Raw genomic sequence first — 57,671 nt, 5'->3', positions numbered from 1 at the left:
ACTCTGAACAAGGCATTGACCGCCAAGAAATACGAATCTGATGTCTCTTTGTTTGAGTTCAAATACCAACTCAAAAACAATGTAGAACAAGGTTTGATTTTTGTGAATGCCATGTATCCAAAAGCAGTTGTTGCAGCTTCGCTGCCTTTCTATTACAAGCAGTTGTTTCAAGGTAAACAACTACCCGTGCAGCAAAATTACCTCGGCAGAGAAAGGGAATTGACGCAATACAAAAATGCAAATATGGAGGGTAGAAATAGTGTCGTGCTGATTGTGGGTAAAAGTTTGGTGGGAAAATCTCACTTTTCGGAATATTTGGCGAGCGAAAGACTCTCTAAAAACGTCTTTAGAATCCCCGCCCACGGCAAACAGGGGACTGTGAAAGAACTTCAAGAATCTATCTGTGCAGCTACCAATCAGACGGGTAGTCTGGAACAATGTTTGGCGAAATTACCTGCCAAATCTACCTTGGTTTTTAGTGATATTGAAGTGTGGTGGAATAGGTTTTTAGAAGAAGATGCTTTGACAATTTTGATAGGATTGATCGATCAGTTTAGCAAAAAACACCACTTTATTTTGATTAGACTTTGGACAAAAGAATCCCATTCAACCTTCGGTTGAGCTAAAAACATAATAATATTTTCTTATATTATCACTTGATTTGTTCAATATTTTGCTTGTAATTTTGTTCATTTTTGAGTTTTTTCTTTGGTTTCTGCTTCGGTTTCTGCTTTAAGACGGTTCCTTTCTTACGCCCCTTTCCATTTTTAGACTCTTGAGGTTTGAAGGGTCGAATATCAAAAGTAGAAAAAAGTCTTTTTGCTCCTTTTCGGGTCATTGCAACTGACTTTCTCTGTTTGTTCTGTTGAGCTCTTTTTACTTCAGGCAGATATTCTTCCCATGGATTGACACAAACTTCGGTTTCTGTGGATGCAAAGTACAAAAGCCAATAAGTCAGCTGTACTGTCCATAACCAAGCATCCAAAGCCTCTACATTAGATGTTTGGTATTTGTCGGCTAAGAATTGCTGTTTACTGAAACGATTATGAACCTCAATATCATAGCGATGTTTGTAGTCCGTTTGAATTTCGAGTGTGGTGTGCGTTCTGCGATTTTTGCCCCATACACCCACAAACATATCTCGCTTGAATAAACAAGCTCCCGTTTCTTTGTCTATGAATCGAATACACGCCAAATCAAATGGCTTATCCTCCATTTTATAGCTATTTTTACCACGCAAAAGCACATCATTCCAACGATAAATTTGAACGAGGATTTTGCGTCCTTTTGCTAAAGTGGTTTCATATTCTACTTCATCATCAGTAGCTAAATCAAAAATGGGGCGTTGGGCTTTACTAAAATATTGCTTGGTTTTGCGATGCTTAAACTTACGCACACGCTCGGTTTGTAAATAATAAGGCTCATCTTCATAAGTTTTCTTGCGTCCGCCCTTTTTTTGTTCACCACAGTAAGGTTTATACACTTTCATTCCATAGCGCACTCTACTGATTAAAAGCAGATTATCGAACTTCTCAATCAATGGACTAATAAATTCTGGAACCGTATAACTCGAATCAGAAGTGTTCGTAACTTTTGTACTTTCGGCAAAAGGTAGATTCTCATCTTCTAAGACATTACACAGTTGCTGAACGACAACACTTATTTTATCGGATTGTAAATCTACTCGTAGATTATCCAAAGGAACGCTCCAAGCAGCAGGATGTTTTTCATCATAAAGATGTAGATTAAGACATGAAATATAATATCCAATGTCTATAGGTTTATTACCATAAATGCGTACATTTGGGATATTGACAAATCCTCGTTCTGCCAATGTCCGTGATTCGGGTTTGCGTATTGTTGTAAAATCAGTAGAGAGTTTGTACTCCGATTGATAGGGCATTTTTTTGAAAAATAATTGCCGCAAATCTGATTTTAACGCTAACTTGTCTGCACCGTTAAGTTCTTCGCCAAAATCTTTCATTACTTTTCCAAGTATCGAGTAATGATATTGAAAAAATGGACTCAAACTTAGGGATGTGGGATTAGGGGCATTTACTTCACTGCCCAATGCCATAAGTACATTCACTAAAGCCTTGGCGTGCTTTATGTCTGAATTTAAAATATCATGGCAAAACTCTTTTGTAATAGCTATGTTTTTCACATAATATACTATAGCAATAGTTTTGCCTATTTTTTTTCAAACAATTTCCGTCCAAAGTCTAAATTTTGAACATCAATCTATATGCTATGGAGGCGGTGAGAAATCAAAGATCGCTTCAAAGGGTGGTTACGAACACCATTGTTTTGTCGCCTATCAACAAGGAAGCCATGAAAAATATTATTTTGGAAAGGCATCGGTTGGCTGGTACGCACATCGTGTATAAAAATGAGGAGAACAACATTGAAGGAAACCACTTCAACCGATTGATGAATAGAATGTATGCCGAAAGTGAAGGAAATATTGGTCTAAGTCTGCAAATATGGCTGCGAAATATTCGTGAATATTCTGATAACAAGGTATATGTGGAAGATGTGTCCGCTTTGCAAAGTCTCAAAATCAAAGATGAACACTGGAAATGGTTATTGTATCAATTCATCCTTAACCATCATCTCACCAAAGAGCGTATTGCTGCAATGTTTGGTGAGGAGACTACACGGATTCATGAAGTGATGCAGGAGATGCTGAAAGCCAAAATATTGGAAAAAATTGGCTTGAATACTTATGTCATTTATCGAGCGGTGAAGCCAAATGTGGAGAATTGGCTGATAGAGGAAGGGGTTTTGATTTAGGGCAGTGAATGGTTGAATGGTTGAATGGTTGAATGGTTGAATGGTTGAATGGTTAAATGGTTAAATGGTTGAATGGTTAAATGGTTGAATGGTTGAATGGTTGAATGGTTAAATGGTTAAATGGTTGAATGGTTGAATGGTTGAATGGTTGAATGGTTGAATGGTTGAATGGTTGAATGGTTGAATGGTTGAATGGTTAAATGGTTGAATGGTTGAATGGTTGAATGGTTGAATGGTTGAATGGTTGAATGGTTGAATGGTTGAATGGTTGAATGGTTGAATGGTTGAATGGTTAAATGGTTAAATGGTTGAATGGTTAAATGGTTGAATGGTTAAATGGCTGAATGGTTGAATGGTTGAATGGTTAAATGGTTGAATGGTTAAATGGTTGAATGGTTGAATGGTTAAATGGTTGAATGGTTGAATGGTTGAATGGTTAAATGAGGTAGTTAGATTAAAAGTAATCTGCCATTTATTTGATTTATAGTGCACATGTTTTTCAAAAAAAATAACAAAGAATAAAAAGTAAAACCTATATGGACTTTATCAAAGAAATTCCCTTGTCGATGCTGATGCTGATTGTAGTGATAGGAATACTGATTTTTTTAGCTTTCAACCTTTATAAAAAGTTGATGCTTCCTACTTTATTGAAACGGGATGACGCAGCCCAAAAGAAACTGGATAGGGTGGAGCTATTGGTATGGGGAGGATTTTTTGAAGTGGTGATTTACTACTGTTTGAAAACAAGTTTATTGGTGACAAGTGTATGGCTGTTTTTGATTTTGGTAGTGTTTTTTGATTTTTGGAGAAACTTTTTTGCAGGAATTGTGCTGAGGTTTGGTGGGCATTTTCAGTTGGGAGATTCGATAACATTCAATGGTTACAGTGGCCGGGTCACGCATTTTGGCAATAGCACTTTGAAGATGGTGACTGCGGAGGGAGAGGAGATTCTAAGTCCTTACCGCCTGGTGAATAAAGAGGTGAAAATTGCTCAGAAAAACAAGCCTAAGACAGTGTTTAAAACTTTAAAGATAGAAGATTTATCAGAAAATGCAAGTGATTTACAGCAAGTTATCTCTAATGTAGTATATGCCAATCCCTGGATTGTGGTGAGTCAACCTGTGGAGATAACGATTCAAAATGGAGGTGCAACACTGGGTTTTTGGGTGTTGAACAATGATTTTTTTGAGAAGGCAAAAAGGCGGTTGTTGGAGGATTTGGGAGCGAACTGAAATGGTGTTTGGAATTCTACTTAGAATCTTAATCTACTACAAATCAATTGTTTTGAAAAACACCTATTTTATGGATAAAACCCGAAGTGCCTGTCTTCTCTGCATAAAATCCATGATTCTCGCCAAATAAACTCCGCTTGGCACTTGACTCAAATCCACTTTGTTGTATTCTCTTGAAATCTCTATCGCAAAGAAAGAATGGTTCTCTACCACAACAAAAAGCAAATAGATGGGAACTATTCGTACCGAAAGGTCAAAAGGATTTTCGCCCGTTCAAGTGTGGACACTTGAACAGGCTTCTTAACATTTAAAAACACAGCTCGAATGAATTCAACGATAGGGATGCAACCTTGATGAAGTTGCCACTTTCTTGCTTTTAGCTGTAATAGGTTCTGTGAGAAGACATCGGAAGTCTCAAGGACTTCCGATGTCTATTCTTTAATGTAGGAAATACGGTAAAAACTACAAAATGTATTACTCAATCATTATCTTCTCTACAAATACTGCTTCTCCATTCGTCATTTCCAAAAAATAGATGCCCTTCAAATCATTTGTCTCCAAAGTGAAATAATCTGAATTGCCTCTTGTTTCCAATACTTTTTTGCCACTCAAATCAAACAAACGAAGCGTTGTGTCTGTATTAGAGGGCAATTCGATGTGGATAGAACCGTGTGAGGGATTCGGATATACATTGATTTTTTGTTGTTGGAAATCTTTGGTGTTGGTAGTAAGGTTGTCGCAGGAGATAGTATAGTTGAACGTATCGGTGATTTGGACTGTATCTCGCACCGTTTCACCGTTGCAGATATACGAAATTTCGTACAAACCTTTGAAAATCCTTGAATTTGCCAAACCTTCACTGGAAGAAATCACTTGTTCGTCTGTCCACCATTCATTGAAGAGCAAATCAACAAAAGTATCTCTTGAAGGAGTTGGAGACCAATCCATTCGGTACAAATTTGTACCTCCATTTAGCCAAGTCGCTCCGTCCCAAAAGTTCCAAAATAGGAAGCCATCTACACTTGGATGTCCAAAGATGGCGGTCATAAAATCTCGCAAATAAGTTGCCCCCAATTCTTCTGAAACGAAAGAAGGCATGTCAAATTCGGTGATTTTGGCTTTGAGTCCAAAAGTATTGTAAAAATCATCTAATGTGGCTAATACGTCAGAAATTCCTGTTGGCGCACCTCCAATGTGTGCTTGAAAACCAATGCCTTCAATATCAACACCTGCATCCACAAGTTCCTGTACATATTGTTTGAGTTGATCGTATTGAGGAGAACCTGCACTTTGATTTTGTGAAATTGTGATGTAATCATTCAGCCACAAGCCTGTATTGGTATCCATTTCTCTGGCTTTGTTGAAAATATCTACATACAATTCCCGTCCAGTTGGATAACCTTCCGAGCCTCTGAATCTCTCCGCCAAAGTCGTATTCGTGACAATCTCATTCAATACATCCCATTCGTCAATTTCACCTGCAATACCTGGATAGGTCAGGACGGTTTCGATGTGGTTATTGATGCGGTTTTGAATATAAGGTAGGTCGTTGAGGTGACTGTTAAGATCTGAAGGATAGTTGTCGTTCCCAGGCCAGACAAGGTTGTGACCTCTGATATTTATACTTTTATTTCTCAGCCATTGAACAGCATTGACCAATTCCGTTTTGTTCACAAACCATTCGTCTTCCCATGCAGGCCATTTCAAATCGTTTTCAAATACAACGGTATTGAAGCCATGCCCTTTGCCATCGAGGTTAATTAATTTGTTTTCATAAATAACGTTTTGGGCATTGTTTCCTGCAATTTTATTGGCAGTAATGGCTGAACCAAAATTAAATTCGTGCTGCAACATTTTCACCTGAACAGGCACATTTTCAACTGCCTGTCCATTGGTATTGGTAATGGTTAGGTTAATGTTTGCTTTTCGCAATTGTTCGATGCGCTGTGCAGCGACTGTTCTCCACGGAGCATCTTCTTCATACCCTTCGTAAAATTGGTTGTTCGTTTCATTTGGCAAATCTTCCACTGTCAGTGTTCTTTTGAAGTTAATGGCCGTAAAGCCTGCTATTTCAATTGTTTGAGATTGCATAGCCAAATGAAAACCCCATGTCAAACCACTGGTAGCATAACTTTGTACGGCTGCAAATGGAATCAAATACCTCCTCCAGTCAGTTCCAACAGGTAAGCTCAAGTACATTTCTTTGGTATAGTTGGTCGCATTTTCCACAAAAAAGTTGGCCTCTCCACTGCCATTTTCAGAACGCAAATAGAACACTGCCAATACCACATCTCCAGATTGGACAGCTATATTGCTCCTCAAATTCCAACCTGCATCCCACGGATTTGCTCCTGCTTGTCCAATCTGAAAGCGCACTTTTTTGGAGAAGGGTTGATCCAGCACATTTAGCGTTGAACTTGCAGCACCATAGCTATCTGCATCGTTTATTATTGCTGTTTCGTTGTCAAAAAATACCCATTCACCACTCGATGACACATTGTAGTCGTTTTGCAAATAAGTGAGTAAGTAATTGTGGTATGTGTCTTGTGCATTTGCTTGAAAGAAGCAAAACGTGCAACTAAAGAGAAAGAAAATGTATTTCATGTTGGAGTTAATTTTTGTTTTTTATTCGTAATGTTAAAGCCAGAACTTCAAATAAAATACTTCCATCGAGGAAGCTGAGTTTATCGAATAATACTTCCCTGTTTTTCATCAATAACCATCAATAAGGAGTGATTTATCGAAAACCAATAAATCACTCCTTATTGATGGGATGTAATATTACTATTGCTTAATAAATTTCAAATTCCCTGAATTGACTCCATCCATTTTCACAACAAGATAATACATACCCTGAGAAAGGTCAGATAAATCAATTGTTTCTAAATCCTTACCTATCTGATGTGAACCCAAATCTTTAGTAGAAGCGATTTGACCAATTGCATTGTAGATTATCAAATCAACATGACCAGATAGAAGTGTTTCATATTCCAAATGTAGTTCATTCGCAGCAGGATTTGGATAAGCGATGATGCTGTTCAAACGGGTGTAATCTTGAATGCCAACGATGGGCTGACCAAAAGAAATCCAGTCAATCGATGCTGTACCATTGAAGCCACCGTCTGCTGCATTGAAGAACAATTGCAAGGTTGCAATTCTCTCACCGTCCACAGGACAAGGAGCAGTATCTGAAGTACAGTCCGAACCACCATATCCGCCATCTAAATAAGAATTGCTGTAATCAAATTCATACACAGAATATTCAGTAGTCAAGTTTTTGGCAACAGCATTGAAGTTCCCTACGAACATTTTGTTGTCTTGCACATCAATTCTCAATTGTGTACCCTCGACACTTGATTTTGCTCTGATATATAGTTTGTCATCACTACCTACAACATCTGCAATCACATCTTCACCAGCTTCATTGTGCAAAGAATACACCACAGGAGAATAAGCACCCGCAGTGCCATCGCCTGTAATTGTCCATTCATCTGCTGCAAAAGAAGACACTAAACCAGACATATCAGAAACCGAATTTAGGGTATTGTCGTCCATTTCATCGTTGTAATTCAGAATCCCCGTGGGTTCGACTACTACATCCAAAGAACGACCAAAAGAAATCCATTCAATATCCACTGTACCATTGAAGCCGCCATCTGCTGCGTTAAGGAAGAATTGAAGAGTGTTAATTCTTTCGCCATCTACATCACAAGGAGCAGTATCTGAAGTGCAGGGAGAACCCCCATAACCACCGTCTAAATACGAATTGCTGTAATCATATTCATAGACCACATATTCGGTCGTTAAGTTTTTGGCAACAGCATTCAAGTTTCCTACAAAAGTCATATTGTCCTGTACGTCCACTCTTAATTCTGTACCCTCTACACTTGATTTGGCTTTGATGAAGAGTTTATTGTCATTGGCAACAGCATTGACCATCACCAATTCGCCCAATTCATTGTGGGTATTATAGACCATAGGAGAATAAGCACCCGCAGTTCCATCGCCTGAAATAGTCCATATATCTCCTGCAAAAGAGGAAGTCAATCCTCCTGTTTCGTTGACAAATAAAGACGTATTTTCGTCCATTTGATCTGCATATTCTGCCAAACCCAAAGGACCATTGTCATCACCCAAAGGTTGCCCAATCGAAACAAAGTCAATATATACTTTACCTGCAAAACCACCTTGAACAGGGTCTATATACAACAACAATTGACGAATAATGGTAGGATCTACGGCACAAGGTCCTACTTCGCAAGGACTTCCACCATAACCCCCATCAAAAAAGCCGCCTGTAAAATCATATTCGTAGGTCGCATAATTGCCATTGATGATTTTGGTCAAAGACGTTTGAGAGGTGATATAACCCAAAGTATCCAATATATCCAATCTTAAAGGAACGGATGCCCCGTCCGTTTTTGCCCTCACAAAAATCTTGTTTTTGGCAGGTGACAAGTCTAAATGAATATCGCTATTTATTTCTTTGTCATGCAAAATATAGGTAACTGAGGTGTATTCAGGAGCAGTGCCATCACCAGTTATAATCCACTCACTACCCGTTTCCTCCAAAGTAAAACCACCTACATCGCCACTCCATTCAACCATTTCATTGTTGAAGTGATCGCTATATAACAATTCAGGCCCAGAACCAGCAGGCTCAAGTGAAATCCCAAAAGAGATGTAATCAATCGTCAATTCGCCTAAAAATTCTCCTGCACCTGGATTAATGAACATGACCATGTCTGCAATTCTTTCTCCATTTACTGGACAAGGAGCCGTATTTTCGGTACAGGGAGAGCCTCCGTAGCCTAAGTCTGCGTAAGAACCTGTATAGTCAAATTCCAACACTTCATATTCTGTACCTACAATTTTAGTAATCGAACCTTGTGTGGTCAAGTAAGTATCAATGTCTTGCAAATCAATCCGAAGAGAGGTGTTAGGAACAGTAGATTTTACTTTCACAAATATCTTATTATTACCAGCTGTTGCGTCAATGTCTATGGTGTCACCCGTAGTTTGATTCAAGAAAAGATAAGTAAATGGATCGTATTCTGGAGTACTTCCATCTCCACGAATGACTACCTCAGAATTTCCCGTCAAAAAAGCATCGTAACCTTGTCCCAAGAAAGAAAATCCATCCAATGAGTTTTCTTTGTCAAAATGATCTTGAAACACATCCGACATCACAGGAGCAGCAGGCTCCTGCCCAAAGGAAATATAGTCAATTACCACCGTACCATTGTAGCCACCAGCACCAGGTTGTGTATAAAACAACAGTTGAGCAATTTGGCTGCCATCTACTACACAAGGGCCAGAAGAACACGGCGTTCCTCCGAATCCGCCATCTTGGTAATTACTCGTGAAATCAAACTGCAAAACTTGGTAGGTACTAGTAAGAGTTTTGGTAATTCCTGCCAAAGAGGTCACATAGCCCTCTTTATCCTGTACATCCATTCTTAATTGTACACCAACATTGCTGGCTTTGGCTCTAACAAAAACCTTATTGTTGCCTGTCATGTCCACAGTTCTGGCAGATCCTTCTTCATTGGTTTGATACACAAAGGTATCAAATGGTCCTGTGTTACTTGCTTGAACAGTCATTTCACCATTGGCTGCTGAGAAAGAATAGGAGCCTGCACCATTCCAGAAGGTAACATCATTGTTGTCAAGCCCATCCAAGTAGACTTGTCCAAAGCCTAATTGTGTGCATAAAAAGAAAGTAAAAATCAGTGTAAAAAATCTTTTCATTAGAGTAAAGTTTTAAGAAAAAAAATGAATTTTATATTGGTCAGTTTATAGTTCAAAAGCTTTCTACAATCACTGTCAATGACTCTATAATATTTCGACAAATCGAATATTATCTACATTTACCTCCAATGTGGTATTGGAGTCATCTTCGTCAATGAGGTGTATCTTCAAGGCTCGGACTTTTGCAGGATTTACAATAACGCCATTCAAATCATTGAAGCGATTGAGTGGCACGGAAACCTTTTTCCATCCGTCCCAATTTACATGGATATCTTCAGTAAAGTCATTCGGAGAGCCGTCTTTTTCTATCAATATGAGAATGATGTGTGTGTTTTTCTTACCATTGCTGTTGATGTCCAACTCCAAAAGGGTATTGTTCCGAGAAGTGGTAATACCGAATGTTTCAAAATTATCTCCAGGGAAACCATAATAGGTCTGTGCTCCGCCAATCCAACTGATACCCAAATTATCCCGTCCACTCAGCTTGAGAAAGTTGCCATTGATAGGGGGAGGGTTGGAGTTTTGCACAGCATTGGTCGCATTTTGATTGACACTACCTTGAAAAATCCATTTATTGGTTTCTGCTCTCATGCCATTTCCATCGAAGTCATTGACCCATATATTGTTGATGGAAAAGAAATTGACGGGAGAATATACATAGCCGCCATTTGCTGACACACCAATAAAGCCTTTTTTTATCCCTTCTGGAACAATCACCTTCAATGAATCGGGAGTTAAAGCAACGATTTCTGCTTTAATGCTATCAAAAAAATACACTTCAACGGGGTCAAAGAAATTTTCGCCATATATGGTTACTTCTTCTCCAGGGGCTGCAGACTCCGGCTGAATGTTGAATATTTCGGGTGGTTCTAGAGTCACTCGAAACTGAGTAGTCGCTGTTCCTCCTGGAGTTGTAAATGCAACTTCATGGATACCGATAGGCACATTGGCAGGAATCCTAAACAAAAGCGCATTGTCCGAATTGTAAGCCAAATTGAAGTTCACCTCTTGACCACTAAAGGTAAGGGTTTGGAGATTGGATAAGTTTGTTCCTTCAAAGGTCACAAGTGTTTCTGCTGGACCAAATTCAGGATCAACTCCTATTATGTTTGGAGGGGCTTGTTCTTTTTTACAGGAACCGAGCAGCGTGATCATGAGTACACAGCAATAAGTTATAAAACGTTTCATGGTCATTTTTTTAATGGGATGATTATGAAATAGTACGATTGTGAAAATTCGCATACAAAGTAGAATTGAAAGTCGGCGAAATTTTTTGCAATTTACAGTATGAACCCCCTTCAATTCTGTCATCTTGCAAAGCCACAAGTACTTCAATATCCAGGATTTTGTACCAACTTGTTATTCACCTCCAATTCGCCCGCAGGAATTGGGAATAACAAATTGTGTAAATTGGGGTTTTTGCCATGAAGGGTCATGATTTCGATGGCTTTACCTGAGCGCAATAAGTCAAACCAACGCTGGCCTTCAAAAGCAAATTCTACCCTTCTTTCATGCAATACTATTGATCTGTCTATTTGATTCACAGGCTCTAAACCCGCACGGATTCGTACTTTATTGAAGGATGATAAAGCCACGGGATTGGAACTGAGTCCTCCTTCAATTTCCATGATACTTTCAGCATAAGTAATCAATACATCTGAGTAGCGAATTAAATGTGCATTTTGAGGCGTACTCATGAAGCAAACATTTGCTCCACTGCCAATCACATATTTTTTGATGTTGACCGAACTTGCCGAAGCACCACTTGTAGGGTAAGTATAACCCCCATCTTGAGGATTCACAGTTGGATAATAGGCATTTGGAGTCATGACAGAAGGCAGTTTCCTTAAATCACCTGTTTCAAATGCATCTGCAATCGTTGTATTCGGATTGTTGGAACTGGGACTGGTCGGGATTTGTGAACCCCATCCATCACGGTCTTTGGTGATTCCTTCTCCCCACGGAGCAAAAAAGGCTTGCAGCGCATTGCCTGTCCCAAAAGGCCCACAACCTGTAAACTGGATTTGAAAAATAGATTCTTTGTTATTGTCACTTGTTGCCAATTCAAAATTATCGGCATAACTTTCCATCAAATCATATACACCCGAATCAATCACTTTTTTGGCTGCATCACGGGCTTTGATGTACTCTCGATTGGTCAAATAAGCCTTTGCCAAATAAGCATTTGCAGCACCTTTTGTAGCTCTACCTAAATTTATTCCTCCCCAAGTTATTGGCAAATATTCGGCTGCAAATTCTAAGTCGGCACTGATGAGCGCATATACTTCTGCAACTTTGGCTCTGGGATACAACAAATCTGCTCCAAATACTGGGGGGGCGGTGATGAGGGGTACGCCACCGTATATCCGCACCAAGTCGAAGTAAGCTACTGCCCGCAAAAACATGGCCTCAGCCAATAATGGATTTTTTGAGGCTTGTGTCAAGTCCATTTCATTTACTTTGGTAATAACTGTATTCGCTAGTGTGATTTGCCTATATCGTATAGACCAGTAGTTCGCAACGGGTAGATTGTCAGCTACTACGGTGAAGTTATCAATGGGGGTAAAATCGGGGTCTGTTCCTCCTGCTTGTGTATTGTCTGAAGGAATTTCGGTAATCATCCATCCTTTGCTGTTCCATTCTTGGTCTTGCATGGGAGAATAGGTCGCCAACAATGCTTTGTCAGCATCAGCAGCGGTTTTGTAGAAATTGTCGGTTGTTAGTTGGTCTAAAGGTTCTCTGTCTAAGAAATCCTCACAAGAAATCATGGTCAGCGTGACCGATAGAGCGATTATTTGAAGAAGGTATCTTTTCATTTTTTATATATTTTGTTTGTCTTAAAGTTTTGGTGTTTTAGGGTATTAATGTTTTACTTTTGATTTTTTGGTTTTTGTGTTGAAGTATTAATATTTTGGGGTATTAGGCAAACTAAAATATTAAATTAGTCATTCTTGTATTTTAACTTGCTCACCGATAGTTGATTAGTTCAATCAAAATGCAGAACAAGTTTTGCATTTGAGTTTACCTACAGTCCAGCTCTCAAACCAAATGTAAAGGATTTTGAAGTCGGATATCGCCCATTTTCCACGCCATTGATGAGTGGGTTTTGATTGTAAGAACCGATTTCGGGATCGTAGCCAGTATAATCCGTCCAAGTTTTGAGGTTTTGAGCACTTGCATAAAATCGGAGGTTCTCCAATTTGAGAATTTGTGCAACCGCCCTTGGTACATTGTAGGCAATTGTGATGTTTTTCAAACGCACAAAAGAACCATCCTCAATAAAACGGTCAGAAACCCTTCTGTTGGAGTTGGGATCAGAGCCAGTTGCACGAGGTACTGTACTGCTTGGATTGGCATTGGTAAAGCGATCTATCACCACGACTGACTGGTTAGATAAACCTGCCATGCCTTCTACATCTCGACGAATCAAGTTGAGTATTTCGTTTCCAAAAACGCCTTGGAAGAAAACATTGAGATCGAAACCTTTGTAACTGAAATTATTGGTGAGATTGAGAGTGAAATCTGGATGTGGACTGCCCAAAAATGTCTGATCTTCGTCATTGATTACACCATCATTGTTCAAATCCTTGAATTTGATGTCACCTGCTCTTGTGCCTTCTTGTTGGAAAGGATTGTCGATGACTTCTTGTTGGGTTTGAAAAATTCCGTCTGTCACATAGCCATAAAATTGACTGATAGGCATACCTTCAACAGTGCGGGTCACAGGGATGCGTTGAATCAAGCCCACCAAATTTCCTGAAGAACCGAGACTGATTACCTCGTTTTTGTTTTTGGTGAAATTGATACTGCTTCGCCAAGAAAGTTTGCCTGTCAGATTAGTTGTATTTAGAGATAATTCAATTCCTCTGTTTTCGATTTCTCCAATGTTGACAAAAGGAGGATTCAAAGAACCTGCCGTAGTTGGTAGCAAAGCAGGTAACAGCATTCCATCAGCTTTTTTGATATAATAATCTGCAATAAATTCGATGCGGTTTTTGAACAAACCGAGGTCAATTCCGATATTGGATTGGACAGAAGACTCCCATTTTACATCAGGATTGGCGATATTGTCAGGTGCAAATCCTGTGATCAATTGATCACCAATGGCAACATTGACTGAACGCAAATTGGAACTATAGGAGTAAAATCCGATTTCTTGGTTTCCAACTTCACCAACACCAAAACGAATCTTCAAGTTGTCCAATGCTTCAATATCTTTCAAAAATGGCTCATTCGATGCTCGCCAAGCAATTGCAGCTGAAGGGAATGTTCCATATCGATTGTTTGGGCCAAAGCGAGAAGACCCATCTACTCTCACTGTTGCAGTCAATAAATATCGGTCTGCAAAGCCATAGTTCAACCTTCCAAAATAAGACATCAATGCCCAATGACCTGCTCCTCCGTCGTTTTGTTGCTGCCCTGCATCTCCCAATGTCAATTGTTGCAAATCGTTGGTAGGTAAGTTGTCTCGTGACGCAAACAGCCATTCATATTTCCCCGATTGTGCTTCAAAACCGAGTAAAGTTGTGAGGTTGTGTTTTTCGGCAAAGGTTTTATCGAAGGTCAATAAATGCTTGTTGATCCAAAAAAGATTGTTGTTCAAACTTCGCCGTACACCTGATTTTCCAAAGAAATTGCCTCTTTCAAAAGAAGGGAAAAAGGTGTTGTGGTTGGAATACACGATGTCCGTTCCAAATTCTGCTCGGTACTTCAAAAAAGGCAATAAATCGGCTTCAAAATAGAAATTTGCCAAAGCCCTTGTTTTGGTATTTATATCGCTGGTTTCCAAAGCTCGTGCCACTGGATTGTCAAATGAAAGTGTAATTTCCTCTTGGGGGCCTGCAAAAGAGCCATCTGAATTGCGGACAGGTGCATTAGGAACCATTAACAAAGCCGTATAAACTACTCCACTACTGTTGTCATTGAAGGTGATATTTTCAGTAGTTCGACTCAACAAAAAACTATTGCCAATCCTAATTTTATCTGAAAATTTATGGTCAAGATTGATTTTTCCAGAAATACGAGAAAAATCTGACCCGACAACAATTCCTTCTTTGGAGTGGTAGCTGCCCGAAAGTGCGTATTGAGTTTTGTCTGTTCCACCAGAAGCTGTTAATTGAAAGTTTTCCATTGCCGCTTCTCTAAATACAGCATCCTGCCAATCTGTTCCCTCACCCAATAATTCTGGGCGTTCAAATTCTTCAATGGGTTCGGAATTGATGTCGGTATAATAAGCGGCATATTGTTGGAGGTTCATTACGGGAATTTTCTTTGCCAATTGTTGGACTCCGTAGTAGGTTTCTAAAGTAAGGTTGGAAGTTCCTACTTCTCCTCTTTTGGTGGTGATAAGAACTACACCATTTGCAGCCCTCGCTCCATAAATTGCTGTTGCAGAAGCATCTTTGAGTACTTCAATGGATTCTATGTCGTTGGGATTGATTGTATTGAGGGCATTGGAATTTTGTCCACCACCATCTAATTCATTGAAGTTGGAGGAGGTGCCTTTGTTGTCATTTACCACAGGAATTCCGTCAATAACATACAAAGGTTCTGCCGAAAGTGTTGAGCCAATTCCTCGTATACGAATAGAAACTGCTCCTCCTGGTGCTCCCGAATTTTGGGTCACAAATACACCTGCGGCTCTTCCTTGCAATGCTTGGTCTAAGCCAGTTGAAGGTATTTCTTTGATTTCTTGTGATCCAATAGAAGAAACCGAACCTGTTAGATCACTTCTTTTTTGAGTACCATAGCCCACTACAATCACTTCTTTCAACTGACTGATGTTTTCTTCCAACAAAATAGTTCCCAAATCGGCTTGTAATACGGTCAATTCTTTTGGGAGATAGCCGATATAGGTAAATACAAGTGTTTGTCCTTCTTCTATTTCAATCGAAAAACTGCCGTCAACTTCTGTGATAGTTCCTCTTGCTTCACCCTTCACCAAAATATTTACACCTATCACAGATTCTTTTGTTTTGGCATTCAAAACAATGCCCCGTGCTTTTATCTTGGGTGATTGAAGTTGTGTATTTGGAATCGGGATATTTGACTTTTCAATTGTAGCTTTTTTTGTTGATTTCTTTTTTTTGATGATGTAGGTTTGTCCATCCAGTTTTTTATACTCTAAATCAAAATCTTTGAGCAGTTTTTTTAAATCATCTTCCAAAGAAACTTTGGAGGCACTCCAATTTTTCACATTGATTTTTTCCATTTGTTCAATATCATAAATGATACTAACTTGATAGGTTTCTGCAATTTTGTCGAGTACTTGGTGTAAAGCAGTATTTTCACTATTCAACTGCTCGGCTTTTGTAGCTAAACTAAATGGGCACAAGAAAAAAATAATTGATATACATTGAAGTAAAAAATAAATATTTCTTTTGTTTGTAGTTCTTTGCATCATATTCTTCTGTTTTGGCTAATTAAAAAAATAGGGAACTGTTCTCTTATTTATCTTATCTCATAAACTCCTTCTGAAACCTTGCGAATATCTAATTCATAAATTTCGGTCAAAGCTTCCAATAAGAGTTCTGGTTTGTTTTTCAATATTGTAGCGTTTACCTTTCTTTCGAGTAGCACATCGTTTTTTACACTAATCGTCCAGCCATATTCATTTTGAAGACGGTGGATAATGCTTTGTATGGTTGCATTTTTGAAAATCAATTTGCCCGATTGCCATGCTGTAATCAAATCCACATCAGCTTCTATCTGTTGCACTTCATCTTTGACAACAATGATTTGTTCACCAGCTTGTAGATTGATAGGATTTGGTTGGTTTGGGAGAGATAAGACTACTTTTCCTTTTACCAAAGTTACATTGAAATTTTCCGATCTCTGCGATACATTGAAGGAGGTTCCTAAAACATGAATGACTCCCTTGTTGGTATGTACTGCAAATGGACTTTGCTGATTGTGAACTACTTCAAAATAAGCTTCTCCCTCCAACCAAACATCTCTTTTTCGGGATTTGCTCCAATCCTTGTTGTAAGTCAATTTGGAGTTGGCATTCAACATCACTTCACTACTATCAGGTAATAGGAGTTTTTGGGTCTGCCCATAAGCGGTAGCGATGGTGATGGGTTGTAAAGTATGGAGAGGTTCAAGACTTTTCCATAAGCCAAAAGCCATTAAGAAGACTAAAACAGTAGCTGCAATTCCCCAAAGCATCCGATTTTCGAAAAAACGCTGTTTTGGTGTAACCTCCTGTTTTGTTGACATTTGTTTTTTCAATTGCTCCCATTCTTCTCCTATTTCTGCTTCAGTTGGCTGCAATGAAAGCTGTAAAACCAGTTCTTTAGCAGTTTTAAAAGTAGCCGTATGGTCTTTGTTTGCTTCCAACCATTGGTGCCAATATTGCATATTTGCTGCTGTTGGATTCAAACAGTATTGTTGGAAGTACTCAGAGGCACTCAAGGACTCAATCGTGATTTCGTTCGTATTCATTTTGATAGAAGACGGTTTTTTAGAGCCTTCTATAAGGTAGAGGAGAAATTCTGGAGCATTTACTATTGGAGGAGGGAATTTTTTCTGATTATTTTTTGCATCAGTACTTTAATGTCTTTCTCAACTTACTAATCGCACTAAAAATTTGATTGTAAACAGTTTGCTTACTTTTACCTGTATTTTCGGCAATTTCCTCATAACTCAATCCTTCAAAAAAACGGAGATTCAATACCTTGCGTTCTTCTAAAGGAAGTTGTTTAAGCGCAGATTTCAGCTTGTCTTTTTGGGATTGAGTGGTTTGAGAATGGATCAGAAGTTCTTCGTAGGATGGTGTAAAAAAGGAGTAATTATGGTCAGAAATATCCTGTGTTAGAGATTTTTTTTTCTTCAATTCTACCAGTATTTTTCGGTAAAGCGATTTACGAAGGTAGGCGTTCCAATGTGTGACTTCATTGGTTTGGTGCCTTTTTTCCCACAATTCTAAAAACAAGGTTTGGATGGCATCTTTTGTCAAAGCTCGGTCTGCACTCATTTTGAAGCCCATAGCAAACAATGAACCATAGTTCGATTGAAAAATTTCCTCGAATTTCGTTTTGTCCAAACTTATTTTTCTATTAAAGGTGATTGTATAATTTTTCAGATCTTGTGCACATATATGTACGAGAATTGATTTTTCTTTGAAAAGTTATTTTTTATTATATTCAAGTATGCGAATTTTATTGAAAAATACTGAATCTTTCTCGTTTTATCATCTTTTCATACTTCAGAATTTGATGAACTCTTATCTTCTTTTTGTGAACAATATTATAAGTTCTATCGCACTCATCGACAGTATGGTAAAAGATGTAAAAGCTGATTTGACGATTATAAAAAAGACAGAAATGCACTTTCAACAGTGGAAGATAAATTATTTTTCTCTTAGTTTTTTTAAAAAAAGTCTGAAATTTAAGTGGGTGAGTTATACAAGATGAAGTGGAGGAAACTCAAATGAGAAGGACTCCTGATGATGCTAAAAAAGCCGAATATAATGGGAACAAAAAAGACCACACAGTTGATAATTTAATGTTATATTCTGATAATCAACGTATTTTTTTCTAAGTCGTACTTTACTAGAAAATGTAAATGATAAAAAATGGATGATGAGTCATTTTTACAACTTCCCAAACAAACAAATATTAGGCAAAATACAGGGATTCAAGAATATGAAGTACCTATAATAATCATTTTATGGTTCATTGAAGATTTTAGTGGAATGAGACTTTTTAAGTTTATTGTCAAAGATGAGACTTCAAAGTTTTTAATTGCTCTACTAAAAATATCCATGATCCCATTTTTTTATGACTGCCTTTAGTTGAGTAGAGATTCTCCGCACTTGTTTTTTCTTTTCATAGTCTTAGTATCTTCTATATATCTTGTGACAACTTTCTAAATCAAATGTACTTCATAAGTTCCATTTTTCTTTTGAGGTTTGCTAAGGGCTTGAATGTCAATCAAAATTAATTTAAATTATTAGTTATTATTGATTTTGACTTTAAAATTTTTTCCAAATCACAATAGGAAACAAAAATCATAAGGGCTGCGTGCCTATACAAGCTTTGTTCATATCTTTGATAAACAAATGAAATCCCTTTTTTTTCGATGCAAATATTTTGGGTAGAATTTAACCTTTCTTTTACATTAGCCCTGTACAATTCATGATCTCCTCCAAAATGGTCTTTTACAAAAGCTTGCTCAATGATAGAGTCAAGAATTTCCGTTTTCGTAGAATCAATGATTTCGTTAAATTCAATCTTCTTACCTGTTTTTGTATCGTAGTTGAAACAAAATTGTTCGCCAAACCATCTCGCACCGCCTCCTCTTCCTTCAAAATCGTTGTGAATAAACGAGACAATATCAGTAGAATTAAATATAAGTGTGATACTTTCTTCATCTCCCCAACTGTATCTTTCTTCTCCTGTAACCCCAAAAAATTCTTTATCATATTGCATTAAATGGTATTGAACATATTTATCTCTGCTACCATACCCGTCAAATATCAAATGCCTAATTTCTTCATTGATTAGACTTGTGCCTTTTTTTTCTGTAAAAAAAATATGATCAAAGTAAGTTCGGTAATGTTCTTTTTCAGATGCATCGTACTCGAAATGTTGATAAGCCAAAGTATCTTTTTGAACTAAATGCACTGTGAATTTAGGGAGAGAATCTTTTAGTATTTTTTGATCGTCAATCAATTCTTTCAACCTATTTTTCCACGTTTGTAATTGTACTTTATGTCTATACGATTTATCAGTATTCCTTCAAAAAGCATCCAACACCATTAAACTGACAATTACATTAAAAATAATCAGTATAATTTTTAATGTTTTATACATAGAAAGTCTCTTTTAACTCAACAACTGATATACCCCCAAACTCCCAAAATAAGCCATTGCAGTCATATACACAAATTGAATTGCTGCCCATTTCCAACTTTTTGTTTCACGTTTCACCACCGCAAGTGTACTCATACATTGCATCGCAAAAACGTAAAAAATAAGGAGAGAAAGAGATGTTGCCATTGTATAAACAGGCAAACCCGTATCGGGGTTCGTAGCTTTAGCCAAACGGTCACGGATAGTGTATTCATCATCTTGACTACCAATGCTGTAAATCGTTGCCATCGTACCCACAAAGACTTCACGGGCTGCAAAAGAGGTAATCAAAGCAATGCCAATTTTCCAATCAAAACCGAGTGGCTCAATAGCAGGTTCAATAAATTTGCCGATATGCCCTGCAAAAGAAGCTTCAATTTTTTTACCTGCCACCAAATCAGCCGTTGCCGTTTCGTCCAAGTTTTTTGCTGCTGCCATTTCCAAAGCCGTTTGTTCTGCCAAGTTCATAGCAGTAGTAGGGCCATAACTTGCCAAGACCCACAAAACAATCGAAATGACCATAATGACTTTTCCCGCTTCAATGGTGAAAGTCATCACCCGTTCTTTGACAATCAGCAGTACATTCTTGATCATAGGAACACGGTATTTGGGCAGTTCAATCATCAGAAAACTGCTTTCTTCGGTCTGCAAAATGAGTTTAAAGACCCAAGCCGATAACAAAGCTGCAACGATACCCAATAGATATAAACCTGTGAAAATCAACCCTTGAGCATTGAAGATACCCCAAACGGTAATGGATGGAACGACAAAACCCACCAAAACAGTATAAACAGGAATCCTTGCTGAACAACTGATTAGTGGCGTAACCATAATGGTAATCAAGCGTTCTTTCCAATTGCTGATGGTTCGGGTACTCATAATGGCTGGAATCGCACATGCACCGCCCGACACCAAAGCAACGATGCTTCGACCATTCAAGCCAAATTTTTGCATCAATTTGTCAAAAATAAACACAGCCCTCGCCATATATCCCACTTCCTCCAATATCGAAATCAAGAAAAAGAGGATAGCAATTTGGGGAATGAATATCAAAATGCCACCCAATCCCGCCAGAATACCTTCTGTTAATAGGTCGGTTATCCAACCTTCGGGCAGTACATTTTGAAGGGTTTCTCCTACAAAGCCAAAAGTGGTTTCAATCAATGCCATCGGAAATTCTGACCACGCAAATATGGCTTGAAATACCAGAAACATGAGCAAAAAGAAAATAATTGGCCCAAAAACTTTGTGGGTGAATACCACATCGAGTTTGTCGCTAATAGTATCGTTGTCCGTTTCTTCGTTTATCTTTTGCAGCACTTGTCGCACAATCGGAGTGAACTTGTCATATCGCTGCATGGTTTCCCGAATTTGAAGGCTAAACGACTCAAATTCGTGTTGTTTGCCGAGGTTTTCTATTTGCTTTTTTTCGAGGTCACTCAAGAAGGGCATTTTGTCGTAGTGATGTGCATAGATCAATGCCCGATAAGGATTTGTGATGTTGAAGTCGGTTTGCAAATCCGCTACGAGTTGCTGTTCTTTTTTGGAGAATTTGTAAAAGGTTTTTTCGACATCCGAATTTTTCAAGCACAAATCGGCTGCAATGTTTTTGAGTTTTTCGATATTTTCACCACTTCTTCCGCTAATCGCAACTACTGGAACATGAAGCAGTTTGGAGAGTTTGTCGAGGTCGTAGGTTATGCGTTCTTTTGCAGCTAAATCTATCATGTTCACTGCCAGTACGATGGGGATACCCAAATCACGGATTTGGGTAAAGAGCAGCAATTGCGGCTCTAATTTGGTGATGTCGGCAATGTAAATGACCGCATCAGGGAAATTTTCATCTTTGGGGTTGGCAAAAGTATTGATGACAATGGTTTCATCTTTTGAAGTAGGGTAGAGGCTGTAAGTACCGGGAAAATCTATGATACTTGCTTCAATATGTTCTGTTAAATGGGTAGTGCCGAGTTTTTTGTCAACCGTTACACCGGGGAAATTGCCTACTTTTTGTCGAAGCCCTGTTAGGAGGTTAAAAATAGAAGATTTACCACTATTGGGATTTCCCAATAGTGCTATTTTAAAGCGTTTGGTATCGTTCAAGGTTGGGTTGGTCTTTTCTTGGAGCAGTTCAGTTGAAAAATTTTATTCTACAATAACAGATGCTGCCTCATTGACCCGAAGTGCCATGCAGTGTCCGTTTACCTTCAAATAAAAACCACCTCCAAGAGGAGCTTTTCGCATTACTTTGATGGTGCTGCCTGGCAACATGCCCATTGCCATGAGTTTACAAGCGATTTTGGCATCGTTGAATTGAAGAACCCTTCCCACTTCTCGTTCTCTTAATGCTGCAATATTTGTCATAGTATAAGCTTTTTGTAGTTTGTAATTTGAAGCATTGTTGTTTTAGCTATTTAGACTGAATCTAAATAGAAGCCAAAGATAGGGAAGTTCTATTGAAGAAACAATACCTAAAGTGAAGCATTTTATGTACCTAACTTTAGGTATTCAAATAGAAAGACAAAAGATTTTCAATAAGTTGGATTTGAAATATAAACTTCTATGACAATTCAATTTACTTACTAAAAATCTTTATTGTTATGTCTTTTTTTTTTCGTCTAAACTTTAAAAAGCATATCCAAAAGAAATGCCTCCAAAATATGGAAAGAAAACGCCCTCTACTAAGACGGGAGTAACGCTTACTCTAAAAAGAAATCCCCCATCTTCGGGCTGTAGACGATAGCCAAAAGTCATCGTACCTACCACTGTATTATCATCGCCATCACCCAAAAAACCCGTGGCAGTGGCATAAGTAGCACCAATTCCTAATTCAAAATATTTATTGTCCTTTCCCATTAAGTGATTGATTTGTACAGGGATGGTCATAATGCCTCCCTCTTCTATATCACCAATATAGCTGATTCCTGCTCGGATTCCCAAACCATCTCGTGTTTGATTGAATCGAGTATCGTAATTGAAGGAGTAGGTTAATCCTGCTCCGAGGACTTCAAAGAAAATGGCTTGTGCTTTGCGAGTTGGAATGCCTTGTTGTTCAATATCTAAACCGAATGACATTTGAGATTTTTTTTGAAGGTAGTCGGCAGACAAACTGCTTTGCGGGCTTTGAGTTAAGGTGAAATCGTTGCCAAAATTTTGAGCGAAACTATTGGTCATACCTAAGAAAAAAACAGTAGCTAAAGTGAAGGCTAAAAAATGAAAGGTTCTTTGAGACATAATTAAATGGTTTTAATAGGAGGTTAAAAAATGATTTATCGTTATTTATTATTATGATGCAAATGTAGCGCAATTGTTTGGCATTGACAATTACATTTTTAGAGGCTTATGCTTAATTCTTGCTAAGAATAGGAAATTAGGATGGATTTTAAATGTTTCATAAACAATAAATTACATAATATTATTTTTATATTGTATTTATGTATTTGTTCAAAAACAAAATTGGTGTAAACATACTTCAAATGAAGAGATGTGAATACAGAAATTTTCACTACATTTCTTAACGGCTGCTTAATAGTAAAAACCCTACATTTGCAACACTACTATTGGTTTCATAAATTAACTGCTTCAGATGAGAAATTTTATTTTACTATTCAGCCTATTTTGGATTACATTTTTCACTGCAAATGCTCAGAACACCCTAATTTCTGGCCCAATGCTGGGTTACTCCGAACACCGAGAAGTTTTGATTTGGTTAGAAGTCAGTTCTGAAGTCGAAGAAGTAAGTTTGACATATTGGAAAAGTGACGAACCGATCAAACAACAGTTGGTTAACTACAAAGGAGAATTGGGTAAAACCTTCAATCCTATCAAAATAGAAATTGTAGGACTGGACATGGATACCCAGTATGAATACGCTATTTTTCTGAACAAAGAGTTGCAAAATTTTAGTTATCCACTTCAATTTCACACCAAAAAACTGTGGGAATGGCGAGAAGACCCACCTAAATTTTCTTTTTTGATGGGTTCATGTGTCTATATCAATGATGAGCCTTACGACCGACCGGGTGAGCCGTATGGTAAGGGAACGGAAATCTTCAAACCGATGTCACAAGAAAATGCCGATTTCATGCTTTGGTTGGGTGATAATACCTATTTGAGAGAAGCAGATTGGAGTTCAGAATATGGCATACAATACCGTTTTCACCACACCCGTAAGCATCCCGACCTACAAGCTTTTTGGGCAAAAATGCCGCATTATGCAATATGGGATGACCACGATTTTGGTCCCAATGATTCCAACAAATCCTTTGAATTGAAGGAAATAACCTTGCAATCCTTCAAAGATTATTGGGGAAACCGCACCTATGGAGAAGCAGACAATGCTGGAATTTACAGCAAATTTACCTTTGCCGATTCTGAATTTTTCTTGCTTGATAATCGCTATCACCGTTCGCCCGAAGATTTGGCAAACGATAATCCTGAAAAAGATTATTTGGGGAACAAACAGATGGAATGGTTGAAAAACAGTCTTTTATCCTCATTGGCGACCTTCAAGTTTGTTGCAAGTGGTAATCAAATATTGAACCTCGCTAGCAAATCGGAATGTATGTTGCAGTATGAAAAAGAGCAAAAAGAATTGCTGGCTTTCATTACAGAACACAAAATTGAAGGAGTGATTTTTCTGACAGGCGATAGACATTTCACCGAAGTAATTGAAATCAAACCACAAGAAGGTTTTTATCCTTTGAGAGACATCACCTGTTCGCCCTTGACCGCAGGCACCTATAGTAGCGTGTTGCAATCGGATGAGGTCAAACATCCGACTGTTATCAAAGAAACGATTTTACCAGAGCACAATTACATCAAAATCAGCATTGAAGGAAAGCGAAAAAAACGTGAATTGACGATTCAAGCATTTGACAAAACGGGAAAAGAACGTTGGAAAAAAATGTTGAAAATGGAAGATTTGCAGTTGGAAAGCAAGTGATTAAATTAAGTAACGCATAAAAAATAAGCCTCCGATTTAGACTTTTGTAGTTTAATTTAAAGATTTACCAGAACGAAAAAAATCAACTTTCTATCAAACAGAAAACTACAAAAGTCTTTGTATCAATTGAAGAAGTTATTTTTTCGTTGTTGTTAAAGCAACAAATAGTTGAAGTTTTACCTAAAATGAACCCTGCTTTATGCAAAAAAATATCCCTATAAAATTTGTAATTCCTTTGTTGGTGTTGATTCCTCTTTTGAGCGTCATGTTCTTTGGAATAGGCAAAGAAATGGGTTACAAAAAAGGACATGAGGTGGGCATAGAAGAAGGTGAAGCCAATGGTTTTACTTTGGGGTATGACAATGCCATGTTGGATGCTCGTGAGTTGATTTACTTAGCACACAAAGGAGCCTTACATTTGTTGGTCGATGAAAATCAGCAGACCTATTTGCCCTATCAATATGTGGTCAATAAATTGCATCAAAAAAAATACAAAGCCCCCGTAGATAGTTTGGTGGACACGATGAACAGAACCATTTTGAAGAGCATCGTCAATTTTGAAAGTTTTTCGAAGCAAGAAAGCGATAGCATTGTAGCAGCTTATCAAACGATTCATAAAGAACTCGCCAAAAAGATAGAAAAAGACTTTACACCTCTGACCAACCTCCTCGAAAAAAACGTATCTACTCGCAAACTTGCCAGCCAATTTGTGCAAAGTATCAGTGGCTATACCTGCGATTTGGTAGCTTTGCTGAATCCACTTCAAAAGCGAAAATTGGCAAGCAGCTTGATTCAGGCGGGCAAAATTGTGGTGCGAAAAAACGAAATGCGTTTGGATACAGATACCGAAATTACGCCTAAATTGTTGGACGACATAGCCGATGATATTTGCAATATCATTGCCAAAAATTCCTTTGCCCTCGTTGCAGAACTCTTTGACGAATACGCAACAGTTGTGGACTTCAATGAAAGTTTGGTGGTGAGCAAACACCATCGAGAACTGGTCAAAAAACTATTGACCGTTGAAGATGAAGTGACTATCAATATCAAGGAAACCTTCAAGCGGGACGTTTTGGGTTTTGATGCCTTGGCTTTTGATGCCAATATTGATTTCAAAGTGAATGCAAAAGTGGGGGCAGGCATTGATTTGGATCAATACTTCAAAGCAAGTGTGATTCAAGAACAAGAAGATTCTGTTGTTCAAAATTACATTGTCATTACTGTTGCACCTCCCAAAGTATTGACCACCGATATTGACTTCAATGTGAAGAGTGTCAATGAGTTTTTTAGCAAAAGTTTGGAAGGAGATGAAATTACTGCATTGATCAAAGAAGGTAAAAAAATGGCGGTAGAAAAGGCTATTGGGGAAGGGATTTTGAAGCAAGCAGAAACAAGTACGCAATTGGTATTTGAGCAGTTGTATTTTCCTTTGTTGATGAATAACGACAAATATAAGTTGGTGGTGCGCTACAAAGAACCAAAAATTGGAGAAGAGGGAAATACCCCTGAAATTGGGAAATAATTTGCCTCTTAATTTTCATTGATTTCGTACCTTTGTGTTTTCTGTTAAGAAAACGATAAAGTAAATTTTATCTATTATATAAATAAAAATTATTCTCTTATGAAGGTTTCTGTGATTGGTGCAGGTAATGTTGGGGCTACAGTTGCCAACGTTGTCGCACATGGCAATTATGCAAAAGAAGTGGTTTTATTGGATATTAAAGAAGGGGTAGCTGAGGGTAAAGCTTTGGATATTTGGCAAACATCAGCCATCAATTCCTATAGTACTGCTACCGTTGGTGTGACAAATGACTATGCTGCAACAGCGGGTTCTGATGTAACTGTAATTACTTCAGGTGTACCTCGCAAGCCAGGGATGAGCCGTGACGATTTAATTGGAATCAACGCCAAAATCGTGAAAACAGTGACCGAAAATGTGGTGAAACATTCTCCGAATACCATCATCATTATTGTTGCAAATCCTTTGGATGTAATGAGTTACTGTTCTTACCTGACTTCAAAATTGCCTTCTAACAAGGTCTTTGGAATGGCAGGAATTTTGGACACCGCTCGTTATCGTGCATTTTTGGCTACCGAAATTGGTGTTTCTCCAAGAGATATTCAAGCAGTTTTGATGGGCGGACATGGTGATACCATGGTTCCATTACCTCGTTATACAACCGTTTCTGGTATTCCTGTTACCGAATTGGTAGGGGAAGAAAAATTGAATGCCATTATCGACAGAACAAAAAAAGGGGGTGGAGAATTGGTTCAATTGATGGGAACTTCTGCATGGTATGCGCCAGGTGCTGCTGCTGCTCAAATGGTAGAGACCATTGCTAAAGATGAAAAACGCATTTTCCCTTGTTGTGCTTGGTTGGATGGTGAATATGGAATGAAGGAAATTTACCTAGGTGTGCCTGTATTGTTGGGTAAAAACGGTATCGAAAAGATTCTCGAATTGGATCTAAACGAGGAAGAAATGGAAATGATGAATACTTCAGCAGGTCATGTTCGTGACGTGATGAAAGTATTGGACGATATGAAATTGTTCTAGATTAGATCTAAGACAAAAAATATTAGACGTAAGATAGACAAATTGATGTCTTTTTGCGTGGAATATTGAAAGTGAGTGCATTGTGTTTTTGAAGTAAAAATACAATGCACTTTTTTTGTTTAACTTCAACCGTTGACAAAGTTTTCGCTATTGACTCCAAACAACCTCAGCGTTCAAATTCCGTTCAACGTCAGTCGTGTATTCAATCTAAGTGGTGAGCCATCTTTTTCTTAGCAATTAAAATTCTTCAAATAACTTTGTAGCAGTGTGTTTGAGAAATTTTAATTTACTGCTAATGCAGTATAAACCAAATAAGTAGTAACTTGTTTTTTGCACAAAGAACTGGAAATTAATAGTTTTGAAAACCAATCACCAGGCATTAATTTAACAATCACTATTTACTCCCTAACTCCACCGATCGTTTAAAAGCCGCAAAAACACCCTCTTGAATCGCATCTCCCAATTTTCGTTCTTCAAAAACATTCACCGCAGCCTCTGTCGTTCCTCCTTTTGAAGAAACCCGTTTGATCCATTCTTGTGGCGAAATACTATTTTTGTTGTGAAGGTGAACTGCCCCCATAAAAGTCTGCCAAACCAACAATTCGGCGTGTGTTTCCGAAAAACCCAATTTCTCTGCCGCAGCAATCATGGACTTCATAAAGTAAAAAACATAGGCAGGTCCACTGCCTGAAATAGCTGTAGCCGCATCCAACATGGATTCTTCTTCAAAATAAATCGCTCTTCCAGTAGTACTTAAAAGATTCTGGACTTCAATCAGTTCCTTTCGGTTGACCTCCTCCCGAGCCGTAAAAGCCGTCATTCCCATGCCGACCTGAGCAGGTAAATTAGGCATTGCACGAATCACTTTCTTTACGCCCAAAGCTTCTTCAATGCTCGACATTTGAACTCCCGCCATAATGGAAAGTACCAGCTGTTCGGGATTTAAGTAAGGTCGAATGACAGGAAACAAATCAGCCGTATTTTGAGGTTTCACAGCCAAAACCAACAAATCTACATCGTGTATATAGTCACCCGCTTCGTCGTAGATAGTACCAATCTCGGCGGTGCGTAAAAATTGCAGTCGCTCCTCATTCTTTTCAAGTATCATCAAATCCTTTGGGCGGATAATGTGGGCAGCCAAAAAACTTTGAGCAAAGGTTGTACCCATGTTGCCACCGCCAATGATTAGAATTTTCATATTCTTCTACTGGTTTCATTAAAAATTCGGCAAAAATAAGGGTAAATATCAAAAGAATGGTCAAACACTTCAATAAGCACACAATTTTATTTAATTTACCTATCCAAATCCTTATGATTCACATAGGCACTTGAACACCTAAAACAAGCACATAGACCCCAAACACAACAACAACAAATGTCCGACTCTAAATTTTTGCAAATACTCAAACAAAAACTGACTGTTGGTAATCGGCGTTCGATACACCTGAATGTATTGCCAAGTCGTCAACTGAACCGTTTGGATTTGAAGGACATAGAAGTGCTGCAAGCCAATTTACCCCAAAAATTCATCGAAACCCTGCTCACCAAATCCAAATTCACTTTTCATTTGGAATACCGCAATGCCGAAAAACGCATCGAACAACTCGAAGAAGATGAAAGCAAAACATTGCTTCTACTCAACAAACGCTTGAACGCAATTACCTACGAAAACAACGATAATTTTTTAGAACATGGTGTGAAACCCTTTGCATTTGGTTATCCCATCCTATTGAAGCGAGATCGAAGCGACCCAAAGCGCATCATCAAAGCCCCAGTTTTGATTTGGTATTTAGACATCGAAAAATCGGCAACGCAGGCTTATAAGTGGACTATTCGCAGAGAAGAAGATTACCCCATTTTGGTCAATCAAATGCTCATTGCCCACATCGAAAAAGACGAAAATATTACGCTTCAAAACATTGCAGAAGAATTTTTGGACGACTCCAAAATTGATGAAAGCGAACTAGTTGACATTGCCAACCAAATATTGAAGCAGTTCAACGCCGAAGAAGAACATTTCAGTGCTATCGTCACACCTTGCCCAGGAAGTGATACGATAAAGCACATTGACTTAAAGAAACCCACCATTCGCTGGGCAGGAGTATTTGGGATTTTTAAAACACAAAAGCAGCCGATTATCAAAGATATAGATCAATTGATGCGACTGCAATCACCAGAACTGGTTGAACGAGAAAATCCTGATTTGCATACCGAAATTCGCAATCTTGAGAACTCTTTAGAGCAAAGCGATATACTATACGACAAATACAAAACAGCAGAAATCTCCTTTCAAAAATCGACATTTGTAGGAATAGCCACCGATCCTTCGCAGCAAGCAATCATCAATACACTTGCCAAGTCTCCCTTAAAAATTATCCAAGGACCACCCGGTACAGGCAAGAGTCAATCTCTAACGGCTCTTATCCTCAATGCTTTAGAAAACGGGGCGAAATGTTTGGTGGTTTGTGAAAAACGAACGGCTCTGGAGGTTATCCAAAATAATCTGCACCGCTTAGGGCTGCAAGATTTGACCATTATCATTGAAGACATCTCCAAAGACCGTACAAAAGTAGTGGACTCAGTGCGGGACCGCATTGACCGAAAAGCCGAGATGCCAACCTTTGAAGAGTTTCAGTACCAGCATGTTTTGGCGCAAGCACGAAAAGCCAAAGAAATCGTCAATGGCCATCACCATTTTTTGGGGCGTGAACGTTTGGGCGCATATAATTGGACAGATTTGGTAGGGCTGTTTTTGAAGCGAGTTGAGCAGGAAAACAAAATTGCAGCCTTAGATGAATTGTTGAATACGGCGAGTTTTGAGTTTGCCTACAACGAATATTTGAGTCTCTTAGAAGCGATTCAACAATCTCAACCACTCTTTGCCAATATTCCTCTTGAAAATCAGAAAAACAATCTTTTTTCCATCAATATTTGGACTGCTCTTCAATCTCATCCATTGCAGCGAATCAGCAAGCGACTGTATCAAAGTGAAAAACCAGCAGAAGCCCGTTTTTATGTCGAAAAACAGTTAAAGCGTTTTGTTCCCGAAATAGAAAGATTGCTTGCTGAACTTCAAAAAATAAGAAGAGAGTATATTCAAAAGCTTCAAAATCAATATGAAACAATCTTCCATTCTTTGAAGGGAAAGACGGATGCACTGCAAAACAGATTGCAGCAAAACCTTCAATTGTATAAGGACAACTTTGACCAAACAAGTGGAATGACACATTTTGGGGTGAAAGTATTGGCTGTTTTCAGTGGTAAGCACCAACAAATTCTGCAAGAACAAAAACAATGTATTGGAGATTACTTTGAAATTAAAAGTAAATGGAATGAGACCAAATATTTTGACCATACATTTACAGAAGTAGGAGAGGAAGAAGTATTTACCTTCAGTCAATTGAAGGAAAATGTCGCCATTTTTGTGGCTTCTTTAGAAACTTGGAAATCGGAGTTTCCGAAATGGATTGAAAACTATGCCGATGATTTGAGCGGCCAAAATATTCAGCCTCCTATCGAAATGGACGAATCACTAGCAATGGTACAAAGTCACTACCAAGAACATATTGAAGCTATCAATGAAGCCGATTTTTTGCAGGCACAAATCGTGGAAGGAGATGAGAGGTTGAAGTCGCAAATGATTAACCTTCAATGGCTGGTAAATCATTTATCAGAAATACAGCAAAACTTCAATGCTTATGTTTCTTTCGCTAAATGGCAATATTTTTACCTCAACTGTCATGCCTTGCAGCAATCGGTTTTGAAGGCGTTGATACAGATTCAGCCCAGTGATTGGCAAATCGCTTTTGAAGGCTGGTATTTTCATTGGACTTTGGCGAGAAATGAAAGCACCGAAACGCCGAAAGATGATCAGACTTTGAAAAGTCTGCGGGCATATATGAAAAGCATAGAAGAACTGCAAATTCCCAAGATACTACGGGCATGGCACCGTTACCAACATAAATCGGTGCGTAAATTCAATGATAGAGCTACGCATACAAGTGTGAAACGATTGTATAACAAACGTGGCTCGAAAGGAGAACGCCGAAATTCGCTTCGAAAAATCATCAATGCCGATTTTGACTTATTTACTGATTTTTTTCCAGTCACTTTGGTCAATCCAGTGGTTTGTAGTTCGATTATTCCATTGAAGCAGAACTTGTTTGACTTGGTGATTTTTGATGAAGCGAGTCAGTTGCGATTGGAAGATACTTTTGCTGCTTTGATGCGTGGACGGCACAAGGTGGTGTCGGGTGATACGCATCAGATGCCGCCAACGAGCTATTTTGCCAGTAGCAAAACGATGTTGATTGATTGGACAGAAGCAGATGAAGAAACGACTGATTTTGAGATGATTGATAGCGATGATACCGACCTCGCCGAAAAAGAATCACTTTTGGAGTATGCAGAAGATATGGGATATCAACGCTCTTTTTTGGATTTTCACTACCGCAGCCGACACCCCGATTTGATTGCATTTTCGAATGCTGCTTTTTATGGTTCTCGCTTGGTGCCGATGCCTGCTATGAAAGATTATCAAGCTATTGAACTAATTGAAGTAGATGGACTTTACGACAGAAATATTAACAAAGACGAGGCGGAGCGTGTACTGCAATTGTTGTTGGAAATAGTGGATGGTGGACGACAGACGGTGGACGACAAACGAGAAACAGAAACGGAGGAAATCATCAAAGTGCCTTCTGTGGGGGTGGCTACCTTCAATTTGCACCAACGGAACTATTTGTTGGAGTGTTTGCAGGAATTGAAGTTGGCAGATGAAGTAGCAGCTCGAAAAATTAATGCTTTAGAAGCAGCAGGTTTATTTGTGAAAAACTTGGAGAATGTGCAAGGTGATGAAAGGGATGTGATTATTATTTCGACCACTTTTGGTAGGAGAGAGGATGGACGTTTTCTGCAATTGTTTGGGCCAATTAATCAGGCGAAAGGATATAAGTTGCTGAATGTGATTGTGACTCGTGCCAAGCAAAAGGTGTATGTGGTGACATCTATTCCGTCTGAATTTTACAATCAATATGCTGTTCAGATAGCAGAAATAGGCAATACGGGACGTACTTCATTGTATGCCTATATCAGTTATGCAAAGGCTTTGACGATTGGAAACCAGGAATTGAAGCAGTCGATTTTGGAAACTTTGGCAGCGCATTGTCCTGAGCCAATATATAACCATTATTCGCATCAAGCAGCTTCTCCTTTTATTGAAGAGGTAGCAAGAAGATTGGCGAATTTTATTGCTACTGAACGTATTCAAACACACTATTGCTGTGGAGGTTTTGTAATAGATATTGCGGTTTTACCTGCTGAAAATGAACTCAATCAGACGATTTGGGCGATTGAATGTGACGGTAGTAAGGCTCACAAAAGTTCGGAGGCGTATATGCACGATTTGTACCGAGAAATTCAGTTGGAGCGTTTGGGTTTTCAGGTTTTGAGGATTTATTCGGCGAATTGGTGGATGGATGCGGAAGGGAGTTTGAGGAAGGTTGTTGATAGTTGTGTTTAAAATTAGCCCATTTTGATGGCCACAAAACCTATGCACCTCCAAGTCACAGCATTGCCATGAAAATCCATTGGTTCTTTTATGATGATTTCCTCTTGCCAATCCAAGATACTAAAACCGATTTGAGTCAATATTAGGGAAAGTTTTATTGGAGGGTAGTAGGTTTGCCAGTGGCTGGCTTTGTGAAAATTAAGTGGTGTAACGAGGACAAGTTTCCCGTTAGGCTTCAATACACGGTGCATTTCTTGCAGCCCTTTGCTTGGGTCATCCAATCTATCGAGCAAAAAACTATTCAAGACCAAATCCTGAGTGTTGCTTGCAAAAGGAAGGTTTTCGGCTTTTGCCAATCCCAATTGCAGGTTTTTCAGCTGATGTCCTTGTACGGTCAAAGGTTGAGTAAATCCCCTCCTTGTCAAATCCATCAAAATCTCCCTTCCTTCCATCCAAAATTCACTTGCACGCCTCAACATTTGGTAACTATAATCTATTCCCCAGCAGTTTGCATTTGGATAGCCTTGCGCCAAAGTTCCAATCCATCGCCCAACTCCACAGCCGAGTTCCAAAATATTGTTTTTGGATTTGGAATCAGTAGGATAATGATTTTCAGCGAAGTCAAAAATAGCCTGCATCGGGTAGCCCTTCCATACAGTATCTGCCAAATGAATCACTGACTGCTTCACCACCATCTCATCATACCTTTCATAAGGGTCTTTGTGGTACTCGGCTTTCGTTTTTTCATAAAAAAAGGGGATTCCTCTGCGGTGTAGTATTGGAGGTTTCATGTTTTCGTTTTTAGATTTTACTCTGATAAGTAAACAACTCAAAATACCTTCCTTTGCGTTCAATCAATTCATCGTGATTGCCTTGTTCTGCAATTTTTCCCTGTTCAATCACCAAAATCTGATTCGCTTGCCGAATCGTACTCAATCGGTGAGCAATCACAAAAGTTGTCCTGCCCTTCATCAACTGAGCCAAACTTTTCTGAATCAAAGACTCACTTTCAGTGTCCAAATTGGAGGTCGCTTCATCGAGAATTAAAATTCTGGGATTTGCCAAAACAGCTCTCGCAATCGCAATACGTTGCCTTTGTCCACCCGAAAGCTTTACCCCTCTTTCTCCAATCATGGTCTCCAAACCCTCCTCAAAACGGTCGGTAAATTCATTGACATAAGCCGCATTCACTGCCTCCAATAATTGCTGCTGCGTAGCATCAGGTCTTGGAAAAAGGATGTTTTCCCTTATCGTTCCTTCAAACAAAAAATCATCTTGCAGCACAACGCCCAGTTGTTTTCTAAATGAATCCAAACTCACCTTAGACAAGTCTTGTCCGTCAATTGTAATCATGCCTGCATCGGGATTGATAAAGGTCGCAATCAAACTGGCAATCGTTGATTTTCCAGAACCAGAAGAACCGACTAAAGCCGTTACCGAACCTTTTGGTGCATCAAGACTAATGTTGTGAATGACCTCTTTCCCCTCTTGATACGAAAATGATACATCTTTGAACTCAACATCGCCCCGAATATGCTCCATCTGAATCGTTCTGACCATCGGGTCGTCTTCTGGTTTCATATTCATGATTTCTTCAGTTCTATCCAAACCTGCAAAGGCTTCGGTTAATTGACTTCCAATATTGCTCATCTGAACAATCGGCGCAATCAAAAAACCCAGTAAAAGGGTAAACTCTAAAAAATCACCCGTTGTCAATGTACCTTCAATAATCATCGCTCCGCCTATTCCCATGATACCGACAGAAGCCAAACCCAGCAGAAAAGCTGAAGAACTCGTCATGAGTGCCGTTGCGGTCAAACTCTTCTTGACATTCTGAAATAAGCGGTCAACGCCTTCTTCAAAACTCACATTTTCTTGTGTTTCGGCATTGAAGCCCTTGATAACCCGCACCCCATTCAAGGATTCGGTTAATCGCCCCGTCACTTCCGCATTGATGACTCCTCTGTTTCTGAAAATCGGTCGGATATACCCAAACGCCTTCAAAGCAATGAAAGCGAAAATGACAACGGGAGTCAAAACGAATAGGGTCATTTTGGGACTGATGTTGATGAGTAGAAAAAGAGAGAGAACTGCCGTGAGTGAACCGCCAAACAATTGCACCAAGCCCGTTCCTACAAGGTTTCGGACACCTTCAACATCGGTCATGATTCGGGATACCAATGCCCCAGATTTGTTGTTGTCGAAATAAGAAATGGGCAACGCCAAAACCTGTTTCTGGACTTTTGCTCTTAATTTAGAAATCAAGAATTGGGCTTCTACGCTCAATATTCGGGTCAAAGCAAAGGAGGTGATTGCTTGAATGAGAATCGCTCCTGTTACCAGCATCACCAAGGTCATCAAAGCGTCCATGTCTTTATTCGGGATGATTTCGTCCAATAGCTCCTTACTCTTCAATGGCAACACCAAACTCGCCAATCGACTGATGACTATCAATATTAATCCTATGAAAACGATGCCTTTGCGGGGCCAAATAAATTCTTTGAATGCCTGACCTACGGTTACATTTTGTTTGTTCATGGTATTGTTTTGGTTGAAGGGACTAAGGTACAGGAAAACGAATCAAAACAACAAATAATTCAACCAACTCAAAATCCCAGGAATACATTGTGGATAATAAACGGTTGCTAAAAAAGTGATAACAATAGCAAAGGAAAGAAAGGTGAAGTCACTCATGCTGTATTCCAATATTTCGCCCGATTCATAGGCACATTCAAAGGTTTCTTCGTAAAATGCTCTGCACAATCGCAATACAATGGACATGCAGAGGTAGGCAGGAATGTAGTAGAACGCACCGTTGGAATTGGGAGGGACAAAGTAGAATGCCAATCCTGCACTAAAAACCGACCAGAGTAACCATAGATATATGCTGACGACTGCATATACGCCGAAACTAACATTGCGAATATTACTGGCAACTTTTTTGTGTACGGACATGAATTTTAAGAGGTTGATGTAGTACATTAACCACAAAATCGCCATACTACTGAAAAGAAGTATTATGATGAAGAGGATGTAATTCATTCTTGGTTTTTTACCTATTCCATTGATTCTATAAATGACTGGAAGGTAAAGAATGTTTAATCTCTCGGGGATAAATTTTCTTCGTCTTGTTCAATCACTCCATCCTTCAATCGTATAATTCGGTGAGCATACATCGCCATTTCTTCTTCGTGTGTGACCATGATGACCGTATTGCCATCTCGGTGAATTTTGTTGAGCATTTGCATGATTTCGACCGAAGTTTTGGAGTCGAGGTTTCCTGTCGGTTCATCGGCGAGGATAATGGAAGGGCGGTTGATAAGAGCACGAGCGATTGCTACTCTTTGGCGTTGACCACCTGATAGCTCATTGGGTTTGTGATGGTTGCGATCGCCAAGCCCTACGGCATCCAACATATCCGTAGCACGCTGTTCTCTTTCCTTTTTGGGTACTCCACCATAAATCAGGGGGATAGCTACATTTCCTAAGGCGGTCAATCGAGGCAATAAATTGAAGGTTTGAAAGACAAAACCAATTTCTTTATTGCGGACTTCGGCTAACTCGTTGTCGCTCATGTTGGCTAATTTAGTTTAAATTAAACCTTAATGTTAATAAAAAGTGGGAAAGTTTGTAACTATGTCTTTAAATTAATGATTCTTGCAAGATTTTGTAAACAGAAGAATTAAGTGAAATTTCAAACTCAAATACAACTAAGCATTGAAATTAATTTTGTTATAAGTTTATTTGATTTGTTTTAGATTTTTAAAATACTAGTAGTCCTAATTTTTGTTTACAAATCGATAGATCACGACATCAATTATTATACCTAAACCTTATTCTTCAAATAGAAATTTCTTAAATTTTCGATTATGACACTCTTAATATGGATATTCAGTTTATCTGTTTTGTTTCTTGGGCTTAATCATTTGCTTCGTGTGCTGCCTGCAAAAATTGCAGCTGCCTTTTTTATTATTGTATTTATATTGATAAACATATATACACACTATTATCCTACAAAGGAAGAGCTGACTTTTTTTATTATTTTAAAACTCTATTCTGTGTGTCTAGGTGTTGTTTATATTCAGTGGATGAGATTTACAGGAGAAAAATGGTATCCATTGGGGCAAAAAATAGGTTATTTTATCCTGTTTGTAAATATTTTGGAAGCTACTTTTTTTGACTTTATTGATGCCGATTACTTCAATGCACTATTAGGTGTTGCTTTGTTGGTGAGTCTAAAAGGGCCAAGTGCGGTAAGTGTTAATCAAAACTCAAGATACAGAGATGTAGAATATGACTTATCAATGGCCTGGGTATTTGCATATTGTTTATGGAACTTTGTATTTAACTACAATTTTAGAACAGGAGAAGGCATACCGTTGGCTTTTTTTCATTTAATACTGCCCTTGATTTTATCGCTTGCTAACCCCAAACTATTTATCCAACATAGAGCTTATTTTTTAGCATTTTCAGTTTTGTGGTTCGTTTCCTTACCTCACGAACCTCCATTTATATTTCAAACACCTGGAATATTTATTCCATGGCTTGCACATATTTTGACAGCAATAGGGTTTGGTTGTGTGGCAATAGATGTGATTGCGAGAAAAAATAAAAACAACTGACCGCTTAGAGTACATTCGCTTCATCTCTTTCTACAATTCCATCCTTCAATCGTATAATTCGGTGAGCATACATCGCCATTTCTTCTTCGTGTGTGACCATGATGACCGTATTGCCATCTCGGTGAATTTTGTTGAGCATTTGCATGATTTCGACCGAAGTTTTGGAGTCGAGGTTTCCTGTCGGTTCATCGGCGAGGATAATGGAAGGGCGGTTGATAAGAGCACGAGCGATTGCTACTCTTTGGCGTTGACCACCTGATAGCTCATTGGGTTTGTGATGGTTGCGATCGCCAAGCCCTACGGCATCCAACATATCCGTAGCACGCTGTTCTCTTTCCTTTTTGGGTACTCCACCATAAATCAGGGGGATAGCTACATTTCCTAAGGCGGTCAATCGAGGCAATAAATTGAAGGTTTGAAAGACAAAACCAATTTCTTTGTTGCGGACTTCGGCTAACTCGTTGTCGCTCATGTTGGCTACTTCTTGCCCATTCAACCAATAAGAACCACTTGTCGGAGTATCCAAACAGCCCAATATGTTCATTAATGTGGATTTTCCAGAGCCAGAAGGTCCCATAAGGGCAACGTATTCATTTTTGTAAATATCTAAGCTTAAACCGTTTAGAGCTTTTACCAATGTCTTACCCATACGGTAGTGTTTGGTGACATTGGTTATTTGAATGATTTTTTCCATTGAGGGTTCTATCTTTGTGAGCAAAGTTAGTTTTTTCAGTTCAATAACAAGAATAATAATGTCAGAGTTCCAGACAGTGAATCCTTCAAAAAAAACTGTAAAACGCCTTGTTTTTACGGTAGTTAATGATTTGAATTACGATCAACGAATGCAGCGCATTTGTGGTTCGTTGGCAGAGGCGGGTTATGATGTAACTTTGATTGGTCGGGCGATGAATAATTCTAAACCATTGAAGAATAGGGTTTTTTCCCAGGTGAGAATGAAATTGTTGTTTCAACGTGGAAAATTGTTTTACTTAGAATACAACCTCCGTTTGTTGTGGCATTTTTTGTGGAATAGATATGATGTTTTTGGGGCCTGTGATTTGGATACGGTGATGCCTCATTTTTTGGCGGGTAAATTGAAGGGCAAGCCGATGGTATATGATGCACATGAATATTTTCCCGAACTTCCCGAAGTTGTGCATCGTCCGTTTACACGTTGGGTTTGGAAAACGGTAGAAAAGATTGTTGTTCCTCGTACAAAATACGCCTATACGATTAATCAATCCTACGCTGATTTTTTCAAAAAAGAATATGGAACGGATTTTCAAATTATTCGCAATGCAGCCGTTTTGAGGAAAGAAGATATGGACTTAAATGGCTCAAAAGTATATGATAAACAGATTTTTGAGGAAGAGTATATCTTGTATCAAGGAGCTGTGAATATGGGGAGAGGCGTTGAAGAAATGATTCAAGCAATGCCTTTTATTGAAGGCTGCAAACTGTATGTGTGTGGTAAAGGGGATGTTTTTGAAGATTGTATAAACTTGGTTAAACAGTTAGATTTGCAGAACAAAGTAAAATTCTTTGGATTTGTTCCACCTGAATTATTACGGCATTTTACCCTAAACGCCAAGCTGGGTTTTACCTTCTTTACGAATGATGGAATGAGTTATTATTATTCACTTGCCAATCGTTTTTTTGATTATTTTCATGGAGGTGTACCGCAGTTATGCGTCAATTTCCCTGAGTATCGGCGTATCAATGAGCAGTTTGAAGTGGCAGTTTTGTTGGAGAATTTGAAGGCGGAAACGATTGCAGAAGCGACCAATCAATTGTTGCAGAATCAGGATTTGTACCAAAAGTTGCAAGAAAATTGTTTGGCTGCTCGTGAACACATCAATTGGCAAGCAGAGGAGAAGAAGTTATTGGGGTTTTACAGTGCCATTAAATGAGGAGTCGAAGATTTTAGAGAAATGAGACTTCGGTAGTTTATGCTTTGAAAGGATTACATAGTCATTTCATTGGGAATCATTTTTTTTATGAAACGAAACTACCGAAGTCTTTTTATTCAAATTTATACTTTGAAAAATCAGTCAATAGTCACTAATATGCTAATCACTGTATTAATGTGTTTTATATGAACTAAACATTTTTTCTAAAATATTCATTTTCATAGAGGTAGGCATAAACTTAGCAATCTTAGAAAGCGTCTGGTTGATACCTCCTGGAATAATGACTGCTTTTTTATCAAACATTTTTTGCAAGGCAATATCTGCAACTTCATCGGGCATCATAACCACCATTTTCGCACGCCATCCCATTGCTTTGATTCGTTTTAGGCCATCTTCATTGGTCAATACCGAACCAGGACACAACACACTGACACTTACATTGTGAGGGCGTAATTCTTCTCGCAATGCCAATGAAAAGGAATAAATAAAACCTTTGGTTGCGGTGTAAACAGACTTGTAGGGGAGGGGCAACATGGCTTCCATGCTACTGGTATTGAGTATATAAGACTGTTTGTGTTTTTTGAGTTCGGGTAGAAAGTAATGCGTCAAACCGATAATGGTTCGTGTATTGAGACTCATCATGGAATTGTAGCGGTCCAAATCTATGTTTTCAAATAATCCGCCGAGTCCAAAACCTGCATTGTTAATCAAGATATTGACATCTAATTTATTGTCAATGCAAAAATTAAATAATTTTTTGGGAGAATCTTCCTTTGTTAAATCAATACCATAAGAAATAGCTTTGATTTGGTAGGTTTGTTCTAGTTCTTTTGCCAAATTTTCTAAGGATTGGTCGGGAAGAGCCACTAAAATCAGATGATGCCCCAACTTGGCGAGGTGATGTGCCATCGAACGACCAATGCCCATACTTGAACCTGTAAGCAGAGCGTAGGGTTTGGTGTTGTCAAAAGTTCTAATAGGTAATTTTAATCCTTGGTCTTTCAGAGAAATAGAAGGTTTTTTTTCTAATGTATCCTTAGCAGTTGTTATCATTTAATTGCGTAATTTTTATTTAAAGTACAAATGTAATCACAAAAAACACTATTTTTGAAAAGTGATAATATTAAAATTGTTAAATTATGTTAGCTAAATTATTACTAACAGTCACTTCAACTGAAGATGAACTTCAACAAATTTTGTTGCTTCAAAAAGAAAATTTAGAACAACAGGTAGGTTTTACAGAGGCTAAAGAGCAGGGTTTTGTAACTGTTGTCCACAATATGCAATTATTGAGGGAGATGAATGAAGTGGAGCCAAGTGTCATTGCAAAGTATAACGAAAAAGTCGTGGGTTATTGTCTTTCTATGCCTCGGATTTTTAAAACAAAAATTGAGGTCCTAACACCTATGTTTGAAAAGATAGATGCGCTTTCATTTGAAGGAAGGTCATTAAACGATTGTAATTATTTGGTAATGGGTCAAGTGTGTATTAATAAAAATTATCGAGGGATGGGGATTTTTGATCAAATGTATGAATTTATGCAGGCGAAACTATCACAAAAATATGACTATTTGATTACAGAAGTTGCTAGTCGAAACACCCGTTCGATGCGAGCGCATACCAGAGTAGGATTTGAAAATTTATTGACCTTTGCAGACCAAACAGATCATTGGGAATTGGTAATCTGGAATTGGGGAGAAAAATTTAAAAATCAAAAGTAGGAATATCAGTTAAGCTAACAGAGGTATCCATCATTCTTTTTTTGAGGGTATTTCTGGCTCGTTGTAAGCGCATTTTTACAGCACTATTTTTTAGATTCAATCTTTCGCCGATTTCTTCAATGCCTAAGTTCTCAAAATATTTCATAATCAATATTTCACGTCTTTCTTCATCTACTTCTTCCAATGATTTGATAATCAATTCAAGCTGCATTTCACGAGATTTTTTTGCCTCCATATACTCTTTAGTGTCATCGGCCTTTAGGTAGTGATACTTCAATGAGTCTTCCCCGAGGTCGTAGCGTTGGAAGCGCATGAAGTCCAGACAATGATTTAGTGTGATACGGTGTAGCCAAGTTGCAAAACTCGATGCCCCTTTGAAGTTAAATATATGCGTGCTTATTTTTAACCATATATCTTGAGTGAGATCTTCCGCATCTTTATCGTTTTTGACCATGCTCACGCATTTACCATATACTTTTTTGTAAAAACGTTTGTAAAGGATATTCAGGAAATTGATATTGCCTGTTACTTGAATCAGGCTTACAATTTCTTCATTGCTGAGATGTTGATATTTGGTGAAAACCATGAAAAAAAATTGAATTGAGTATTAACAAATAGGTATATAAAAATGTAGCAAAATAGAAATATTGGTTTGAGCGATGGGCTTCGAAAAATAACATTCTTAACTAAGTTTTAGACTTTGGACGAAATATTAAAGACATAAGACAAAAAGTTTTAAATCATTGACAGCAAAGGAATTAAGTGAAATTGCATTGAAAATGCAATTTGCTCATAACCAAATATTTACTTCCTTTGTCTTTCTACTTATGTCTTTCGTCCAAAGTCCAAAACTAAGTAACGGTCAAAAAATAAGTTGTGTATTTGAAATTTCCAACAATCTGATTTAGAAGTGGTTTTTTCATTTTAATTCTTATTCGTTACTAAGTCTTTTTTTTAAGGAATGCTTCAAAAATAACCATACAAAATCAATCTCATAAAAGACTGATTTTGAAGTTTCGATTTCGTTTTCGATTTTCATTGGTTCCTAAGTCTTACTAAGGTCAATATAGTATGGCATTTTTGCAAACTTTTTTTTAGTCAAACGCCTTTTTTTCCATTACGCCTATACCAAAAAGTGCAAAGTCGTATTTTACAGGATCATCTGAATCAAATTGTTTCAGTGCAGTTGTTAGTTCTAAAACTGTTTGCCAGTCTCTTTGTTGTCTATGAATCAATCCTAGTTTTCTACCAACTCTGTCAACATGAACATCTAAAGGACATAACAACTGCGAAGGACGTATTTGATTCCACAATCCCAAATCAACTCCGTTATTGTCGTTGCGAACCATCCATCGCAAAAACATATTGAGCCTTTTACAAGCTGATTTTCGATTGGGTGTAGCAACGTGTTTTCGGGTGCGTTCTGGAAAATTGGGCAATGAAAAAAATAAATCGTGAAAACCTTTCAATCCGTTGCCAACATGTTCATCTCTTGGCTCAATGAATCGTGAAAAAGCGTTTTCTAAGGAATCATGATTTTGGTAATAATTTTTGAAAAATTCAATAAAATAAAGTGTATCAGTTGAATTAAAGGTACGATGTTTGAAGTTTTGGAAGCGTTTGAGGTCATTTTCTTGGTGATTGCAAATGAAATCGTACGGCGCACCATCCATCAAATCAAGAAGTTCGTGGCACTTATTAATGATAGTTTTTCGCAAACCCCAAGCCAATATTGCTGCCCAGAATCCCATTATTTCTATATCTTGAAGTTTACTTAGTTGATGAGGAATAGAAATAGGGTCGTCTTGGATAAAATCGGCTCGATTGTAAAGGATTACTTTTGATTCAAGTAATTGAAAAAGTGCTGCTTGGTTCATGGCATTATAAGGGTGATGAAAAAACGAAAGGTTGACATTGACTGACAGCAAATGTAATCGTTTACTTGAGTTTTCTTTGAAGGTGCATCAAAATATTATTTTTGTCAAAATTAATTAATCTTATGAAATCAATCTCTATTGCCCAAATTACAGATTTACACATTGCTAATGAAGGAGAAAAGCCCAATGGAATAGATGTTCGATCTAATTTTTTGAAGATATTGGAAAAGGTGAAACAAGCATCAGTGGATTATATAGTTGTTTCGGGCGATTTTTGTTTGCACATAGGTGTTTTAGAAATCTATGAATGGATAAAATTGCAGTTGGATGCAGTTGGAATTCCTTATTTCGTGATGTCTGGTAACCACGATAACCCTGCAATGTTGGCTTCTGTTTTTGAAGTAGAGGATTTTCTGCAAAAAGACGAATTGTTTTATAGCCATGAAATTGAATCTTTTGGGAAATTAATTTTTTTAGACAGTACAAATGGTTTGGTTTCTTCTCAGCAATTGTCTTTTTTGATTTCCTGCTGCAAAAATGAAAATAAATCGAACCTATTATTTATTCACCATCCACCTATTTTGGCTGATGTTCTGCACATGGACAAGAACTATTCACTGCAAAATATTGAAGAAGTGCATTCTGCCATTGAAGCGTGTATGTCTAAACCACAAGCTATTTTTTGTGGTCACTACCATTGCAGTCGAGCAATCACTTTGCCATTTCTGAATACAACAGTTTTTATTACTCCATCATCTTCTTATTTTCAATTAAACCCTGATGCAGTTAACTTTGAAATTGAAAGTAAAATTCCAGCATGGCGAAATATTATATGGGATGGTAAAACAGTGAAAACGAGCATCAAATTGGAGAGTTGTAATGAATAGTTACCACCTTTTAGGATTTAGCTCCAATTCTTTGATTTTTTCATATAACCAAGAAGATCCATCAAAATTGGGGGTCTGATCTATTTCTTCTTTGAGGTCTTCAATGGTTTTTTTGCTGCCCATTTTGATGCGAACCAGTTTTTTGACAAATTTAAAGAAGTTTAAATAGTTGTTTTTATTACCTTTTGATATTTGTTTGTTTCTGCGAATGTAGGCTCTGATGGTATCAATGAGATTGAACAATGGTATGACTTCCTCCAATTCGTAGTAACAACGCATGAGCAAAACTTTGGTATCTATGTGGTAGTAGGGGTCGGTAAATTCTACATTGTGAAGGAGTCGAATGGCGCTGTCATAATCTTTTTGATAAAATCTAAGGTAAGCCAAATTGTAGGTAAAAGCATTTTCACGCACACTTGGTTTGAGATATTTTTTGTAATCGAAGATAAATTTTTCTACAAAATCGTTTTTGCCAAATACCAAACCTACTGATACAATGTTTTTGAAATCCCACTGTGAAATCTGTCCATCAAAGAGTAATACATTGTTTTCTAATAATATTTCATGGAGCTCAAAAGATTTTCGCAAATATTCTCTATCTCCTCCCATATATCGGCGATAGCAATAGTTTCTTGCAAAAATATACATATCCTGCAATTCGGAATGTTCAAAATGTTCGGCATATTGCTCCAAGAGTAGAATCAATTGGTCGTAATGCTGAATGGTTTCTCGCTCCAAAAGTGTCAATAATATCTGATGGTAAATCGCAATAACAGGTTCTTGGTGTAAATGGTCTTCTGCTTCAAATTTTTGCCTGATTTCATTGAGTAACAAAGGAGTATCGAAGTCGAGTGAAAGGATGTTTTGAGCATTATAGAGCTCACTGCTGTATTTGAGTTTGTTGGCAATATAGAAAATGTCGAGGTTGTCCAATATGCCTTTTATATCTGTACCATTTGGGCGATTGGAGAGTGAAGAGTGAAAAATAAATTTGGCTTCATCTATTTGGTAAGCATTTAAGTAGTGCTTGATGTTTTTTATAGCATTGTTATCTAATTGATTTTGATAATTTTGAAGAGTGGTTTGAAAATATTTTTCTAACTTTCGCTGGGTATATATTTCCAACAATGAATGGGCGCAACTGTGTTGATTTTGAGTAAAATGTTCATGAATCAAAAAGCCTTCCATCAGTTTGGTCAAATCACTCATGAGATACCGAAGTTTTTGCTCCTCATATTTCGATTTACCAAATAGTTTCCTGAAAACCTTTTCTCGCTGCAATCCTATACCTTCATAATCAGGATGGTATTTTTTGAGTAGCAAAAACAAATCAATCACTGCTTGATTTTTGTTGAAGAAAGGGGAAGCAATGTATTCTCCAAGCTTTTTCAGCTCTTTGTTTGTAAATGTTTTTAAGATTGAGATAGGTTTGCTTTTATACATAATGGTGCAATTATTCAAAAAAAAGTGTTGATACGCAACTTATTCACGAAAAAATACCGTCTAAAGATAGAAATTATTCTGATGAAAAGGGATATAGAACCCCTATAACAGCATGATTTTTCAAAAGTTAATCATTTGATAGACAATAATTTACTATATTAGTCGTTGTAAAATTAGCAGAAAAATCACTGATAAAGTATAAAAATTGTACTCGTTTTTGTATTCTTTTTTTGCTTTTTTTGTGGTGACACTGCTTGAAAACATCATCTATTTACATCAAACCAGAGGAGTTATGACAAAAAGACTTTTACAATTTATTTTTTTTATGAGCTTGTCGTTAGTATTTGCCACAGCAATTCAAGCTCAAAAGTTTCAAAATAAAGGCGATTTAAAGCCAGTTATTGAAAACATTTTTATTTGGCACGCTACACATACCGAAGCCAACATTGACAGAAGTAGCAATACTGCAATGGGAGTCGGCATTTTCAATGATAATTCAGTATCTGGAACAGAAACTTCAAATAGTTCGGACACAAATATTGGTGGTGATAACAACACAAACAGCAATGTTGAGAATGATGATGTAACAACTGATGACAGTGGGGAGGTGATTCAAACCGATGAGGAGAATGACAATAGCACCATCTCTATCAATCCATCAGGTTTGCTAACCGAAAACAACAGCATTCCTTCAAGAGGAGGAAACAACGAGGGAGGTATTACACCACCTAATAATACTGGCAACAACAATTCCCATCCTATAGATGGTGATAGGCAAGGCAATATTCTTGAGGAAATATTGAATTATCCGAACCCTGCAAGTGAAGAAATCAATATTATGGTTCCGTTGATGGATGAATTGGTTAGAATACGCCTAATCAACCTTAGTGGACAACCTGTGATAGACCAAAAGGCTTATAGCAATAGTCGAGTGGTGTTGGATACCTACCATTTACCAGAAGGTGTTTACTTGTTGGAGTTTACAGGAAGTGGTAAACAGCTTTTCAGAAGAACATATATCAAAAAATAAAACAATTATTTTTTAGCATTTATTTGTCAACCGATCCCCTCTAAGCCATCTCGAATTTCGGGGTGGCTTTTCTTGTTTTTCAAATCGAAAGACAACCTTACTAATATTTCACCTCCAAGAAACGCTGAAAATGATCTTCCCGATGTTAGATTGAAATTTGATGACCTTCAATGAGTTATTTGGATTTGTTTTTGAATTTAACTAAACAATATATCAACTCAAACAATTATCATTATTGTCACCAATCTTCAAAAACAACTATGCAAGGAAAAATAGCCATTATCACAGGCGGCAATGCAGGGATAGGCAAACAAACAGCTATTGGTTTAGCCGAAAAAGGATACACCATTGTATTGTTTTGCCGCAATGAACAAAAAGGAAAAATTGCTCAAGAAGAAATTCAACTACAAACGGGGAATCCTAATATTGATGTGATAACCTGCGATTTATCTTCATTGGAGAACGTGGAGCAAGCAGCAAACAAATTCAAACAAAAGTACGATAGATTGGACTTGCTTATCAACAATGCAGGTTTGTTTTACGATTATCTCACACAAACAGGTGATGGTTTTGAAACTCAATTTCAGGTCAATCACTTATCCCATTTTTACCTTACCCAGCTACTTTTGGATGTACTCAAAAAATCTGCTCCTGCCCGCATCGTCAATGTATCTTCTGCTGCACATCTCGGCAAAAAAATAGACTTTGAACACCTCCCTTATGGCAAAGAAAAATATGATGGATTGGATGTGTATGGTCAAACCAAACTTGCCAATATTCTGTTTACCAAAGAATTAACACGAAGGTTGCGACAAGAAGGCATAATTGCCTTTGCCTTGCATCCTGGGGTAGTTCGCACCCAAATCGGACGAAAAAACACAAAAGGATGGATCAATTGGGGATGGAAAGCCCTCATTTCTTTACCGATTTTTTCCATTTCTGAGAAAAAAGGTGCCGAAACCAGTTTATACGCTGCTACTTCCCTTGAATTGGAAAAATTTGGCGGGGAATACCTCAAAAATAACATGATAGTGAAGTCTTCAAAACCTTCTTACAACCAAAATACAGCAAAAAAATTGTGGGAATTGAGTGAAAAATTATTGAAGGAGAAAGGAAGATGAGCAATTTTTTTGTAGAAAGTTTATTTTCTTTGTGGGCGTTTTTCACAATTGGACAACTCTAACTCCATCAACAAACGACTTATGCTATCAAAAGAAGTCATCATACAAATTCACGCTTTTTCAGGATTAATTGTGTTCATCACTGGATTGCTGCAAATTCTTCTCAAGAAAGGTGGAAAAATTCACCGTTATATAGGTTTGACTTATGTGGCTACGTGGCTGGTGTTGGTCGGCGGATGGATTGGATCGTACCTAATTTTGCTACTAGGTATTTTTGGTTTTTACTTCGTTCTGTCAGGTTATCGCTTTGCCAAATTGAAGAAAATACCTGCTCAATTATTTGATAAAGCACTTATTGGAGCAGGAATATTGGTGGGAACTTGGATATTGATTTCGGGTATTCGCTTGTTGATTGCAGGAAATATGAGTTTTGGCATTATTTTCACAGTTTTTGGAAGCATTTTTACCTTGTTGACCGTCCAAGATTACTTTCAATTTATTCGCAATAAAAAGTTGGATAAGCTATTTGGAATCAAACAGTTTTGGTATTTCGAGCATTTCTCCAGGATGTATATTTCCTATATTGCTGCACTAACAGCCTTTAGTGCTATTCAAAATATATTTGATATTGTTGTGTTGAATTGGTTGATGCCTACGGTCTTGGGAACAATATTGATTGCGCTAACCAAGCGATACTATATCAAGAAATTCAAGATTGAAGTCTAAAAATAAAAGGCGGTTATCCAAACGCATTGCCTGAATAATCGCCTTGTAATGTAAAGCAAGACCTTAATTAAATTGTATTAAAAAGCTAATAGTCATTCATTAATGTGTTATTCTAAATGCAAAGTTGCTTTCTTCTTCAACAATTCTTCTTCCGCTTCTTTGTGATCAGGGTCTGGTACACAGCAATCTACAGGACAAACTGCCGCACATTGTGGCTCTTCGTGAAAACCCATGCACTCAGTACATTTGTCTGTCACTATGTAGTAAAAATCTTCTGAAACAGGTTCTTGCTCATCGTCTGCTCCGACTTCCTTGCCATCCAATAGGGTATAGGTACCCGTCAAAGTAGTGCCATCAGACATACGCCATTCTACACCACCTTCATAGATGGCATTGTTCGGACATTCGGGTTCACATGCACCACAGTTGATGCACTCATCGGTAATCATTATCGCCATATCTGAAATATTTTTTGGGGTTTGAAATTTAATAGTTTGTTTTTAAATTGAAGTGGATTTGTCAACTATCAGAAATACCTGACACCACTACTAAAGCCACAAAATACAACAACATAACACGAAAAAACAAAAAAGTGTTTGGGAATTATCAATAGAAATAGAGAATGAAGGGATTGAATGAAAAAGTGTAAATTTGCCTCCCCAAATAATAAATTTAGCATATTAACCTTCAATATACATATGAATCTTCAACAAAGAATACATATCCTCACCCAACTTGGACAAGCCCTTCAAAATAAGACAGATCAACAGGCTATGGCAAAAATGGCTTTCGCTAGTAACAACTGGTTTACCATCGAAAATACCCAAGTCATGCTGCAATCTATTGCAGACAACTATCTTTCTACTGAAAAATTGCAACAATGGACTGCTCGCTATGATTTCTCAAAATTGGGTGAAACTCCTTCAAAGACAGTTGCTTTGGTGATGGCGGGAAATATTCCATTGGTCGGATTCCACGATTTTTTGAGCGTATTCATCTGCGGGCACAAAGCCCAAATCAAACTTTCCGAAAAGGATGACAAACTCCTGCCTTATCTCTATCAACTCCTGCTGCAAATTGACAAAAGCATTGAAAACCAAATAGCTATTACTCCTCAATTGAAGAATTTTGATGCGGTCATTGCCACAGGTAGCAACAATTCATCTCGGTATTTCCACTATTATTTTGGCAAATATCCCCACATCATCCGAAAAAATCGAGGTTCAGTAGCCGTACTTTCTGGACATGAAACGGAAGCTGATATTCTCGAACTTGGTAAAGATATTTTTCAATATTTTGGTTTGGGTTGTCGAAGTGTGTCTAAATTGTTTGTGCCAAAAGACTATGATTTCAATTTTTTGCTGGGTCTCCTAAATGAGTACAAACAAGTTGCGATGCACTCCAAATACCGGAACAATTACGACTATCATTTGGCAATTTATTTGCTGGACAAAGTAAAACACTTGGTAAACGATACCGTAATTGTAACTGAAAAAGAAGCGGTTAGCTCGCCAGCTGCTATTTTACACTATGAATATTATGCCGATGAAACTGCATTGAAAAACCGATTGAAGGAACAAGAAGAGGACATTCAATGTGTGGTTGGTTTGTCAGATGAATACTTAGGATTTGGTGAAGCACAGCGGCCTGAATTGTGGGATTATGCGGATAAAGTGGATACAGTGGAATTTTTGTTGGGGCTTTAGATATGGGATTTTGTTGATTGTTTTCTCACGATTTTTTCAAGGAGGTAAGGGATTATGAAAGTTTGGTGAACTGCTATCATCGTCCTTAGCATGGAGAAATTTTAGTACTCTTTTGTTTTAATTCTCACGATTTCACTTTGCCATTGCATTATCTCCTTGTTTTATAGTTCAAGATTACTTCTCAACATACCAAGGATAGGAAACTGCTTGTGGTAAAACAGCTTAACACCTCTATTAAATTTTCTTATTATTATTTAATAGTTTGATTAATAATGTGTTGAGCGAATTTATATCGCACGCTACCTACTCATTTATTATGAGATTTTTAAATCTTTAGAATTGGAACTTATCCTTCCTAAATACGATTTTGATAGATTTCTTTTTTTTGATACTATTCTTAAGAGTGCTTTTTCTTTATGATATTCCTTAAATTTCTGCTGTAAGTCTTTATTAATGATTTCATTCCCATAAGTTTGATCCTTATTGTATTCAATTTTTTGCAAATCTATCTTTTCCACCTCAATAAACCTATCTACAATCACTGAGAATGTATTAGGTTCTCTATGGTCAACATTTGTTTCCTCCCATGATAATTCTTCATATGAAAATTGACACCTTACCTTTCCTTCTTTAGAATGCTCACTGAAATAATCCTTTTTTACTTTTTCGAGATCTTCTTTAACTACCTTTCTACATCCTATTGAGAATTGTCTAAAAAAACTATTTTCTCCATCTATACATTTACCAATTCCAAAGTTTTCAATTGAACCGTCGATTCTATGAATATGGAAACAAACATTATTCGCATATTCTGTCGGCTCTACTTTAATTTTAGAGACTCCAACACCTATTTTTTCGGATGCTCTTGGATGATTTTTTAAAAGTTGGTAAACATCGTCAAAGTCTGATCCATTGAGTTCTAAATTTTTATTTCTGTTTAAAATTTCTGAAAAATACTCATTTGCAGCCTTTTTTGTTTTGAAATCAATATTTCCAATAGTAACTGATTTAGCCATATTGTTTTTTTAATTTGATGTTGTGAATAAGTCGACTCTTCAAATAAATATTTATTATGTATAACGGAGCAAGTATACACGCAGTCGCACCCACGACCACGTGTACCGAAAGTTCGTTGCTAAGGTACGTACCTTTAAAAAATGTTGAACCATCAATAATTGATTCTATTGATGGTTCACATTGTGTGCGCCTTGAATGGTAAATATAACGAAGATTTAGTTTATTGCCTAAAGAATCGTTTCATTTTGTGAAGTGAAAGCAACATAGTCCAAAGTCCAATACTTGACACAACTATTACCCTCAAATGATTGGAGGTAAGGGATTATGAAAGTTTGGTAAACTACTTTGAAAGGAGAGGAGTAAAAACAAAAAGGTTTGACCAATCAAAGTCAAACCTTTTCATTATCCAACAATCTCACCGTGACATTTACATTTCTTGGTAGTCGACACCCAATTCCTTCAATACCTTGATAGAATTGGCTTTCACATTGGCAGGAGGATTCAACGAGAGGGATTTTTTGAAACTTTTGATGGCTTTTTCCTTTTCTCCAATTTTGGCATAACCTTCGCCCAAACTATCCCAAGCATTGGGGTCAGTTGGATTTTTCTCCGTATTTGCCTCAAAAATTTCTACTGCTTCCTTCATTTTACCCCCGAAAAGCAATTGGTAGCCATAGTTATTGAGTTCCGCATTTGTACCTTTTGAGATGGCAGCCGCTTTCACTTTTTCGGCATCTTCGTTTTTGCCCATGCTTGCCAATAAATCCGATTTGGCGAGCATATTGGTCATATTAGGCTTCATTTCAATGGATTTGTCCAACCATGCTAAAGCTTTGTCTTCATTTGATTTTTGCTGAATCAAATATTTTGCAGCACCGTGGTATTCTTTCCAGCCTACATTGAAGGTCGCCAAATCTTGCTCCAAAGTAGCGGTGATGATTTCCATTTCTTTCTTTTCATCTTTGGCATCCTGAGCCTTTGCCGTCAGTTTGGCTTTGGTCAGCAAATTGTTGGAGTTGGGATTCATAAAAACAGAACGAGTTGCCCATCCCAATCCTTCTTTGTAGTTCACCTCATTTTGAAGGGCATAGTTGGCAGCTTCGTTCCAACCAATCCAAGTCCACCCAGAACGGTTGCGAAGTTCATCTTTGAGGCTGGCAAACACAATGTTGTGAACATCTGCTTCTACTTTGAAGGGAAATTTTTTCTTACCCCAAGTCAAGGCACATACGGCACTCGTAGGGGTGATGTCTTCAAACGAGTAGGTCAAAAATTCGTGGTGTGGTGCATCAGCAGATTGAATCATTACCCGTAGGGCATCTTCATCAGGCGTATAAGAAAAACTGCCCCAAGCGGATGTACTGTTAGAAAAAATGACTTCCGATTGTCCTTTTTCGCTCGGAATCAAATGCAGTCCATACGTTCCCGCTTTCAATTCTTTTCCTTCAATACTCACATTGGTCGAAAAAGAAATGAGGGTGTTGTCATTGGCTCCTGCTCTCCAAACAGCATCATACGGCACCAATTTCCCCCAAAGTTCCCGATCTTTGATAGCAGGGCGGTGGTATGTCACCATGATTTCGGTCAGTCCAATCGTTTGACCTACAATGGCTTTTTGGCTTGCTCTTGGCAAATTAGTAACAGTAGATTGCGCCGATATATCTTGGGCAAGCAAATAAAGAAAGAAGCAAATTGTAGTAGTAAATAATCTTTTCATAAGGACGATATTGTATTTGATTGATTAATGCTTCAATTTGGCTTTTATTATCTGAACTATCTACTACATTTTAGGGTAGTTAAATAGTTTTCCTATATAGATTTCTGTGTATATTAGTTTAAAAAAAAATAATATTCAATAGATTATATGTTGTGAATTTTAAAAATTATAAACTACCGAAGTCTCTTACAATTCTAAATTTGACTCATGGATATTTTTAGTGGAGCAGTTAAAGACTTTTGTAGTTTCCTTTTGAGAGCATACTGATTTTCAAACATTCCATCATATCTTTAAGAATAAACTACAAAAGTCTCATTCTACTAAAATCTTCGATGAGCCCTAAATTTCATTGAAGACAAGCAGCGATTAAACCTATTTTGATTGAAATCATCTAATAGGGTTGACGAGTTTAATTTTATAAACCATAAAATCTCTAACAAAAATGAAAAAATTCATTGCTGTCTTTTTAATATTATTTGCTGCTAATTACAATTCTCTTTTCGCTCAGTTTGAACCTGATATGACAAGTCAAGGTTTGCGATTTGACGGCGTGTATATGGCTTCAATGCAAGATGATTATACTTCCAATAGTTTACAACTGTATGTTCGTTTCTTTGAAGATGGTACTGTTGCAACTGCTGCTACTTCTGATAGTCCTGTAAAAGTTTTGGAATGGTTGTTTCCTGGAAACAATGCGCCAATGGCTTTAGGTACATTCGGTTACAAACCCAAAAATGGAAAATTGAAGTTTGGAACTACATCAGCAGGCGGACAGGTGAAATACAAAGGTGTGGTAAGCAATACGGGAGAATTGTTGATGGATGTAAAAAGCAAGATCAACAGAACCAAATTCCAAAAAGTATTTCAATTTATACCCAAATCTAATGCATTCAATACGCAGCCTTCAAACAATTATATTGATGGCGCAACACCTTATCGCCCTTCTACTACTACAAGAGTGCGGGTGAAGACTGCTAACTAATAACTTGATAGATAATTGACTAAAAAAAAAGTGCATTTTGATTCAATCAAAATGCACTTTTTTTTTGGGAGGTATTATTGACAATTTTTTGAAGTAAGAAAGACTTCGGAAGTTCCATTTTTATAGGATTTACAATCTTCGAAGTCGTTTCTTGATTCTTTAGTCGCATTCCAATATTAATTGTTTCCTCGTTTTGTACCAAACTCATTCACCCGAGTTCCATAATGACTTTTGACACCAAGTTGGTCAAAATCGGTGTTGTTGTTGCGGTCTTTTACCGAATTGAAGACACGCATCTGCCATCTATCATCTCGAAGCTCGCCACGAGCAGTAGAGTGTATGAGCTCATAGTCATTGTCTGCAAAATTGGGATTGTAAAATACAAATTGAACATTGCTTTGACTGGCAAGTTGGTAGTATTGCCAAATTTGGTAAGGGGCAGCACCTGGTTCATTTGCTCCATCGGTCAAATCATTTGGAGGCCCATATTGCAGAAAAACCCGACCTCTATCGGTTTCAAAACCATCGTACATCTGACTACCGTAGAGTTCTTCTACTTTTTGAATTTGGGCTTTGTAATGCTCAAACTGTTCGGCTGCATCAAATGGATAGTGCTGCTTCCAGTAATTGTGGATAAATCGTCGCTGCAATTCAGGGTTTTTACCCGCTACTAAGTTATTGATATAATCTTTAGTGCTGGGATCGGCAATTGGAAGAATAGCGCGCAGGTAATAATCTGCCTGTTTATCATCAAGTTGGGCAACAAAAGAATCACTGATGTCTATCTGGTGAATATCGGATAGTGTGTAGTCTGCAACTTTTTTGTTGCGCTGAAAAAATACCGCTTTTGCAGCCAATAGTTTGTTTTTCTTGTCTCGTACTTCAATGATTAAATTGTAATTGCCTGAAGGCAAATCACTGATGTCGAATTCTGAAAAGGCAACATTGACAAGGGCAGCTTTCTTTTTTTGGAAAGAGCGTAGATTCTGAATGATTTTATTGTTGTCGCTGCTCAAACGAATGGAATACAATACCAAAAAATCGGTTTCCTCCAATTTCTGTTCTGTATTGTAAATTTCTGCATAGAAAGCTATACGGTTGATATTGTTACCAAAATAGTTTAATACATTGGGGTATAGGTGGTAGCCATTTTTGGTATAAATATTGGGTTCGTTCAAATCGGCTGCTTCGTATTGGTCAATCAGCATAATGTCGGAGACAGTAAGTTCGTCTTTTTCCATACCGACTTTGATGGTTTTGGTATAGCGGGCTTCTTTTTCCAAGTGATTGGTGTCTTTGAAAAGAATGTCTAAGGTATAAGTACCATCTTTCAGCGCATTTCGTTTTAGATCTGTAAGGTTAAAATTGACCGCTTCAAGCTGGTCAATAACGGGGCTGTGCAACAAATATTTGTCGAATTGGATAATTTTTTCTCCTTGCTTGAACAAAATGGTTACTTCAACAGCTGCTTGGTATTTGCCATTTTCTATGGCCACAAATTTGACATCTGTACTCGGAACAAGGAGGTAGGTTTCTATATAACTTTTTTGGTCTGGAGTGCTAAAAATAGCATAATTGACCACAGGACTAAACGCAAAACCTATATTTGAAGCGAATAATAGTAGTAATAATAATGTTATCTTTTTCATCTAAAATCGTTTTTTACAACCAAATATTCAATAAGTTGAAATCTTTGGCCTAAATCATAAAACTTGTGCAATATATCAAGCAAAATAATCCGATTATTGTTTATTTGCTAAGGGAAAATTAAATAATTGCAGGAATACAAACAAATATTTTACAAGTAGATTGTCGGAATAAAATTTGATAGATTCGGAAATATCTATTGTATTAAACTATGATAATGTCTGTTCTTTACCGATTTTTTTAACATTATAGAAGAGATTTCATCGGAAAACTATCTGTATTTTCGTTTTGTTTCTAATTTTGTTGAGTATCTTTGAAGCGATACTGAGACCTATCTAAATTTATTGAGTGTGAACCAGCAAGAGGAGTATAAAACAGAAAAAATTGAAGTAGAAGTGCCGAAAAAAAAGAAAAAATCGGCAGCACGAGAATGGACAGAAGCCCTTTTATTGGCAATAATTGCTGCAACAATTATACGTTTGTTTTTTATTGAAGCCTACACCATTCCTACTTCTTCAATGGAAAAAACCCTTTTGGTAGGGGATTATCTTTTTGTCAGCAAACTAAATTATGGTTCGAGATTGCCGATTACTCCTTTGTCGTTTCCATTTGCCCACAATGTAATGCCCTTCACAGATGGCAAAAAATCATACAGTGAATCTTTCAAACTTCCATACTACCGCCTTCCTGGATTACAAAACATTGAACGCAATGATGTGATTGTATTTAACTATCCTGTTGAAAAAGAACGGCCTGTGGATAAGAAAGAAAATTACATCAAGCGATGTGTGGGGCTTCCAGGTGATACGCTCGAAATAGTGAATCGTCAATTGTATGTCAATACCGAACCAGCCGAAAATCCTGAATTGATGCAGTACAATTATTTGGTGCGAACCAACGGAACACCGATTAACCGTACAACATTGCAGAAAATGGAAATAACAGAGGGTGGTAGCAACATTGTAGAAAATAACCTCTACATCTATCCATTGACTCAATACAGTTTTACCAAAACCCAAGAATTGTCAAACGTATTGAAGGTAGATACAAGTTTGATAGATAGAGGAATACACGATATGGGTATTTTTCCACCTGCATCCAATGATTATCCTTGGAACATTGACAACTACGGTCCCATTGTTGTTCCTGCAAAAGACAGTACAGTGCAATTAACGACTCAAAATCTGCCGATTTATGAAAAAGTAATTGAAGACTACGAAGGCAATGAGTTAAAAACAGAAAATGGGAAAATATGGATTAACAATGAAGAAACAGAGACTTATACCTTCAAAATGAACTACTATTTTATGATGGGCGATAATCGTCACAATTCTGCCGATTCTCGATATTGGGGCTTTGTACCCGAAGACCACATAGTTGGAGAAGCAGTGTTGATATGGTTTTCGTTGGGCGAGGGAGATAATTTTTTTGACCGCATTCGATGGGATAGAATTTTTAAATCGGTCAATTGATTATTGACTTTTTAATTATTATTCCTTACTTTGCAATAGGTTGGTATTTGGAATGTTTTCCCAAATCTTGACTGTTTGAAATTTTTGAAGAATAAAAATTTGGTAATGAATCAATTAAGATTAAATATACAGGCATTTTTTCAAAAAATCCCACATCATTTTAAGAATAAATATGCCATTACAGGTTTGATTTTCTTTTTGTGGATGATGGTATTCGACACCAATACGATTCCTTCCCAAGTTCGATTGGATATGCAAATCAACGAAATGGAGCAAAAGAAGGATTATTACAAAAATGAAATTGAAGTAGTGAATCAATCTTTAAAAGATTTGCTTACCAACGAAGCTACACAAGAAAAATTTGCACGTGAAAATTACTTGATGAAAAGAAAAAATGAAGATGTATTCGTGATTGAATATAAATAAGACCTATATCCATGAACAAAAATCAATTATTTATCTCTCTTATATCACTACTGATTGTTTCGCTTTCGTCGTGTTTGCCTCATGAAACAAAAAACACCAAACTGATCATTCACAAAGCTGAGGACTTCAATATTTCTTATGATTTAGTCGATGCCGATCGAAAATACAGGCTACCAGGAAAACTGGTCGAAATCTCAGGACTCTGCATCATCAACGATACAACGATTGCTTGTGTGCAAGACGAAATGGGGGAACTTTATACCTTCAATCTGAATAAGTCATTGATTACCAGCCGAACACCATTCGGCAAAGAAGGGGATTATGAAGGAGTGGCATGTACGGATAGTTTATTGTATGTTTTGAGAAGCAGTGGCAAAATTTATGAGATACAGCATTTCAAACAAGATAGCCAATCAACAGTGAAATACCGAACTGATCTCCGAAAATTTAACAATGCACAAGGTATGGTCTATGATCGGTCCAACAACCGTTTATTGGTTGCCTGCAATGGATTAATTGGAGATGAAGCTTCTATTGATAAAGTTAGGTCTATTTATTCATTTGATTTACAACAAAAGAAAATGGATTCTATCCCTATTATCAGTTTCACAATAGATGACATTTACAAATTTTTAGAAGTAGGAGGTGTAGAAAAGACTTCTGAACAATTAGCCGAGTTTTTTAGTCCAGGAAGCACAGACTTACTCGCTTTCCAAACCTCAGGTCTTG

Annotated in this window: 45 protein-coding genes (2 of these 45 cut by a window edge); 19 read left to right on the top strand and 26 right to left on the bottom strand. The window is 37.6% G+C overall.

Annotation, left to right across the window (positions count from 1 at the left end; all coding sequences use genetic code 11):
- Positions 1 to 621, top strand: partial view of a hypothetical protein gene (locus tag R3E32_03680; GenBank protein ID MEZ4883816.1) — the final stretch only. Its footprint begins 3,831 nt before the window's first position; 621 of the gene's 4,452 nt are visible here — the last part of the coding sequence; its start codon lies off the left edge, out of view; the stop codon is at positions 619 to 621.
- Between the two features lie 31 nt (positions 622 to 652).
- Here the strand turns inward: R3E32_03680 and R3E32_03675 are convergent, their stop codons facing one another.
- The gene (locus R3E32_03675) at positions 653 to 2,089 is read right to left on the bottom strand and encodes a hypothetical protein (protein ID MEZ4883815.1); all 1,437 of its coding nucleotides are present in this window, start codon (positions 2,087 to 2,089) and stop codon (positions 653 to 655) included.
- Between the two features lie 140 nt (positions 2,090 to 2,229).
- Here R3E32_03675 and R3E32_03670 point away from each other — a divergent pair, with 140 nt between their 5' ends.
- Both R3E32_03670 and R3E32_03665 read left to right on the top strand, forming a co-directional pair.
- Positions 2,230 to 2,793, top strand: a complete 564-nt coding sequence (locus R3E32_03670; protein ID MEZ4883814.1) for a hypothetical protein — start codon at positions 2,230 to 2,232, stop codon at positions 2,791 to 2,793.
- 536 nt (positions 2,794 to 3,329) lie between these two features.
- Positions 3,330 to 4,025: a mechanosensitive ion channel gene (locus tag R3E32_03665; protein ID MEZ4883813.1), complete on the top strand. Its 696-nt coding sequence runs from the start codon at positions 3,330 to 3,332 to the stop codon at positions 4,023 to 4,025.
- Between the two features lie 474 nt (positions 4,026 to 4,499).
- Here R3E32_03665 and R3E32_03660 read toward each other — a convergent pair whose 3' ends face one another.
- The 11 genes from R3E32_03660 to R3E32_03610 form a co-directional block, all read right to left on the bottom strand.
- Positions 4,500 to 6,629, bottom strand: coding sequence for an endo-1,4-beta-xylanase (locus R3E32_03660; GenBank protein ID MEZ4883812.1), 2,130 nt, complete (start codon positions 6,627 to 6,629; stop codon positions 4,500 to 4,502).
- Positions 6,630 to 6,809: 180 nt separating this feature from the next.
- Positions 6,810 to 9,776, bottom strand: a complete 2,967-nt coding sequence (locus R3E32_03655) for a T9SS type A sorting domain-containing protein (protein MEZ4883811.1) — start codon at positions 9,774 to 9,776, stop codon at positions 6,810 to 6,812.
- 84 nt (positions 9,777 to 9,860) lie between these two features.
- The gene (locus tag R3E32_03650; GenBank protein ID MEZ4883810.1) at positions 9,861 to 10,964 is read right to left on the bottom strand and encodes an IPT/TIG domain-containing protein; all 1,104 of its coding nucleotides are present in this window, start codon (positions 10,962 to 10,964) and stop codon (positions 9,861 to 9,863) included.
- 143 nt (positions 10,965 to 11,107) lie between these two features.
- Entirely contained in the window at positions 11,108 to 12,592 is a 1,485-nt protein-coding gene (locus R3E32_03645) for a RagB/SusD family nutrient uptake outer membrane protein (protein MEZ4883809.1), read from the bottom strand.
- A gap of 209 nt (positions 12,593 to 12,801) precedes the next feature.
- On the bottom strand, positions 12,802 to 16,110 hold the full coding sequence (locus tag R3E32_03640) for a TonB-dependent receptor (protein ID MEZ4883808.1): 3,309 nt from the start codon (positions 16,108 to 16,110) through the stop codon (positions 12,802 to 12,804).
- A gap of 116 nt (positions 16,111 to 16,226) precedes the next feature.
- On the bottom strand, positions 16,227 to 17,219 hold the full coding sequence (locus tag R3E32_03635) for a FecR domain-containing protein (GenBank protein MEZ4883807.1): 993 nt from the start codon (positions 17,217 to 17,219) through the stop codon (positions 16,227 to 16,229).
- Between the two features lie 100 nt (positions 17,220 to 17,319).
- Positions 17,320 to 17,820, bottom strand: a complete 501-nt coding sequence (locus R3E32_03630; GenBank protein MEZ4883806.1) for a sigma-70 family RNA polymerase sigma factor — start codon at positions 17,818 to 17,820, stop codon at positions 17,320 to 17,322.
- An 895-nt stretch (positions 17,821 to 18,715) separates the two neighbouring features.
- Positions 18,716 to 19,459 carry a hypothetical protein gene (locus tag R3E32_03625; protein ID MEZ4883805.1) on the bottom strand — a complete coding sequence of 248 codons (744 nt, stop codon included), beginning with the start codon at positions 19,457 to 19,459 and terminating at the stop codon, positions 18,716 to 18,718.
- A gap of 144 nt (positions 19,460 to 19,603) precedes the next feature.
- Entirely contained in the window at positions 19,604 to 21,730 is a 2,127-nt protein-coding gene (feoB, locus tag R3E32_03620) for a ferrous iron transport protein B (GenBank protein ID MEZ4883804.1), read from the bottom strand.
- Between the two features lie 42 nt (positions 21,731 to 21,772).
- On the bottom strand, positions 21,773 to 21,991 hold the full coding sequence (locus tag R3E32_03615) for a FeoA family protein (GenBank protein MEZ4883803.1): 219 nt from the start codon (positions 21,989 to 21,991) through the stop codon (positions 21,773 to 21,775).
- 261 nt (positions 21,992 to 22,252) lie between these two features.
- A complete protein-coding gene (locus tag R3E32_03610; GenBank protein MEZ4883802.1) occupies positions 22,253 to 22,861 on the bottom strand; it encodes a hypothetical protein in 609 nt (202 codons plus the stop codon).
- 352 nt (positions 22,862 to 23,213) lie between these two features.
- Between R3E32_03610 and R3E32_03605 the strand changes: the two genes are divergently transcribed.
- The 3 genes from R3E32_03605 to mdh all read left to right on the top strand — a co-directional run bounded on the left by R3E32_03605 (position 23,214) and on the right by mdh (position 27,129).
- A complete protein-coding gene (locus R3E32_03605; GenBank protein ID MEZ4883801.1) occupies positions 23,214 to 24,572 on the top strand; it encodes an alkaline phosphatase D family protein in 1,359 nt (452 codons plus the stop codon).
- Positions 24,573 to 24,771: 199 nt separating this feature from the next.
- Positions 24,772 to 26,094: a DUF4230 domain-containing protein gene (locus R3E32_03600; protein ID MEZ4883800.1), complete on the top strand. Its 1,323-nt coding sequence runs from the start codon at positions 24,772 to 24,774 to the stop codon at positions 26,092 to 26,094.
- Between the two features lie 99 nt (positions 26,095 to 26,193).
- Complete coding sequence (gene mdh, locus R3E32_03595) at positions 26,194 to 27,129, top strand: malate dehydrogenase (protein ID MEZ4883799.1); 936 nt, start codon at positions 26,194 to 26,196, stop codon at positions 27,127 to 27,129.
- A 394-nt stretch (positions 27,130 to 27,523) separates the two neighbouring features.
- Here the strand turns inward: mdh and proC are convergent, their stop codons facing one another.
- Positions 27,524 to 28,327, bottom strand: coding sequence for a pyrroline-5-carboxylate reductase (gene proC / locus R3E32_03590; GenBank protein ID MEZ4883798.1), 804 nt, complete (start codon positions 28,325 to 28,327; stop codon positions 27,524 to 27,526).
- Between the two features lie 177 nt (positions 28,328 to 28,504).
- Between proC and R3E32_03585 the strand changes: the two genes are divergently transcribed.
- A complete protein-coding gene (locus tag R3E32_03585) occupies positions 28,505 to 32,650 on the top strand; it encodes an AAA domain-containing protein (GenBank protein MEZ4883797.1) in 4,146 nt (1,381 codons plus the stop codon).
- 2 nt (positions 32,651 to 32,652) lie between these two features.
- On the opposite strand, the gene R3E32_03580 is transcribed toward R3E32_03585, so the two are convergent.
- Genes R3E32_03580 through R3E32_03565 form a run of 4 tightly spaced genes read right to left on the bottom strand, consistent with a single transcriptional unit; the run spans position 32,653 to position 36,213 of the window.
- Complete coding sequence (locus tag R3E32_03580) at positions 32,653 to 33,429, bottom strand: methyltransferase domain-containing protein (protein ID MEZ4883796.1); 777 nt, start codon at positions 33,427 to 33,429, stop codon at positions 32,653 to 32,655.
- A gap of 10 nt (positions 33,430 to 33,439) precedes the next feature.
- A complete protein-coding gene (locus tag R3E32_03575) occupies positions 33,440 to 35,176 on the bottom strand; it encodes an ABC transporter ATP-binding protein (protein ID MEZ4883795.1) in 1,737 nt (578 codons plus the stop codon).
- 42 nt (positions 35,177 to 35,218) lie between these two features.
- Positions 35,219 to 35,680 (bottom strand): hypothetical protein, encoded by a 462-nt coding sequence (locus tag R3E32_03570; GenBank protein MEZ4883794.1) that lies wholly within the window; start codon positions 35,678 to 35,680, stop codon positions 35,219 to 35,221.
- Positions 35,681 to 35,736: 56 nt separating this feature from the next.
- Positions 35,737 to 36,213 (bottom strand): ABC transporter ATP-binding protein, encoded by a 477-nt coding sequence (locus R3E32_03565; protein ID MEZ4883793.1) that lies wholly within the window; start codon positions 36,211 to 36,213, stop codon positions 35,737 to 35,739.
- A 294-nt stretch (positions 36,214 to 36,507) separates the two neighbouring features.
- Here R3E32_03565 and R3E32_03560 point away from each other — a divergent pair, with 294 nt between their 5' ends.
- Positions 36,508 to 37,260 (top strand): hypothetical protein, encoded by a 753-nt coding sequence (locus R3E32_03560; protein ID MEZ4883792.1) that lies wholly within the window; start codon positions 36,508 to 36,510, stop codon positions 37,258 to 37,260.
- Positions 37,261 to 37,264: 4 nt separating this feature from the next.
- On the opposite strand, the gene R3E32_03555 is transcribed toward R3E32_03560, so the two are convergent.
- Positions 37,265 to 37,954, bottom strand: coding sequence for an ABC transporter ATP-binding protein (locus R3E32_03555; GenBank protein MEZ4883791.1), 690 nt, complete (start codon positions 37,952 to 37,954; stop codon positions 37,265 to 37,267).
- Positions 37,955 to 38,012: 58 nt separating this feature from the next.
- Here R3E32_03555 and R3E32_03550 point away from each other — a divergent pair, with 58 nt between their 5' ends.
- Positions 38,013 to 39,170, top strand: a complete 1,158-nt coding sequence (locus tag R3E32_03550) for a glycosyltransferase (GenBank protein ID MEZ4883790.1) — start codon at positions 38,013 to 38,015, stop codon at positions 39,168 to 39,170.
- A gap of 171 nt (positions 39,171 to 39,341) precedes the next feature.
- Here R3E32_03550 and R3E32_03545 read toward each other — a convergent pair whose 3' ends face one another.
- The gene (locus R3E32_03545) at positions 39,342 to 40,223 is read right to left on the bottom strand and encodes an SDR family NAD(P)-dependent oxidoreductase (protein ID MEZ4883789.1); all 882 of its coding nucleotides are present in this window, start codon (positions 40,221 to 40,223) and stop codon (positions 39,342 to 39,344) included.
- Between the two features lie 86 nt (positions 40,224 to 40,309).
- Between R3E32_03545 and R3E32_03540 the strand changes: the two genes are divergently transcribed.
- Positions 40,310 to 40,891 (top strand): GNAT family N-acetyltransferase, encoded by a 582-nt coding sequence (locus R3E32_03540; GenBank protein ID MEZ4883788.1) that lies wholly within the window; start codon positions 40,310 to 40,312, stop codon positions 40,889 to 40,891.
- Here R3E32_03540 and R3E32_03535 read toward each other — a convergent pair.
- Both R3E32_03535 and R3E32_03530 read right to left on the bottom strand, forming a co-directional pair.
- On the bottom strand, positions 40,875 to 41,477 hold the full coding sequence (locus tag R3E32_03535; GenBank protein ID MEZ4883787.1) for an RNA polymerase sigma factor: 603 nt from the start codon (positions 41,475 to 41,477) through the stop codon (positions 40,875 to 40,877). The two genes, R3E32_03540 and R3E32_03535, sit on opposite strands and share 17 nt — an antisense overlap.
- A 508-nt stretch (positions 41,478 to 41,985) precedes the next feature.
- Positions 41,986 to 42,768, bottom strand: coding sequence for a TIGR02757 family protein (locus R3E32_03530; GenBank protein ID MEZ4883786.1), 783 nt, complete (start codon positions 42,766 to 42,768; stop codon positions 41,986 to 41,988).
- A 122-nt stretch (positions 42,769 to 42,890) separates the two neighbouring features.
- On the opposite strand from R3E32_03530, the gene R3E32_03525 reads away from it, so the two are divergent.
- On the top strand, positions 42,891 to 43,655 hold the full coding sequence (locus R3E32_03525; protein MEZ4883785.1) for a metallophosphoesterase: 765 nt from the start codon (positions 42,891 to 42,893) through the stop codon (positions 43,653 to 43,655).
- Here R3E32_03525 and R3E32_03520 read toward each other — a convergent pair whose 3' ends face one another.
- On the bottom strand, positions 43,656 to 45,098 hold the full coding sequence (locus R3E32_03520) for a hypothetical protein (GenBank protein ID MEZ4883784.1): 1,443 nt from the start codon (positions 45,096 to 45,098) through the stop codon (positions 43,656 to 43,658). It abuts the gene before it with no gap.
- Positions 45,099 to 45,423: 325 nt separating this feature from the next.
- Here R3E32_03520 and R3E32_03515 point away from each other — a divergent pair, with 325 nt between their 5' ends.
- The 3 genes from R3E32_03515 to R3E32_03505 all read left to right on the top strand — a co-directional run bounded on the left by R3E32_03515 (position 45,424) and on the right by R3E32_03505 (position 47,975).
- Entirely contained in the window at positions 45,424 to 46,128 is a 705-nt protein-coding gene (locus R3E32_03515; protein MEZ4883783.1) for a T9SS type A sorting domain-containing protein, read from the top strand.
- A 260-nt stretch (positions 46,129 to 46,388) separates the two neighbouring features.
- Positions 46,389 to 47,249 carry an SDR family oxidoreductase gene (locus tag R3E32_03510; protein ID MEZ4883782.1) on the top strand — a complete coding sequence of 287 codons (861 nt, stop codon included), beginning with the start codon at positions 46,389 to 46,391 and terminating at the stop codon, positions 47,247 to 47,249.
- Between the two features lie 81 nt (positions 47,250 to 47,330).
- Positions 47,331 to 47,975, top strand: a complete 645-nt coding sequence (locus tag R3E32_03505) for a hypothetical protein (protein MEZ4883781.1) — start codon at positions 47,331 to 47,333, stop codon at positions 47,973 to 47,975.
- A 107-nt stretch (positions 47,976 to 48,082) separates the two neighbouring features.
- On the opposite strand, the gene R3E32_03500 is transcribed toward R3E32_03505, so the two are convergent.
- Complete coding sequence (locus R3E32_03500) at positions 48,083 to 48,433, bottom strand: 4Fe-4S dicluster domain-containing protein (protein MEZ4883780.1); 351 nt, start codon at positions 48,431 to 48,433, stop codon at positions 48,083 to 48,085.
- A 240-nt stretch (positions 48,434 to 48,673) separates the two neighbouring features.
- Here R3E32_03500 and R3E32_03495 point away from each other — a divergent pair, with 240 nt between their 5' ends.
- Positions 48,674 to 49,681, top strand: a complete 1,008-nt coding sequence (locus R3E32_03495; protein ID MEZ4883779.1) for an acyl-CoA reductase — start codon at positions 48,674 to 48,676, stop codon at positions 49,679 to 49,681.
- 314 nt (positions 49,682 to 49,995) lie between these two features.
- Here R3E32_03495 and R3E32_03490 read toward each other — a convergent pair whose 3' ends face one another.
- On the bottom strand, positions 49,996 to 50,697 hold the full coding sequence (locus tag R3E32_03490; GenBank protein ID MEZ4883778.1) for a DCL family protein: 702 nt from the start codon (positions 50,695 to 50,697) through the stop codon (positions 49,996 to 49,998).
- A gap of 428 nt (positions 50,698 to 51,125) precedes the next feature.
- Positions 51,126 to 52,415, bottom strand: a complete 1,290-nt coding sequence (locus R3E32_03485) for a DUF2911 domain-containing protein (GenBank protein MEZ4883777.1) — start codon at positions 52,413 to 52,415, stop codon at positions 51,126 to 51,128.
- A gap of 442 nt (positions 52,416 to 52,857) precedes the next feature.
- On the opposite strand from R3E32_03485, the gene R3E32_03480 reads away from it, so the two are divergent.
- Positions 52,858 to 53,397, top strand: coding sequence for a hypothetical protein (locus R3E32_03480; GenBank protein MEZ4883776.1), 540 nt, complete (start codon positions 52,858 to 52,860; stop codon positions 53,395 to 53,397).
- A 176-nt stretch (positions 53,398 to 53,573) separates the two neighbouring features.
- On the opposite strand, the gene R3E32_03475 is transcribed toward R3E32_03480, so the two are convergent.
- Positions 53,574 to 55,046 (bottom strand): GWxTD domain-containing protein, encoded by a 1,473-nt coding sequence (locus R3E32_03475; GenBank protein MEZ4883775.1) that lies wholly within the window; start codon positions 55,044 to 55,046, stop codon positions 53,574 to 53,576.
- A 348-nt stretch (positions 55,047 to 55,394) separates the two neighbouring features.
- Between R3E32_03475 and lepB the strand changes: the two genes are divergently transcribed.
- From lepB to R3E32_03460, 3 genes are all read left to right on the top strand, one after another.
- Entirely contained in the window at positions 55,395 to 56,516 is a 1,122-nt protein-coding gene (lepB, locus tag R3E32_03470) for a signal peptidase I (GenBank protein MEZ4883774.1), read from the top strand.
- 105 nt (positions 56,517 to 56,621) lie between these two features.
- Complete coding sequence (locus tag R3E32_03465) at positions 56,622 to 56,942, top strand: hypothetical protein (GenBank protein MEZ4883773.1); 321 nt, start codon at positions 56,622 to 56,624, stop codon at positions 56,940 to 56,942.
- A gap of 11 nt (positions 56,943 to 56,953) precedes the next feature.
- Positions 56,954 to 57,671 carry the 5' portion of a hypothetical protein gene (locus R3E32_03460; GenBank protein MEZ4883772.1) on the top strand. Its footprint extends 230 nt past the window's final position, so only the first 718 of its 948 coding nucleotides appear in the window; its start codon is at positions 56,954 to 56,956; its stop codon lies beyond the right edge, outside the window.

Source organism: Chitinophagales bacterium, assembly GCA_041392475.1.
Taxonomy (GTDB): domain Bacteria; phylum Bacteroidota; class Bacteroidia; order Chitinophagales; family UBA2359; genus JAUHXA01.
This window is presented reverse-complemented; position numbering and strand designations above follow the sequence as displayed.

What these genes read in the sequence shown, in the direction of transcription:
- R3E32_03665 (MEZ4883813.1), top strand. Translation starts at nt 3,330, where the DNA reads ATGGACTTTATCAAAGAAATTCCCTTGTCGATGCTGATGCTGATTGTA.
- R3E32_03660 (MEZ4883812.1), bottom strand. Translation starts at nt 6,629, where the DNA reads ATGAAATACATTTTCTTTCTCTTTAGTTGCACGTTTTGCTTCTTTCAA.
- R3E32_03655 (MEZ4883811.1), bottom strand. Translation starts at nt 9,776, where the DNA reads ATGAAAAGATTTTTTACACTGATTTTTACTTTCTTTTTATGCACACAA.
- R3E32_03650 (MEZ4883810.1), bottom strand. Translation starts at nt 10,964, where the DNA reads ATGAAACGTTTTATAACTTATTGCTGTGTACTCATGATCACGCTGCTC.
- R3E32_03645 (MEZ4883809.1), bottom strand. Translation starts at nt 12,592, where the DNA reads ATGAAAAGATACCTTCTTCAAATAATCGCTCTATCGGTCACGCTGACC.
- R3E32_03635 (MEZ4883807.1), bottom strand. Translation starts at nt 17,219, where the DNA reads ATGAATACGAACGAAATCACGATTGAGTCCTTGAGTGCCTCTGAGTAC.
- R3E32_03615 (MEZ4883803.1), bottom strand. Translation starts at nt 21,991, where the DNA reads ATGACAAATATTGCAGCATTAAGAGAACGAGAAGTGGGAAGGGTTCTT.
- R3E32_03610 (MEZ4883802.1), bottom strand. Translation starts at nt 22,861, where the DNA reads ATGTCTCAAAGAACCTTTCATTTTTTAGCCTTCACTTTAGCTACTGTT.
- R3E32_03605 (MEZ4883801.1), top strand. Translation starts at nt 23,214, where the DNA reads ATGAGAAATTTTATTTTACTATTCAGCCTATTTTGGATTACATTTTTC.
- R3E32_03600 (MEZ4883800.1), top strand. Translation starts at nt 24,772, where the DNA reads ATGCAAAAAAATATCCCTATAAAATTTGTAATTCCTTTGTTGGTGTTG.
- mdh (MEZ4883799.1), top strand. Translation starts at nt 26,194, where the DNA reads ATGAAGGTTTCTGTGATTGGTGCAGGTAATGTTGGGGCTACAGTTGCC.
- proC (MEZ4883798.1), bottom strand. Translation starts at nt 28,327, where the DNA reads ATGAAAATTCTAATCATTGGCGGTGGCAACATGGGTACAACCTTTGCT.
- R3E32_03585 (MEZ4883797.1), top strand. Translation starts at nt 28,505, where the DNA reads ATGTCCGACTCTAAATTTTTGCAAATACTCAAACAAAAACTGACTGTT.
- R3E32_03580 (MEZ4883796.1), bottom strand. Translation starts at nt 33,429, where the DNA reads ATGAAACCTCCAATACTACACCGCAGAGGAATCCCCTTTTTTTATGAA.
- R3E32_03575 (MEZ4883795.1), bottom strand. Translation starts at nt 35,176, where the DNA reads ATGAACAAACAAAATGTAACCGTAGGTCAGGCATTCAAAGAATTTATT.
- R3E32_03570 (MEZ4883794.1), bottom strand. Translation starts at nt 35,680, where the DNA reads ATGAATTACATCCTCTTCATCATAATACTTCTTTTCAGTAGTATGGCG.
- R3E32_03565 (MEZ4883793.1), bottom strand. Translation starts at nt 36,213, where the DNA reads ATGAGCGACAACGAGTTAGCCGAAGTCCGCAATAAAGAAATTGGTTTT.
- R3E32_03560 (MEZ4883792.1), top strand. Translation starts at nt 36,508, where the DNA reads ATGACACTCTTAATATGGATATTCAGTTTATCTGTTTTGTTTCTTGGG.
- R3E32_03555 (MEZ4883791.1), bottom strand. Translation starts at nt 37,954, where the DNA reads ATGGAAAAAATCATTCAAATAACCAATGTCACCAAACACTACCGTATG.
- R3E32_03550 (MEZ4883790.1), top strand. Translation starts at nt 38,013, where the DNA reads ATGTCAGAGTTCCAGACAGTGAATCCTTCAAAAAAAACTGTAAAACGC.
- R3E32_03545 (MEZ4883789.1), bottom strand. Translation starts at nt 40,223, where the DNA reads ATGATAACAACTGCTAAGGATACATTAGAAAAAAAACCTTCTATTTCT.
- R3E32_03540 (MEZ4883788.1), top strand. Translation starts at nt 40,310, where the DNA reads ATGTTAGCTAAATTATTACTAACAGTCACTTCAACTGAAGATGAACTT.
- R3E32_03535 (MEZ4883787.1), bottom strand. Translation starts at nt 41,477, where the DNA reads ATGGTTTTCACCAAATATCAACATCTCAGCAATGAAGAAATTGTAAGC.
- R3E32_03530 (MEZ4883786.1), bottom strand. Translation starts at nt 42,768, where the DNA reads ATGAACCAAGCAGCACTTTTTCAATTACTTGAATCAAAAGTAATCCTT.
- R3E32_03525 (MEZ4883785.1), top strand. Translation starts at nt 42,891, where the DNA reads ATGAAATCAATCTCTATTGCCCAAATTACAGATTTACACATTGCTAAT.
- R3E32_03520 (MEZ4883784.1), bottom strand. Translation starts at nt 45,098, where the DNA reads ATGTATAAAAGCAAACCTATCTCAATCTTAAAAACATTTACAAACAAA.
- R3E32_03515 (MEZ4883783.1), top strand. Translation starts at nt 45,424, where the DNA reads ATGAGCTTGTCGTTAGTATTTGCCACAGCAATTCAAGCTCAAAAGTTT.
- R3E32_03510 (MEZ4883782.1), top strand. Translation starts at nt 46,389, where the DNA reads ATGCAAGGAAAAATAGCCATTATCACAGGCGGCAATGCAGGGATAGGC.
- R3E32_03505 (MEZ4883781.1), top strand. Translation starts at nt 47,331, where the DNA reads ATGCTATCAAAAGAAGTCATCATACAAATTCACGCTTTTTCAGGATTA.
- R3E32_03500 (MEZ4883780.1), bottom strand. Translation starts at nt 48,433, where the DNA reads ATGGCGATAATGATTACCGATGAGTGCATCAACTGTGGTGCATGTGAA.
- R3E32_03495 (MEZ4883779.1), top strand. Translation starts at nt 48,674, where the DNA reads ATGAATCTTCAACAAAGAATACATATCCTCACCCAACTTGGACAAGCC.
- R3E32_03490 (MEZ4883778.1), bottom strand. Translation starts at nt 50,697, where the DNA reads ATGGCTAAATCAGTTACTATTGGAAATATTGATTTCAAAACAAAAAAG.
- R3E32_03485 (MEZ4883777.1), bottom strand. Translation starts at nt 52,415, where the DNA reads ATGAAAAGATTATTTACTACTACAATTTGCTTCTTTCTTTATTTGCTT.
- R3E32_03480 (MEZ4883776.1), top strand. Translation starts at nt 52,858, where the DNA reads ATGAAAAAATTCATTGCTGTCTTTTTAATATTATTTGCTGCTAATTAC.
- R3E32_03475 (MEZ4883775.1), bottom strand. Translation starts at nt 55,046, where the DNA reads ATGAAAAAGATAACATTATTATTACTACTATTATTCGCTTCAAATATA.
- R3E32_03465 (MEZ4883773.1), top strand. Translation starts at nt 56,622, where the DNA reads ATGAATCAATTAAGATTAAATATACAGGCATTTTTTCAAAAAATCCCA.